Consider the following 57,671-nt stretch of genomic DNA (forward strand, 5'->3'; position numbering starts at 1 on the left):
TTAACTTTTCTTTGACGATGTTAGCAGCAAGCTCTTTTTGCTTTTCCAACTGCTCTCTGAGCGTTAAGACACGTTCACTGGCACGATCATATTTCTTATCGTTTTTCTTATAAATATCACGATGCTGGTCTTCTAAATTATCGAGCGATTCCTTTTTGAGCGGTTCTTCTAACGCCGCTGCATCTTGCTTGCCCATCACTGCCAATACTTCTTTGTTCATTGGCTCGCTCACATAACTAAGGAGCTGTTCGCGCTGATCCTGCCACTTCTGCGAAGAAAAGTATGTTGGGTTAAACAGTGACAAGAATAGGTTTTTATCAAACAATGATTCTACAAACTCGTTATAAGGCGTTGCTTTCTTAGGTACTTCATTGATGTAAAATTTCGCTTTGCCCTTTTCTAGCACTCGTCCTAGCAATGTTTTCTGTCCATCAATGTTGAACAACAATTCAACCTTTGTTTCCTCAACCTCTCTATCGATTGGCGTTGGATTAAGCGTAGACCCTAGTGCATCGACACCGTATAAAAGCCATGTGATGCTATCCCCAATGGATGACTTACCTGCACCATTACTACCAAGCACCGTCGTTACATCGCCGAATGCGATGTTTAAAGATTGATGGTTTTTGAAGTTGGTAAGAACCAACTGTTCAAATGTTAGTTTCAAAGTTTTTTTCCTCCCTAGTTTGAATAATTGGGACAAGACCGCATATACTAGGTGTACATGGATTAGTCCAAGTGTTTAATCGCTTTGGCAGAAGCAATTAAACAGGCTTATTTGGCTAGTTCTGCATACGCAATATCTTGGATGAAGAGTTCTGCGCATTCTCCGCTTCGGTGCATGACATCGTTTCGGACGCGCCAGATCTCTTCATTCTTGTAAATCTCACCGCCACACCCTGCGCAGTAATACAGCTCCTCTTCTTCCTGCGGGTCTTTGATGCCATAGCCGTTTGGCTCAACCGTTTGATTTTCAACCTCTTCTCTCACTTTGTTCTCACCTCCTTAAAATGGGCACTCAATAGCGACTCCCTCTGGTTGGTTCATGATGTGTAGATATTCACCACCCAAGAAATCAAACAGCTCATACCCTCTACCTAATTCCTTTAACAAGCCAATCACTTGCTCTTTTAATGCAGCTGGTACATCCACGCATCCGTTTTCTTCAAGCTCTATTTTGATGCGCTCCATGTTTTCAAAAACCGCAACTTGTTGCCCATGATAATTAACGATTTTCATTTTTGTTTGCCCTCCATTTGTTCAGCCGTCATTTTGCATGCTTCCCACCAGGTTACTGGCAACCCGATTGCGATAAAGCTACCGATCAACAGCAGACAGTAATTTGATAACGTCATACCATCACCTTCGGGCCATTCTTCTTTTGGAAACGTGCCAGTGAGTGTTGCACCCACTTTGCTAAGTTCCAATAACTATCAGCCACATCTGCTTTGTTTGTTTCAAGCGCGTTGTATGCGTATTTGTTAAGAGCACGCATGATGTATTTAAACTCCATACCGTCAATCGGTTGACTTGTTAAAACTTTTTCAGCTGCGATGTTGAATAATCTAAGATGATACCCACCTAGCTCCATTTGATATGATGCAACAGCTGTCTCAATCATTTGGCGATCACTTGGCATTAATGGCAAGGTACCTTTCATGTTCGTTTATCCCCTCTCAGTTTTTTAAAGAAGTGCCATTTCTTTTTTAAGCCGGTTATTGATGTACACTTGACCTTTTGGCGTGACGCGTGTTGTTAACCAAGTAAAGGAGCCTTTATCGTTTTCCTTTACACCCTGCGCAACCTCGAAGTATCCGCGGTCAATGTATTCTTGGTATGGCTCATTCTTATCTTTAAAAATTAACTTCCACTCACGAAGCTTTTGATACAAGCGGCGCTCTCCGATATTGATACCTTGTTTTGATAACAACTTGGCAAGCTCTCGGATAAGTAGTGCTTTTTCCGATGCCATACACACTTCAGCAAAACTGACTAATGGTTGTTGCTTCTGTACAGTTAGTTCTGCTTGTGCTCTTTTGGCTTGTTCTGCTTTTAACTGCTGTGCAAGTTGGATAATGGTATCCGGATTACTTAGCACCTCTTCAATCTTTTGCGGTGTCATGTAGGCTCCATGCTTGCGGATCGATGGGAGCACTTCTTGTTTGACCCATTTTTTAAACTGCTTTGCTTCTCGTTTGCGACTGGCGAAGATGAGTTCGTAAAGTCCTGATTCATTGACTATATTGGTGTTTCCTTGACGACCTAAGTTCAACTTAGCCCGTTCTTCTTCATCAAGTCTCTGTAAAACCATCGTCGGATTTGACAGTTCTAAAATTGTGCATACATCCTTTGCAACAAACCAAGGCTCACCGTTTTGCAAAACCGTTCTGACTTGATGACCAGAATACTCAAACACCTTTTGAAGTTGATCCATGTTTATCCCCTTTCTTCTCATAGAAAGCTTTTGCATGTTTCATGAAGAGCTGTAACTGCTCAAACGTTTTTGTTTCGAAGTAAGCTCTCAACAGCTGTTTCATAATCCATCCCCTCACGCATCATTCGATTTATCTCCTTGGAGATCTTAATCAAACTTGGTAGTAAAGTCTCAATTAAAAACTTGGATTGTTTTTTGTTAAGGACTATTTTCCCCATAGTAACCTCCTTGTTGACTTATAAAACTTGTTCTAAAAAGCCACAAACCCTTAAAAAAAATCCCTTAACGATACATTCAACTCATCCGCAATTCGAGCCATCAAAGCAAAACTCGGCGATGTGGTTCCGTTTACTACCTTGGATAAATGGGAGCGATCAATGCCCAAACGTTTTGCTAATTCAGTTTGAGTCACACCTTTTTCCTTCATAATCACCTTTAGTTTTTCACCATCCAACACCAATTTCACCTCCTTAAAATTAATTGTCGTTATTTTGTGGTTTTTAGCGCCACAACCCTTGCAAATAGAATATATCACCTTGTTGCAATGTATGCAACATATTTTTTCAAAAAATGAGATTTTGTTGCAACACATGCCATGATTTACTCATTTCGTTATGTTGAAAATTCGCATATAATACAAGGTAGTGTTAAAGAGGGAGGAACTGGTTATGGAAAGAATAGGACGAAAGGTTCGTGAATTGCGGATATCTAGGGGATACACGTTAAGGAAAGTAGGAGAAAGTGTCGATATGGATTATAGTTATTTGTCAAAAGTCGAAAACGGGAAGGTTAATCCTTCGTTAGAACTTTTGCAAACATTAGCTGATTTTTACAATGTCGATATTTCTTACTTTTTTATAGAAATGCCCGATGAATTACGAGAGCTCGGAGTAGAGTATGTAACATTAAGTAAAAAGGCAAAAGAAAAGAATATAGATCCAGAAGTATTAGACAGAGTTATTGACTTACCACAAAGCACAATTCTTCAAATAATAAATATTTTGGAAGATGTTAGGGGGAAAAATGACGAATAATGTCGTTTGCTGTTGATTCCTGCTGAAATTAACCACAATACTGAACCCACAAAATTGTTATATAATAGAAATGTTTAAGAAAATCGAACTAGCGTTCTTATTAACCAACAGCATTGGGGGAAATTGTCGTGAAGAAGATTGTGTACGTGGAAAATATGCCCGAAGGAATTGATGAAATTGTAACGGATACTCTAATCATTAAGAGGGCAAAAAAGAAGGAGTAGAACAGCATGAAAGCAGCCCTTTATCCAAGGGTGTCCACAGAAGAACAATCAAAAGAAGGATACTCATTAAACGCACAACTCGAAAAGATGAGAGCGTATTGTTTTTCTCAAGGTTGGACCATCTATAAAGAGTATACAGAAGAAGGAAAGTCAGCAAAAAATATGGAGCGTCCACAACTTCAAAGTTTGTTAAAGGACATGGATAAATTCGACGTAGTTATCGTTTATAAGTTGGACAGGTTATCTCGTAATGTTTCAGACATTAATACACTTTTGAACACCTTCGAAAAAAACAAAGTCGCTTTTAAAAGCGTGACAGAACCGTATGATACGACTACGGCCCAAGGGAAGCTTCTTATTAATATCTTTGCTTCACTAGCCCAATTTGAACGTGAACAGTTAGCTGAAAGAACGCATATGGGAATGAACCGAAAACATGAGGAAGGCTTACGCAATGGCGGTCGTGCTCCATTCGGCTATCAATTTGATGCAGATCGCAAGCTCATTATTAATGAGCAAGAAGCTGTTTGGGTACGGTACATGTTTGATTCGTTTGAAGTACGAGGTAAGAACGCTATAGCAAAACAACTGAACGAAAAAGGAGTTAGAACACGTACTGGCGCTCTCTGGAATAAAGCAGCGGTTGATTATGTGGTTACAAATCCCGTTTACTGCGGTATGTTGCGTTGGAATTATCGCACTAAACGCGGGAACAGAACGTATGAGGAAGTTGTTGTTCCCGGAGATCATGAGCCGATTGTAAGTAAAGAAGTATACGAGAAGATAAAAGCAACACGTAAAAACAGACGGCACTCAGGCTTTAAAGGTCATGCCATTTATCCCTTTACTGGTATTCTGAAATGTGCAAGATGTGGTAATAATCTAATTGGAGCCAAACGTAAACGATCTGATGGCAGCTTATACCGTTTCTACAAATGCACTGGCAGATTTACTTATGGTATTTGTGATATGCCTGTAATCGCTGAGGATACGATTGAACAGGAATTTGTGAATGACCTATCTATAGAAGATGTTCCGGTTGATCTGCCAGAAGAAGAGAAACAAGAAACAGCAGAAATTGAAAAAGAGTTGAAGCGGATCCGCAACCGTATGGAAGTTTGGAAAGAAATGCGTGCAGATGGAGATTTAACAAAACAAGAATTTAGAACGAAGATGGATGCAGAACAAGAAAAAGAGACTGCGCTTATCCAGTCTCTCGAAGATACAAGAACATCTATTGATCCTGTACGCATAAAAATGGTTATTGAAACTTTAAAGAGATTCTGGCCCATTACTCCACTAGAAGAAAAAAAAGCTTCTGTTAAAGGTCTCTTTAAAAGTATAACAATAGAATGCATTAAGTCTCATACAGGCGGCGCTGGGGAGCGCGCAGTTATCGAATTAACCGATAAAGAATACGCCTTTATATGAGGCTTTTCTTTTTGGGCAAAAAAATAGCAACGGCTGTCCAGACCGTCACTACTTTACCTATGGTGATTTTCATTAACAAATACCTGTGCATTTATAATAACAAGATTAGCATGTTTTGTACATCCAATTCGCGGTTTCTTAATGGTCATACTAGCGACCCCGAAGGAAACCGTTAAATAACGGATTTATTCTGTTATGGTTTCTATTATAGCGGATTGGTGGTAAATTACAAATAAAAATGCTCTGTGGCCTATTTAAAGCTAAAATTTTTTAAGTATGAACAGGATTTTTAGTTGTTTCGACGAGAACCTCTTGTAGTACATTTGAATAATATTGTTTTTTTGAAAATCTTTTTAAGTCACCGACAACGTAAAATTCCTTTTTCGCTCTTGTCACTGCAACGTTAATTAGATTAGGTGTAGCACAGGACCAATTAGCAGCTGGATCTGTACGATCATCTGTACCTACCACTAAATAAACAATATCAGCCTCTTTTCCTTGAAACGTATGCACAGTACCTACTGATTCTTCTACCCAATCAGAAATTTCTTTTTTGGTTACGCTAGCCTGTTGGGAAAGATACAGCGCCTGTTTAATCATTTTTTTCAACTCTACTTTTATTGCTGTAAAAGGGGTAATAATAAATAAATTGGGTTTCACTTGATTGGTCCATGCCTTATTCACAATTGTTGTGATAAAAGTGCCTTGTTCCATAACGAACTGCTCTTTGATTGCTCGCCCTGAACAATCATACCAGACACTTTCGCCTGTTTTCTTTTGCGCTAGGACCATTTTTTCATCGTACGCAATCTTATTTGCGATTGTAAACATCGGATCTAAGCATCTCCTGTGTACCCATAGTGGAGATCCAATCCACAGATCATTTTTATACATTCCAAACGGATTTGCTTGATCAGCTAAAGTTTGAACGGATGCAGTCATACCAATTTGACGACTTGATAGTTGAAAATGGTTTTTCAATTCATCCAAAAGAACTTCATCAACTGGAACTACTGGCTCTATTTGAATAGGATCCCCAACAACTATGGCACGTTTTGAACGCCAAAGTGCGCCAGCTGCTTGTTGCGGAGTAGCTTGCCCTGCTTCATCAATAAATAAATAATCAATATGATTCTTTTCAATACCTTTGTACATGGAACTAAAGCTTGCAAATGTTGTACTAATAACCGGTGTTATTAGATGAATGGTTTTCCACATATGGTGGAGTATTTTTGGTGAATCCACTATGTTTTTTTTCCCTGCTAACTGATTAATGGTCGCTTTAATCGGTATTAAATTAAAGGCCAATAAATATTTATGAACCTTCATCGCCTTTAAAAATAATAAGCCTCTTTGGAAATTCAGTTCATCTGTTAACCAAATAGTATGCTGCTGCCGATATTCATAAGTCGTTCGATCTTTCGACCAATAGGCATCATCAGGCGTTATTAATCCTTGTTCTTTGTAATAACGTTCTTGTTCCTTTCTATTTAACAATTGAACCTGAATAGTATTCACTACATTCCGCTGTCGTGCTTGCTCTTTTTTCTTTTCTTTTAAAGTCGTAATAAGCGAAAGTAGTTCTTTTTGAAATTCTACTCTTTGACGATCCTTTTTCATCATCAATTTCTGTAATAACGTTAATTTGGGCACTAAGCTGATTTGCTTTTCTAACCATTGGATGTCTTCATGAAGGCTTTCGATTTCATGATCAGTCCTTTTAAGTAGTTGTTGCTCTACTTCTAGAGAACTAACTAATGACGTTTGATTACAATACTCTTGTAAATTGTTTTTTAAATGGTTAACAGTGTTAAAAGTATGCTGAAATTCCTTTACGATATTTTTCCAATCCTGTAGTGTTAATTGCTGATGCTCAGCTTCTAATTCCTTCAACAAACTTTCTCGTAGTACTTTATTATATTTAGAAATGTTGGAGGACTTACCTAACGCACCAGAAAAAATCCCCCAAGCATTTGCTTCAGTATCTAATAATAATTTAGCACTTGCTGGGTACATGGCTAAATTTTTAGCTTCTTTCGCATAGTGTTCTTCATATTGAGGGAATTTGCTTTTTTTACCCTCTCTAATCACTTCACTCAATTTAGGTAAATCTTTTGAAATATTCTCAACAGCACCATTGTTACTCGATGTTACCACCATAGAAAACTGACTTAAGCTTAAGGATAGCTCATAGCAATTAGCATTATTTTTTACTTCATCTGTTTTTATAAATGCTTCAGTTGGGTGATTTAACTTCACCATTTGTTCTGCCCGTCGCACTACAATATCTGCAAAAATATCCTTTAACAATGTCGTTTTCCCAGTACCTGGAGGCCCATTAACAGAACTAATTGGTTCTTGTGAAGAGAGTGTTTGATTCACTGCCACTTGTTGCATTAATGATAGACGGTGTTCAACAGGAGATGGCCAGCGACCATTAGGTAAATATTTTGGTTGAAGAATGTCTTCAATATAAGAACGGTTTTCGTCAATCGACACATGATGACTTGCGCCTACCAAATACTGTTGTAATACTTCATTCGGTCCTTTCTCTAAAATTCGCTCTAAATCTTCTGTATAAAAGCTATTAAAATTCCGAAGAGAAGTTTCTTCATTAATTCCAATCACTTCAATTTCAAGGTAGTTAACATCTTTTGCATTAGGAAATTTAAAGAACTCCTTATGAAATAAATCCACAAGAGTTAGTAGTTTTTTGTGATCAACGCCGTTTATAAAAATGTCTTGTGCAGACTCTTCAAATAGTTGCCGTTTGCTATTAAAGGAATCATTTAATCCGGAAAAATCGATCTTTTCTTGAGCAGATATTTTCCGCAAAACATCCATTAACATTGGCACAAAAAGTGATTCCTTTACATACTTACCATCATCATCTATTAATAATGTAAAACTATATAAATAATCAAAATTTTTGTTGTAAAGCTCATTATGATTTTGAAAGTACCGACGTAAATACCTCACTAATTTATCATTTTGGAAACAAGAAAAGTAATAACGATGTTGAATTTTTTTACGCTGTTGATTCTTTAAAGGATAGTTTCCCCATGGCTCTGACTCCGCCTGTTCAACTAACGAAATCCTTTTCACTTTTGTTCTTTTTTTATGATCTTGAAATAATGATTCGTTAAGTTCGCCCGATTTTTTTGGAACTTTACACGGCGCAAGAGCTTCTACTAAGTACCATGCATTTAATACAGACTGCTCATCCATACATCCACCAGCTTTCTTGTTGTTTACTAACTACTTCTAATGAAAAAAAATATTCCCTTCTCTGTTATCGGAAAACAGGAGGGAACGCACAAGGTAGCTAAGCTTTCATTACGATAACTAGGAAAAAATAATCCCGTCAAAATGCTCATAAAAAAAGGACTTGGCACACAATACTTCCTTTGTTTCGTGGCGCATGCGGTAAATTGACTGGGTTGTGCGTGAATGGGCTGTCCTACGCGCGAATGGAACCGGTCTGTGTGCGCACCGGAATTTCTTATGCGCTTCACTCTTTTCGCCATCATTGAAAAGCTCTTACGCTATTTCTTATCATTTTTGAACGCATTTACGAAATGATCTCTTCATTTTCTCTTTTTTTCGTCCCTTACCTACGTTGTTAGAGCCAATTTACTTAGTCTGCGCGCGAATCGAGGACTTCTGCGCGCGAACGGACCTGGTCTGCGCGCGTTTACAGAAGAGCTTGCTTTCTACTCCAATTTTTGGTGCATTCGATGGCTGCTTATGTACAAAAGACAATTTAAAACAAACGAACGAGCGACATAAAAAAATGGCTTCATCACCGAAACGGATGATGAAGCCATTTTTTATGTGCTAAGGCTGTTTATGTCCCAGCCTCTTTGCATATAAACAGTTATTTTTTATCTAGCCCTTTTGACTCGATAAACTCTTTCATGTAGAGACGATTTGGCGTTTCCATCACACGTGCCATTTGTTTCGCCCAGCCCTCTTGGCGCTCTCCACCTGTTCGTTCTTTATAGTAAGTCGCCGTCGTTTGTTCAAATGCTTCTAGTACTGGTAATGCTTCTTCATCCTTCTTATAGCCATTCACATGAAAAACCGCTTCTTTTGGTAAACGCGGTTTTAACCCTGGTGTCGCATCTGGATAACCAACAGCCATACCAAAGAGAGGAACGACGTGATCAGGACATTCAAGCAATGACGATACGGCTTCTAAATTATTGCGCAGTCCACCAATATAGACAATTCCCAAACCTAAAGATTCAGCTGCAATGGCAAGGTTTTGAGCAGCAAGGCTCACATCAATCGTTCCCACCATAAAAGCTTCCTTCGATTGAACCGTGTCATCAATATTCGTTCCTGCCATAGTAGCTATGAGCTGATGACGATGATAATCTAAACAAAATACAAAGAAGTAACCATTTTTCTCGACATAAGTTTGATTACCAGCGAGTGTTGCTAACTCCTTCTTAATAGCAGGATCCTCTATACCAATAATGGAATATACTTGTTGATAGCTTGATGTTGAAGCTGCTTGCGCACTTTGAACGAGTGTTTGAATCATTTCTTCAGTTAACGGTTGTTCCTTGAATTTTCGAATGGATTGATGCGCTAGCAGCGTTTGAATGGTTTCATTCATCTTTATGCCCATCCTTCCTTTTATCATTTTTTTATAACCTACCATAACTGGCGCGATAAAAGGAAGCGAGAAGCTTACGAATGAACTTCTTCTCCTTTCACTGCAACGCCTCGTTGGGAAAAGACTTTCTTGGCCACCGTTAATGCATTAAGAATACGCGGAAAGCCTGTATAGGGAATGAGCTGTACAAAAGATTCAACAATTTCTTCAGGGGTTAGACCTGCTGTTAATCCTGTATTAATGTGTAGTTCGAGCTGTGGTTCCGTTCCTTGTGTTACGAGAGAAGCAATCGTTACGAGTGCTCGTTGCTGGTTGGTAAGGCGCCCTCTCGTATAAATCTCTCCATAAGCAAACTCTATAATATATTGCCCTACTTCTGGAGCAATGTCCTTTAAATGTTCAACAATTTTTAAATGAGTGGATGCTTCATCGTTCTCCGTCGTAAATTCCATTAACTTTTCAATTCCTTTTTCATAACGTTCATTGTTATTCATCATCATTTCCTCCTCTTACGTTTGTAGCCTTACTATACGCCCTAAGAAGGAATTCGTTAAATACATATAAAACATACCTACTATGCACAAAATGAATACCGCTACGATTGAAGATGCGCCAAGAACTGACGAAGCGCGTAGCTCTTGTATTTCCCTTTTTTCATTACAATGCCTAAATGCCAAGGAATGGCTTCTCCTTCTAGACTTACAGATACAATGTTGTCATTGTGTAGTTTGTTATAAAGAGAGTGAGGCAAAAAAGAAATGCCCATATTCTCTCCAACAAGCCCAGCCATAAAGTCCCATTGTGAGCTTTTATAAGCAATAGTCGGTTCAAACCCTGCTTGCCGACATGTGGCTACCATCCGATCATACAATGCAAATTCTTCTGTAAAAAAGATAAATGATTCCTGTTCTAATTGGTTTAGCGACACCTTCTCTGCTTTCGCAAAGGGATGCTCAGCACTAACAATAAGGGTCATCTCATCTTGTTTAAATGGTAAAACGTCAAATGCTTCTTCATCTACAGGTAAAACTGATATTCCTAAATCGAGCGTACCGTTTGCTACCTCTTCTTCCATTTTATTTGCTCCATATTCCATTAACTGCATAGTGATTTGCGGATATTTTTTTTTGAAATCTCCGATGATTTTCGGAAAATAAAGGGTACTAATGACAGGAGGGATACCAAGTGTAATCTTTCCTTTTTTTAGTTGCAGAACATCGTATAGAGAAGAAGATAGTTCATCCATGGCATGTAAGATGCGAAGCGCATGTTCATACACTGCTTCTCCAGCATCTGTTAATTGAAGCTGCCGTCCTGAACGGTCGAGCAACTGTACTTGAAGCTCTTCTTCTAATGACTTGACCATTTTACTTAAGCTTGGCTGAGACAAAAAAAGGATGTTTGCCGCCTTCGTAAAGCTTTTCTGGCGACTCACCTCCACAAAGTAAAGCAATTGTCGAACGTCCATTTCAATTCATCCCTTTCACACTATAACTAAAGGTTATGACCCTTATAGTTATTATTCATTTTACCCATGAAGAAATGAGGCGTAAACTTAGGGATACAAAAAACAGGAGGTTAGCGAAAATGGAACAACGATTACAAGGTAAAACAGCTCTCATTACAGGAAGCGCGAGTGGCATAGGTTTAAAGATTGCCGAAGAATTTGCACAGCATGGGGCCAATATCATTATTTCTGATTTGAATGAAGAAAAAGTATCTAAAACCGTCTCATCATTTACACAACAAGGGTTTTCGGCAATTGGTGTCGTTTGCGATGTTACGAACGAAACACAACTAGATGAAAGTATTGAGGCCGCATTATCGAATTTCGGAAGCATTGATTTACTCATCAATAATGCTGGCTTTCAGCATGTTAGTCCAATTGAAGACTTTCCGACAGCTACATTTGAAAAAATGATCGCCGTGATGCTGACCGCTCCATTTATTGCTATTAAAAAAGTATTTCCGATTATGAAAAAACAAAAGTTCGGACGCATTATTAATATGGCGTCTATCAATGGCGTTATCGGCTTTGCTGGGAAAGCTGCATATAATAGCGCCAAACACGGCGTCATCGGTTTAACAAAAGTTGCCGCTATTGAAGGGGCGTCTCACGGAATTACGGTAAATGCCCTCTGTCCTGGCTATGTAGATACACCACTCGTTCAAAATCAATTGAAGGAACTTGCTGAAACACGCAATGTTGCGATTGATCAAGTATTCGAAGAAGTAATTTTTCCACTTGTACCACAAAAAAGACTGCTTGATGTTCAAGAAATTGCAGATTACGCTGTCTTTCTTGCAAGCGAACAAGCCAGGGGTGTAACAGGGCAAGCTGTCCTGCTTGATGGCGGGTATACAGCTCAATAATGGTTCTTTACATGCATAAAAAAAAGGCTGACAGTGTCATCCATGACACTGTCAGCCTTTTTCATCATATTATACAGGAAGCGTTTCCAAATACTCACGTACTTGTTCAGGTGTTTTTGCATGAGCACTGTGTAAGTGCGCAAGTTTTTCGCCTTTTTTGAAGAGCAATAAACTTGGAATACCCATAACATCATACTTTTCAGCTAGCTCTGGAAATTGATCGCGATCTACTTCATACCATGCTTTATCTGTATGCTCTGCCATAATGTCACCTATAAACATTTCAAGGCGACGGCAATCTGGACACCATCCTGCTGTAAAAATCATAATCGTCTCTTTATCTTCAGAAATGATTTGATTGAATTCTTCTACTGTTTGCACTGTTTTCATGCTAATTGCCTCCTTTATAATAACCTTACATACTATATATACCATGCAGACAGCATTATACGAAAATGGTATGCTCGATAATAGGATATTATTTGATATTGTTCTATTATTATGTTTAAGGTATAAAGAAAACTGTATGGTGGGACAGAAAGAAAGGATGACAAGCTCGTGAAATTTCCTATTTTAAAAACACACGGCTCTTATAATGATTTTATTCTTATTGATGAATATAGCACTGATTATGGTTTAAACGATGAAAAAAGAACACAATTAACGAAGGCACTTTGTGATCGGAGCACAACGCTTGGAGCGGATGGGATTTTATTTGTTCAAAAGAGCGATCAAGCAGATGCGCGTATGCGAATTTTTAATGCCGATGGAACAGAACCTGAAATGTGTGGCAATGGCTTACGCTGTGCTAGCCGCTATATTACTGAACTTCTTTCTACTCAACAGGCAACTGTTGAAACATTGAAAGCCAATCTGCCTGTTAAGCAGACGGAAAGTCTTTACGAAAATATTCCAACTTTTGAAGTCTTAATAGATCCTGTATCATTTGATGTTTCCACATTGCCAGTTATTCATGACAAATCAACGCTCATCAATACAACCATCCCTGAGCTATCACCACATTTACTTTTTACAGCTGTAAGTATGCCTAACCCGCATATTGTGACGATTGTTGATGAGATCAATGAACAAGATGTACAAGAGATTGGTGAAAAAGCAAATAACTTAAAAAGCGTGTTCCCAAAAGGAGTGAACGTTAGTTTTGTAAAACGAATTGGCTCACAACAAATTTTCGTGCAAACGTACGAGCGTGGTGTTGGCATTACCAATTCTTGCGGAACGGCGATGTCAGCTTCAAGCTTGATTACGTGCATTCTTCACATGAACGATGCCTCACAAGATGTAACGGTACTTAACAATGGCGGGATGGTTCGCTGTAAAGTTAATACAACTGCTGACGGGTATACCGTTAGTTTAAAAGGAAATGCAACTTATGTGTATAAAGGAACAGTGACGCTAGACTTTTCCACTTTACCTTCTTTCACTTTTGAGCAAGAAGAAACATTCACGGCCGAAGATCAACAGTATAAAGAATTAGAACTCTATGCAAAAAAAGCATTACAACAGTCTTAATTCTATTCATCAAACGTAAAGTGAACGGCTACAGTCCGTTCACTTTTTATGTATCCTACTGTTGCCTTAGCTATGAAAGTTGACGAAAAATTCGATAAAAACGTACAATATAGAGGTGCTGGTCATGTCATACGTACAATGACCAATTTATAGGGGGGAAATGTAATGGAAGCTCTATTTTTCAAAAACAATCGAAAAAAACTCGTAGAAAAACTACCAAATGGTGCAGTGGCCATTCTTTTTGCAGGTCATGCTCCACACAAATCAGCCGATGAACAGTACCCGTTTACACCAAATCGCAACTTTTATTATATGACTGGCATTGCCGAACCGAACGTGATCGTTACGCTTCGAAATGTGAATGACTCTCTCGAAGAAACACTTTACATTGAAAAAAGTGACCCTGTCATGGCGAAGTGGATTGGCGCTTCTTTAACAAAAGAAGATGCAATTACCCATTCCGGCATTACAAACATCCACTATGTAGAAGATTTCGAAAAACAATTCAATCGCTCTTTATTAAACGATTCTATTACCGATGTATACCTTGATATGGAGCGCCGAGAATGGGGACCAGCTCAACCTGTAGTGTCTCAATTCGCTAATGATCTTAAACAACGTTATCCTTATGTATCCTTGTATAACGTGTATCCAATCATTGCTGAATTTCGTGTGTTCAAAACAGCCGATGAAATTGCAAAAATTAAAGAAGCGATTACAATTACGAAAGAAGGCATCTACAACGTCTTGCGCAATGCTCAAAATACAAAAGTAGAGTACGAACTAGAAGCGCACTTTAATTTTGTTCTTAAGTCAGCCGGTGTGAAAGATTTTGCTTTTAAAACGATTTTAGCAAGTGGAAAAAATGCCACCGTTCTTCACTATGAAGACAATGATGCTTCTATTGAGGAACATGGACTCATTTTACTCGATCTTGGCGCTCAAAAAGATTTCTACAACGCTGATATCAGCTTCACGTTCCCAGCAAGCGGAACATTTAGCGCACGTCAAAAAGAAATTTATACAATCGTTTTAAATGCGCTTCGCTCAACAACTCAGATAATTAAGCCTGGACTCAAGTTTGCTGATTTACAACAACATACAAAAACATTTTTAAGTGATGCTTGTAAAAAGATTGGTCTAATTGATGAAGCAGATGAAATTACTCGCTATTATTACCACGGTGTCAGCCATTTCCTTGGATTAGACACACATGACGTAGGTTCCTATAATGACCGAGTATTAGAGCCTGGTATGGTCCTTACGATTGAACCTGGTTTATATATTGAAGAAGAAGGCATTGGCATTCGAATTGAAGATGATATTCTTGTGACGGAAGATGGTTTTGAAAATTTATCAAAAGACATTATTCGTACTCCAGAAGAAATCGAAGCCTATATGAAAGAGCATGCAGCTTCAGTGCTTGCTACGAAATAACAATGAAGAGACAGCTTCCGCTGTCTCTTCTTCATTTCTACCACCAAAAACGGCGAAAGCCGCGGAAGCCGAAATACGGAAAGCCAAACACGCCAAATCCCGGACCAAATCCTCCTGCAAAAAACGGAAAACCGAATCCTCCAAAAAACGGGAAAAACCGTTCCTCTTCCTGACGATTTTGTTGCGGCATATTCATAATAATATACATATTATCATGATCATGACTATGAATTTTCCCTTGATACGTTTTACCATCAGACATTTCAAACTCTACATTTGCACCTTTATATTGATGACAAGCATGCATCCATTGTGATTTATTTAACGTCATATTCGCATTCATGTTCATATGATCGTTTGCTTGTACGCTCATATTAGCGTTCATATGCGTATTCACAGGATGATTCACTTGCCCTTTTCCGTACAGAGGCATATTTTGATTATCACTATGCATAGTAGGAAACCTCCTTTAATTAAGTCTCACAGTAGTTTATGAACAAAAAAGGCAGAGGTTCCATCTTCTTCCCCCCATACACCTCGCTTCATGAAAAAAATCTTGCCCTTTTCTTTCCAGAGTACAGACACATTAAGCCAAGCTGTCATATTTTATTTCGAGGAGGTGTAAAGTATGGGTTATTTTGGCGGCGGCGGTATATTCGCCTTGTTCGTAGTATTGTTTATCTTATTGATTATCATTGGCTGCGCCTGTGTCGGATTTGGCGGTTACGGCGGCTTTGGTGGCGGTGGCGGCTTTGGTGCTGGAGGAATCGGCTACGGCGGCATCTATTAATTCATGTTTTACGACGATATGAAAAGAAGAAGATGTTTCTTGCTTATAGCAAGAAACATCTTCTTTTCATGAAGAACGCCGTTTATACGTAAGTGCCAATAAGAGAAAAGATATACAAATGCTTGCTCCAACTAACAGCCATGCTTCAGTCCGATTCCCCGAATCAATCGCAACATAGATAGCGGTTGGAATCGTTTCTGTTACGCCAGGAATGTTACCTGCAAACATTAGCGTTGCTCCAAATTCACCTAAGGCGCGTGCAAAGCTGAGAATAATCCCAGTAATGACCGCTTGTGACGCAAGTGGTAGTGTAATTCGTAGAAATACTTGCCAAGAACTCGCACCGTCTACGAAAGCCGCTCCTTCAATATCTTCATCAACAGCTTCAAGCCCTGTTTTGACCGATTGATACATAAGTGGAAGGGCAACAACACTTGAGGCGATCACAGCTGCCCACCAGGTGAAAATAATCGGCTGATGAAACAGTGTTTCTATGAATTGACCAAGCCAACTACTTTTACCAAATACAATAATTAACAAAAAGCCAATTACCGTTGGCGGCAGAACGAGCGGTAGCATAATCATTGTTTCAATCATGATTTTTCCTTTAAATACTTTTCGCGCCATTCCTTTTGCCAGCAAAATCCCTAGTACTGTAACAATACTAACAGAAGCAATTGCCACGCTAATGGATAGCTGAATGGGCGACCAAATCTCATACGGCATGCCCTTCTCCTATTCTATTTTTTCTCTATTATACGCATTTACCATAGGAGAAATAAAGACATGAACTACGATTCAAGAATTAGTAGGCTTACTCATTGCTCGTTATCTTAGATAATAGACCGTTTGTGCCACTCCCCATGTAACAACAATCGCAATCACAGTTGGAATAAGAAACGAAATTAACGTCCATTTTGCCGATTTCGTTTCTTTATAAATGTTTACTAGCGTGGTTCCACACGGAAAGTGCAAAAGGGAAAAGAGCATCATATTTAATGCTGTTAGCCACGTCCAACCATGATCGACGAAAATCTGTTTTAAATCTCCTAAGTTATCAACTTCGGTTAATGATCCTGTTGATAAATAGGCCATGAGCAGAATCGGCATAACAATTTCGTTTGCTGGTAAACCAACAATAAATGCCATTAAAATATAACCATCTAAGCCTAGCGCTTGTGCAAAGGGATCAAGAAAATGAACAATATGTAGGAGCACACTCGTATCTCCTACATTCACATTCGCTAAGATCCACGTTGCGAAACCTGCGGGTGCTGCCACCTTTACTGCCCGCATTAGCACAGCTAGCGAACGCTCTAAAGAAGAACGAATAACGGTTTCGAAAACTTTTGGTCGACGATAAGGTGGCAGTTCAAGCGTATAATGCGTCGGAACCCCTTTTAACGCCGTTTTAGAAAGGACCCATGATACGAAGAACGTAACCATAATACCGAACAAGACAATGCCGACGACCGTACCAGTCGTAACGAACATACCTACGCCACTCGAAAAACCTGCCGCCATAAATAAGGAAGATAAAACAATTAACGTTCCCCATCGCCCATTACACGGTACAAAGTTGTTCGTTAAAATAGCTAGCATCCGCTCTCTAGGTGATTCAATAATGCGCGAGCTCATCATCGCAGCCGCATTACAACCGAAACCCATAGCCATCGTTAATGACATTTTTCCGTGCGCACCTACTTTTTTAAATACACGATCCATATTAAAAGCAACGCGTGGTAAGTAGCCATAATTCTCTAATAGCGCAAACATGGGAAAGAAAATCGCCATAGGTGGTAACATTACGCTAACAACCCAAGCTGTGCCTCGAAACAAGCCGAGTATAAGCAAACCATGCAACCATTGTGGCGCTGACAACAGCTGAAACAGCGTTGTTAATTGCCCTTCTATATAACCGAACGATTGAGCAATCAAATCTGATGGCACATTGGCACCAGCAATGGTTAAATAAAACAGCACGCCTAGCAGGCTCATCATAATCGGAAATCCCCAGATTGGGGAGGTAAAAATACGATCAAGTTTCTCCGTTCGTACATCACGTTTTGTTTTCGAGAATGTCACACTTGCGCTACAAAGTTCCTGACTTTTCATGTACAATTGCTGCACGATTTGATCACGAAGATTTGCATTAGACATTTCCTGCGCTTTTTCATAAAGACTAGCTAACGTCATATGTGCACCATGTGCTCCGTTTGCGGACATAGAATCTCCTCCTCCCCTCTATTCCATCGTTTCATTAGTTCCTGAAGAAGTGACTCATCGCCATCTAATAAACGGAGCGCAATCCAACGAGCTGAAATGGTATCATTGACGACGGTTCGCACGAATGGTTCTAATTTTGCTATTTTTTCTTCAATTTCCGGTTGATAACGTACAACGTTTGGTGTGCCTTGAATCACATTTGAAACGAGGCGATCAATCGTATCGAAGAGCAGCGCAAATCCTTTTTTTGAGCGCGCTGTTATTTTAACAACCGGTACGCCTAATTTTTTTGTTAATACATTTTCATTGATTGTAATGCCACGTTTTTCTGCTTCATCCATAAGATTAATGCAAATAATAACATTAGGTGTCATCTCAATAATTTGTAGCGCTAAATTTAAATTGCGCTCTAATGACGTTGCATCAACAACTACGAGTGTTACAGCGGGTTGTTCAAAAACAATATAATTTCGTGCCACTTCTTCATCAGTAGAATTAGAAAACAACGAATACGTACCCGGTAAATCAATGAGACGATACGTATTCTTTTTGTGAACATAGGTTCCCTCGGCTATGGTCACAGTCTTACCTGCCCAGTTTCCCGTATGTTGCTTTAAACCTGTTAGTGCATTAAACAACGTACTTTTCCCGGTATTTGGATTACCTGCTAGAGCAATAACGTATTCACGCTTCATGTGATAATAGTACCCCCCCAATTTTTGAGCTTTCTTCTCTTCGTAATGCAACCGTTGTTTGGCTTACGCGAAAGGCTATCGGATCACCAAGCGGACTTTTGCGAACGACTTCGACGACTGCCCCTGGAATAAAGCCTAAATCTAATAACCGGCGCCGCATAACTCCCTCAAGATTGATTGAAGTAAGTTGAATAAACTGACCTTTTGAAGCTTGGTTAAGCCTTAAAATATTAGCTTGACTCATTAATTTTTCCTCCGTTCTTAATTGTTTCTCTAACGCAACTTTTATTCTAATATATGTATATACGCCTACTTTGTCAATCTTTCTTCTCTTTAAAAAAATATTTTATTAGCCAATAAACCGCGTGTTATGCATACGACTATAGACCTGTTTTTCTTGCGCAAAGCCTTCATTAATAAGCATTCTCGCCAATGTAATAGTTTAACAACTTCTTTTTTAGTTAATAGAATAAGTAATACTATAAGAAAGAAGGAATGCCGCATGAAAAAACCACTTTTCACCCTTATTGCAACATGTACGCTCATTATTGCCCCTACTCTTCATGCTGAATCCGCTTTCTCTTCACCATCTACTCAGCATGTTCGCCAGGCAGGAACATTTGTCGGTTGGGCAGACAATCATAGTTTCGAAGTAAAATTCCCACATAAAACATATAAAGTATTGCGCACGGATAATCATTGGTACAAAAAACACCTTAAGCCAGGAACAACCTATTCCTTCGTCTATACGAAAAATCAAGATGGACAATACAAGATCGTTACCATTAAAAAATAGCGCATAAAAAAAAAACTTTACAGCCTGTCTTTCTTACAGGCTGTAAAGTCTTTTCTAGAACGAAGCTATAATTTTCACATCTTCACCAACAACACTTGCTGTCATTTTGCGGAGAGGGATCGCATTTGTCATGGATGCCATACCCAGTCCTTCAAAGAACGTAGGCGCCTCTTTTCCACCAATCAATTTTGGTGCAACATACACAATTACTTGATTGACAAGCTGCTGAGTTAGAAAAGAAGCATTAAGCGTGCCCCCTGCTTCAATGAATACGGAGGATATCGCATGCTCACCAAGTGTTTGTAACACATCTGTAAGCTTAACCTTTCCTTCGTGTGAACCAACAACGAAGACTTTAACGCCCAGAGCCTCTAAGGCTGTTCTTTTTTCGGGAGAAGAAGCATTCGTTGTAAATACCCACGTAGGCGCTTTACCATCGCAAAGTACTTTAGCACTCATTCCAATTCGCAGTGTAGAATCTAAAATCATTCGAATTGGATTACGGCCATTAGGAATGCGAGCCGTCAATTCAGCATCATCCTCAATAATGGTTTGAACACCAACAAGAATCGCTTGATGTTCGCTTCGTAAAACGTGTACATCTTCACGGGCTTTTTCTCCAGTAATCCATTGACTATGCATCGTATGAGTAGCTGTTTTTCCATCTAACGTCATCGCTGCTTTTAACGTAACGAACGGCCGATTATGAACAATGAAGTGATTAAATACTTCATTCATCTCCCATGATTCTTGTTCTAGCACACCTGTAACCACTTCAATTCCAGCTTCTCGTAACATCGTAACACCTCTGCCTGCAACGAGAGGATTAGGATCGAGTGAAGCGATGACGACTTTCTTTACACCTGCTTTAATAAGCGCTTCTGCACACGGTCCTGTTTTGCCAACATGTGAGCATGGCTCTAGTGTTACATAAATGGTACTTTCACTTGCTTCATCTCCTGCCATCCGCAGCGCATGAATTTCAGCATGTGGCTCACCCGGCTTTAAATGAGAGCCAATACCGACAATTCGCCCATTCTTGACAATCACCGCTCCTACCATTGGATTTGGCGCTGTTTGTCCCTTCATGGCCCTCGCGTTTTCAATTGCAAGCTTCATATATCCTTCATCATTCATACTGGACCCCTCACTCTCTAAAAAACATTCTATGTCTATTATACGACGAGTTCATAGGAATTTAAAAAAGAAGCAAAGGTGATGCTCTCGCTCCTTATCGAATTAGTGCAGCGCGTATGCCAACTGTGGCGCGCCTTCTATAAGTGCTTCTCTCACTAAAGCAATCCAACCTCTTTACTGACGCAAAAAAGCTAGGAAGCGCAACTTCCTAGCCTAACATGCTATTTACTGTATAAATTTATCATTCGTTTTTGCATCAAGCACTTCTTTCTTATCAGTGCGCATTAACGGCTTATTCGTAATATGCAACATGTCTAATACAAACATAACGAGCGGCAAGCCGATTAGAAGTCCCCAAATGCCTAAGAAATGCTCTGAAACGATTAAGGTTAAGAATGTAAAGAATGTTGGTAGCTTTGTTCGAATCGACATCAGCTTTGGGTTCAAGAAGTAACTTTCCAACGCGTGCAGGACAATAATCATGACAACTACCCAAATGACTTGTGTCATACCTCCAATTTTAAAGGCAATAATCGCAAGTGGCACAAAGGAAATGACGACGCCAGCAACCGGGATCAATCCTAATAAAAAGATCATGACACCGAGTCCGAATAATTGATTAAATCCTAAAATCCCCAACATAATAACAGATAAAACAGCATTGATAAATGATATCAATATTTGTGTTTGCAATACTTTACCAAAGGAATTTAAAAAGTTTTTACCAAAATAGCTATAATATTGATAGAGCGGTCCGATTTTACTCGTCTCAACTTTTTTTCCAAACGCTACAATTGTATTTTTTTCTAATAAGAAGAAAAAGCTTAGCAACAATGAAACAAACAGTTGAACACTAAATGATCCAACGGACGTGATGCCTGTAATAATCGTATTCATTCCACTAGAAATATATTTCTGTGGTTCAATGTTATTAATTAACGACGTCACCCGAGGGTCAATACTTCTGGCGAGTTCTTCCCAATTAAACGAAGAAACTTCCTTCCCTATTTCTATAAATTGAATTCCTAATAATGGAATGTATTTAACAATAACGAGTACTAGTAATCCACTAATACATAGGTAAATCGTAATAGCAATTAATTTACGATTAATGTACCCTCGTGTAAATTTATAGATAACTTCTTGTAAGTTATAAAATAAATATGAAAAAATAAAGGTAATAAGTAAAATATTAAATAAACTCTTCACCATATACAATATCCCAACCAAAAGTAATAAAGCTAAGACTTTTTTTGTGTTTTCTGATTTCAATAGTTTCATCATTACATTCAAGCAAAAACCTCCTATTGTACTATGATACTCTACCACTCCATGAACTTCTAGTAATTTATAGGAAAAAAGCAAAGTATATTTGTAATTCGTTGCTACCTCTATTTTATACTATGAAACACTTCTGCTGAAATGAATTTCATTCCATAAAAACGCAAAAAAATACCCACTTGTTTTATAGCATAACACGTTTAAACGTTAACACCTTCACCCTGTTTAGTACGTCTATCTATTTATAATTAGTATCACCTAAAAGTACGAAGCAGAGACTTATCTTGTAAGAAAACACACAATTATTTATCTGCATGAAAAAAGCTGAAGTAAACGCTAAAAGCGCCTACATTCAGCTTATTTGTTGTTATTCTGCATGAATCACATAGTCTATTTTTCCGTTACCGAATTGTTTTTTTAATTGTGAAGCAATAATGTCATGGTAACGCGTTTGCACCCAATCATTTTCAAAAGCATGAAAGAGATGAATGGTAGCCATGCGCTCGTTCTCATTCAGTTTACAGTAGCTATTTGTAAACCAAGTGTCCATACTTGGTTTTGGAAGTTTATCTGCCAATGCCTGTAACACTAAATTCCACACTTTTTGTTCTTGCTCTGTCATAGTAGATTGTTCTTCAATCACTTCTTCAATCTCATTAACAGGTGCAGGTTCTTCTTTCTCCATTACCGGAAGTGGTTCAACCACAGGATCTGCTGTAGACGACGCAACAGTTTCAACGCGCTCTTCTACCGACTCGACCTTCACAACTTCTTCGTTTACTGGCTCAGGAGTTGGTTCTTCTAACGCTGGCTCCTTAACTTCTTCAAAAGGAAGTTCTCGCGTTACCATTTCAGGACGAGTTTGATCTTCTTGCTCTTCTTCCTCTTCTTCAATTGGTTGGGCAAGCTGATAACCGTAAACTTGCTGAAGTCGCCCGATAAATTGCTCATGCTCTTGTTGAAGCACTTCAGGAATCATATCAAGAAAGAGTGGATCTAATAAAGGCACAGACTGTCTTACCTTGAAAATGACATCCGGACCACCTTCTCCTGATGCTTTCCAGAAGCGAAATATAAAGCCAAATGCTTCTAACGTATTAAATGCTTCTTCTAATGCTTCTTCATTAATTCCTAGCTTCGCTGCTAATGTATGTTCGTCATGAATACATGCACGCTCTCCCGCGGTTGGACGTAATAAGTGCAAATAAACATTCCCCGCTACAAGCCCTAATACAGGCATCCAATAATCCATGAAATAATCATCTATATATACTACACCCGCTTGTAAGCGTGGCAATGGCACACCTGTCGACTCAAGCGTGAATTGTTGAACGTCTTCTTCTTTAAAATATACGAGCGTATCTTCGCCATCTTCCATCCCTCTACGGAAATATAGAAGTGGATCAGTAGTCATATCCTTGCTGGTCATTGGTGATCCTCCTATTTATATCATCGTATTCTACTATCATAACAGTTTCCATAGTGTTGTGCGTCTTTATTTAAAAGAGGAGATTGGTACATCCTTCTTCACCCATCTTTTATCATGAGTCATTTTTCCCTCCTTACAAATGACTACATACCTAGATTCATTTTTCTAAAAACAAGGAGTATAGACCCTTAAAACAAGTAGAACCCACTGTAATTTATAGGAAAATAGTATTTTTTTAAACAAAAAACATATAGTAGGGCTGGAAGTCTTAGTCAATCAGTGCCATAATAACAACCGGGCATCATTTGTCTAAACTGAAAAAATATGGAGGAATACTATGAAAAAGGGTCTACTCTATAGTTTGATCATGTTCGGGGTATTCGTACTAACTGCTTGTAGCACGCATTCTACAGCATCACAAAATGACAAGCAGGAAACTGCACAAGATACAGCTCAAGAAAAGAAAATACAACAAAAAAAGGAAATGAAACAAGCCATTTCATCCTATTCAGGTACAAAGTTACAAATGATCGCAACAGCTGAACAAACGATTCTTCAGCAATATCGTGGACTTGAAGATACGTCAGATGAACATAAAAAAAATACGCTATACAAACAAATTATTCCTAAGTACACGTCGCTAAAAAAGAAAGCAGCTAACATGGCACCTCAGCCGAAAGAATTGAAGACTGTACATCGGACATTCATTACAGGCATGACGTTTCAAGAGCAAGCGTTACAAACCGTTTTAGATTCGTTACGAAGTCGTGATCATACAAAAAGCTTAGAAGCTAACCAACTTTTCAAAAAAGCCGCCACTTCTTTCCGTACATATCATAAAGAACTTGTGGCTTTAGGAAAAAAATACGACTTGAAAATTACATTTTCAAAATAAAGAAACAAGCGCGATAGAGGATTACATTCTATCGCGCTTGTTTCTTTATAAATATTTACGATGCACACTCTTCCCTTCATACGTAAACAAAACTGCTTTTCCTTCAATTTTTGATTCCATATGCACTGGACGTCCCCATAGCTGATGAACGTAAGGTAATACTTTTTCTAAATACTTTACATCTAACTCAATTCCTTCAAACCAATGCTTTAAATAAAGCTCTCCACTTTTCATATAATTACCATCATTAACCGTTAAGTATGGAAAGCCACCATTTACTCTCATCCCAACTAACTGATCACGCACTGCTTCCCACTCTTTATCTACTACCTTATAATCTCTCCCTTGCTTTTGAAACAAGTACATATCTTCGCGCTGACATAGCTCTTTAGTTAAATAATTTCGAATAAACGACATATCAGACTCTAATTCTCGCACTTCAAACATTTTATCGCGCCCAGAGCCCGGTGTTACTCCCTGTCTTCGTAATTCTTCATCTGGCTCATTATAGCGCGCTTCAATGTCTTTAAAAATTTGCAGTCCTAAATAGTATGGGTTAATGGACGTTCTTGACGGCTGAACGACTCCTGCATTTAACTTCGCGAACTCAATCGTATCACTGCTCGTTAAATCCATTTCCTGAAGAATTTTAGCATGCCAGTAGGACGCCCAGCCTTCGTTCATAATTTTCGTTTCCAGCTGCGGCCAGAAATACAGCATTTCTTCTCTCATCATTGATAAAATGTCTCGTTGCCAGTCTTCTAGCTCATTGCTGTATTCTTCGATAAACAACAATAAATCTTTCTCAGGATGGGGCGGAAAAGATTTTTTCTTTTTAGCACCAGATGGCACATCTTTCATTTTGGCAGCATCATCAATGTTCCATAGATCGTCATAAGGCGTTTCTTTACGTTGCTCTTCACTTTCATCTTCATCTTCTAAATTATAGTTAAGTGACGGGCGCATAATCGATGGATCAATATGCTCTTGGATGGCGAGGACGGCATCTAAAAACACTTCCACTTCCTTTTTTCCATGCTGTATTTCGTACTGTGAAACCCGCTCAGCTGTCGCTGTCATACTTTCGACCATATCGCGTCGTGTATTGGAAAAACGAACATTATTTTTAAAGAAATCACAATGCGCTAACACATGCGCAATAATTAACTTATTTTGAATCAACGAATTCGTATCTAACAAAAAGGCGTAACACGGATTGGAGTTAATGACAAGCTCATAAATTTTACTCAATCCTAAATCATACTGCAGCTTCATCTTATGAAACTGTTTACCAAAGCTCCAATGCGAAAACCGCGTCGGCATATTGTACGCACCAAATGTATAAATAATATCCGCTGGACAAATTTCATAACGCATCGGATAAAAATCAAGCCCAAAACCCGTCGCAATTTCCGTAATTTCCTCAATCGCTCTACCTAATTCCTTATTTTGCTCATCCCAGGACATGTTTTCCCCCCTTAATTTCTCTTACATCATACGTATGAAGAAACAGTCCATTTCATGAAAAAAGCAGAACGGAAAAAAAGGATACAGCTGAAATACTGTATCCTAAGGAGGAAATATGTCTTATTCACGTTTATAAGTGCTCATCCTTACTATCTTCTTCCTCCCAATAGGAAGGATCGATTGGCAGCATTGGATCCTTGGAAGTAACAAGAAAAGATGGGAAGCGTGATTTACAATAGAGAAGGAGAATAGACTCCGGCATTGCTAGGCCAACAAATACGGGGACAACACTCATTAATAAAAGCAAACCGAATAACCATAATGAATAGATATAAATATTATTTGACTCAGAGGCATGCCTTGAAAAAATACCAACTAACAATACTGCTCCCCCTCCTATTTGGGCAATTTTTGTTAGTTTATCATTCGGTTTATAATCGTATAAACCTGGTCCATCTATTTTAAATGCCCCTTGACCCACTTGCCTCCATGCTCTCTTTACGCAATAGATAATAAAAACAATCCCACCCACTAATGAAATCAAATCAAGCACTAAAAATATAAATGATGTGTTTTTCTCTGCTGTAAAAACAAATAGAACAATGTAAGCATCAATAGCCATTTTTACCAAATAGGTAATACAGAAGATATGTAATAATTTTTGTAATTTAAATTTCAATGGTGTACATAAAAATAAAATACCACTCACTACTTGAAACACTAAAGCCCCCATTTCTATATAGAAGAGACACTCCCAAAATAAACCAGATAATTCAGCTGAAGACAAAAAACCAAAAAATCCAAAAAGGCTTGTAAACAAATAATAATACACGACCCTACGAGGGTGTAATCGTCCTCTTGCTACCTTTTTCAAATATTCTAAATCTATTTCATTGTAATTATTTGACATACACCCTCCATATCAAGATACAATTTGTTTTTTATTTGATAGCTAGCTGCTATTTTACATCTACTTTAATGTATATATACTGAATCTCATCATCTACTGAAAACACATAGAAAAAAGGGTGTTTGTCATTCATAAATTCATATAATGCATTAACTCCAAGAGTGTTGCTAATATCAAATTCATCAATCATACAAACCGAAATAACCTTTTCTATTTCGAAGTAACTTTGAAACTTGATATCAGCACGTGTATCATTTTCAAATGCATTAAATTGTATTATAGGCATATTAAAATCTGCATTAATTATTATTTAAAGATAAAAAAGGTCCTTTTAACTTCTAGGTCCCCACAAAATAATCGAAGCTCCAATTAAGCATATAATGGTCCCTAACCAGTCGTAAAAATCAGGTGTCTTTTGATCGATTGCCCAACCCCAAAGGATGGACAAAATAATAAATACGCCTCCATAGGCAGCGTATACACGTCCAAAGGAGGGAAAGGTTTGTAGTGTTGGGATGATGCCGTAAGCAACGAGAATGACGCCTCCTATGATGGCGTAGAGCACTGTTTTGTGTTCTTTAATGGTAAGCCAAATAAGATAGCCACCACCAATTTCAGCAAGCCCGGCAAGGATAAATAGAAGGATCGCTTTAAACATGTGTAACATTCCTTTCAGTGAGTTTTCAGTTGCGTGACAATATTGAAACAGACTGCCAGAAAAGGTCAGTTAACGCCGAATCTTGCTTGGTAAGACGTCTCATTGAGGGAGGAATGAAAAAAGATATGGCTTTTCTTTTTAGTATCCTTGGTGTGCTCGGCATTGCTGTTTGTAACGAAGCGAGACACACGTATTTCAAGAAAGACAAACATCATACGAAAGTTAATGCGTAGCCGGAAATTCAACCGGCTTTTTCGTTTTCAATCGCCTTCTGAATCTGTTCATAAAAGCGTACATCATCATCAACTGTAACATGAATTCTATCAACTTTCGAAGATTTTCCGATAAACTGAAATACTGAATGAGGCTTTTTTAAAACCATTTCAAAGGCCGGTTTTTCTTTTGTAAACTCAGCAAGCACGGCATTAAACGTTCGTTTGCGTAATGATTTCGGTAGTTGCTCTGGACCATTGTATCGTTCAATACTTTCCAGTTCACTAAGCGGAAGAGTTATAACGCTTGTTAATCCTTTATAAATGATAAGTCGTTTACCATCAAATGTAATAGGTTGTGTACGAATGGCTTGAATGTTGGCAAGCGTGTATAGAATGGTATAGCTATTAAGACTTAGCATAAGCCAAGCTAGCATAGGATGAAAAGAAATTAATACATAATGAAATCCAACACTTTCAATCACTAATGCATGAATAAGCATCGCTTGAAAAGCCATACTCGATGTTTTTTTATGATAGGAAAAATATGATTTACCTTGAACTCTTTTATGACGTTTCCAAGAACAAAAAAGAAGATCATAAAAAGTCATAAGTGCAATCATCGTATGAAAACCACCTGTCTCATGCGCATGCATAGAGCGTATGAATTGCATAGATGGGACGTTTTGCTCGTTGCGTATAATGCGTTGCACTTTCAAAAAAAGCAGCAAGATGTAGGTACAAATAAAAAGTACAAGGAGTAGTCCAAAGCCAACTGGTGAGAGACAAAAACGAATGATACTAGGAAATTCAAGTTTAAATGACTGGGGAATGATGAACGTCGCACTGCCCACACCAACAAGTAACGTGAGGCTGGCATAACGTAACGAGAGACGGCGCTTCCGCAAAAAGAAGAGGTAAACTAAAAGAGGCCATACGAATAAACAGTCTAGCAACGTGGCATACACGCTCTCTTTTGCAAGAGGATCTATAAACTGAATCCGATAAACAAGTATATTACCCATAAAAAGAAGACTGCTTAAACCAAGAAATAAGAACAGTCGAGCGTTATATTTTTTAACCAACATATGGTTACACCTCCATTTTAAGTATATAAGAAGTGTAGCCCATTGTCACTCACTCTTGATCAAACCAGCCTTTCTTACGGAACCAAATATACATTCCAATTCCAATGAACACCATAAATCCAAGGAGAATAAAATAGCCATTTTCCGTTTTTAATTCTGGCATATTTTCAAAATTCATACCGTAAATACCGGCTAAAAAAGTTAAAGGCATGAAAATCGTCGTAATGACCGTTAATGTTTTCATGATTGTATTCATCTTATAGGAATTGAGTGAAATATAATTATCACGAATATCTGACGTCATTTCTCGACTAGAGTCGATCATTTCACAAAGCTTTAACAAATGATCATAAATATCATGAAAATACGCCTTTTGTTGGTCATTGATTAAAAAACGACGCGATTCTAGCATGCGATACAGTAAATCGCGCATAGGAAAAATGGTCCTCCGTACTTTTAATAAGTCACTGCGCACATCAAATGTTTGTTGGATAAAAGAATGTTTATTTCCTTTTTGATAATTGTTCTCTATATCTAATAGATGATCTTCAATGCTTTGAACAATTGGAAAATACGTATCAACAATTTTGTCCATAATTCGATGACCTACTTCTAGCGGCGTAATCGATAAAGATGGCTTCATATTCTTAAAATATTCCCATGTGGCACTCAGTTCCTTAAGCGGATCTAAATGAAAAGAAACAATAAAACGCTCTCCAATAAACAGATCCACTTCATGTGCAGATAAAGAATGCTCATTAAGAGCGTGCATCACTAAAAAGTTATGGTCTCCATAATACTCAAGCTTTGGACGTTGTAAGAACTGTAAGCAGTCTTCAATCGCCAGTGGATGAAAGGCAAAGAAAGAAGCAAGGAGACTACTCTCTTCCTCCGTAGGCTGATCAAAATCCATCCAATACCACGCGATTGTGTCTTCTTTTAACGTTTCAATAGGTGGTTGAATCAACCATTCCTGACTTGTAGTCATTGCCATAATTCTTACCATGGGGCACACTCCCTTAGATGCCTTATACGGGCTGCATTTGAAGCATTTTATTTTCATTCAATAAATTAAGCACAACTTCATATGCACTTTTTTCTTTATGCTTTTCAAAATAGCTCATTTTCCGTAATAAACCACGTACTTCTGGTTCATTTTCTAATACGGACGATATTTGCTCTTCAAAGGGAAAATCATCTTTTAAACAAACGATTAACTTTTCACGCGCTAACTTTTCTAAGTTAATTTGTTCTTGACCAGGTAAAGCTGAATGAACAAAGATCGGAAGGCGTTTCTTTAATGCTTCACTTACTGTAATACCACCCGGCTTCGTAACAATAGCATCCACCTGCTCGTACAAATAGTTCATCTCAACACGTGTCGTAATGTAGCCACGCGGTTCAATGTTAGGATGATTCCAAGAAGATAGTTCTTTAAATAGTTTTTGGTTTTTTCCACATAGAACGGTATAGCGATAATGAGAGTCCGTTCGAATTTGTTTAAGAAATCCTTTAATTTTTCCAAGTCCAATGCTGCCACCTGAGATTAGAATATGTTTCTTAAGTGGACGCGTATTGTAATAGGCTTGAATATCTTCGTTTACGGGTATACCCGTTATAATAATCTGGTTTTTACGAATTCCATGATGAGAGACGAGCTCTTTACGCATCGAATGATCGCTTACTAAGTGATAATCAATCCCTTGCTTGCCCCAAATGTCATTAATAAAAAAGTCTGTATACACATTCACAACGGGTACATCAATAAGCCCTCGTTGCTTTAAGCGGCTAATGATCGCCGAAGGAAAACAATGGGTACATACAATCACATTTGGTTTTTCTTCTTGAATAAGGCTCGCCATTTTTTCTTCAAATTTTAAAAATTGATGATAGAGCGCACCCCGTTTTTTTGAAGGCGAATTCCACATATGCTGATAAAACCAATCATACGTTTTTGGCATCATATGAATCCATTTAATATAGGTTGAAGAAATGACACGCTCTAACGGTTTATTCCAATAGCTTAGGAAATCAATTTTCTTACAAATAACATGTTGTTCGCTGCTCTGCTGAATTGAAGACATGAGCGCGTCCGCAACTTGATGGTGACCAGAAGGCATTTGGAACAAAGGTAAAAATAATATTTTCTTCATCAATAAACCCCCTTACAAACCTTCTACATCCTTGTTTGCAAATTTCTTTTTTACAATCATTAGTACAAATACGAGCAATGCTGCTACAGCGATCCACGGCAAATACTTTATTTCTATTGCATCGCCAAAAAAATAACCGACACTAATAAAGGTTGTTGTCCATACGGCCCCACCAACAACCGATAAACACATATAACGAACAAAGGAATAACGACTAATACCGGCGACATACGGACCGATCTGTCGAAGGCCCGGTAAATAAAATCCAAACAAAATAGTCATGTTCGCATGTTGATGAAACCGAGTTTCAACCTGACTCATACGTTCACTTGTTACTTTAATATACTTTCCATACGCTCGTATAAAGGGAGCACCAAACTTTTTCCCGATAATATAGGAAATAAGCATCCCCACTTCTGTCCCAGCGAATGCTGCGAGTAAGCTCATTTCAAAAGAAAGTTGTCCTTTGGCAATCAATACTCCTAGTAAGAACATAAATGATTCCTCTGGTGCAGGAATACCTACAATGCCACACAATAATATAAGAAAAATGACCCAATAGCCATAATCTTGTAAATACATAATGACATGGTCTAAACTCATGGTAACCTCATTTACTTATTTTGTGAAAATGTTGCTAATGACGTACACCGATAGCCCTGCTCAGTGGCATGTGCTAAAAATGGGCGCAACGCTTCTAGCATAACAGCAGGTGCCTCTTGATCTGCTCCTGGGTTATCTCCGTTATCGTGTAACAAATAAATTGTGCCTGGCGCTAAATCATTGCTTAAAGAGGCATATAATCGTTCTTTACCTTGTGATACTTTCCAATCCTGATGGATCGAAGACCACATTACGATGTGATATTCTTTCGCAACATGCATACTTGTCATATTAAATCGGCCAAATGGTGGACGGTAGTAAACAGGCTTCTTTCCTGTAGCTTCTGTAATTACTTTAGCACATTGTTCAATTTCCTGCCTTAACTTCCACGGAGTCAAAAACCAACTATTGCTATGATGATAATGATGAATGCCAATAGAATGTCCTTCTTTAATCATTCGCTGTAGAAGCACTGGATACCTTTGCGCGCGTTCGCCGACGACAAAGAAAGTTGCTTTCGCATCGTATTCTTTTAGTAGGTCTAGAAGTTGCTCTGTATAAATAGGATCTGGCCCATCATCAAAGGTTAAGGCAATCTCTGCATTCATTTTACCTTTTTTTAACATCCGATATGAAAAGACTCGTACAATAATAGTATACAATACACCGTAAGAAAGTATTATAAGACATACGATGAGAGCAATTAAGACAATCATGAAGTATACGTAGCTCCTTTAGACTCGTACATCATTTCAATATACACAGTTAGTTGCTCTTCACATTTTTGAAGACACCCTTTAGCATCTCTCAAAAGGCTATGTTTAAAATAATCTTTTTTCATCATTTTACGATAGCATCGCTTTAAGCGATTAAGCTTGATCTCACTTTCCTCAATATTTAAATCATGAGAGGCTTCCTTATTTTTTAATTCTTGAAGAAACAATCGGCAATTCTCCAATAGCTCATTGTATTCACTAGTACGCTGCACATGAAACAGCTCAATGAGTTCACACTCAGAGTAATGTGCGAATTTTTTTATTTCAATAATAAAAGCTTCTCCCGCATGATCGTCAATAAGCATCTTAATCTTTGCTAACTTTTGTTCTACTTCCAGTGTTTTTGGCACTATACATACCGACTGTTGAATATAAAGAACACCTAACGCCTTTAAATTTCTCCAAATTCGCACCCGAAGTGTCGAAGGCTCAGGTGGTACCTTATAGGAAAACAAATACCACGTTCTGTTTTCTTTCATCCCGTTCACACCTTATGTTACAATATCATGTTGTCATTTTAACACATTTATCAAGTGTTTCAACCAATAATGAAACGATTGTTTCATTTTTCCAAAGTTATTTACTAAATAATCTTCAAAGGAAGCACAAAAAGAGCTGTCAGGAAAATCCACTCGTTTCTCCTAACAGCTCTCTATTAATGAATATTTTTCTTTTTAAAGCGACCGCCTTTAACATCGTGAATATTCCCAACAGCCAAAAAGGCGGTAGGATCAATATCTTCTACGATATTTTTTAATTTTGCTTCCTCTAAACGAGTAATGACGGTAAAGATAACTTTTTTCTCATCACGAGAATACGCACCTTCTCCATTTAAATACGTAACACCACGTCCTAAACGGGCTAAGAGTGCTTCACCAATTCTTGTATGCTCATCACTAATGATCCATACTGACTTGGACTGATCAAAACCATCTATCGTAATATCGATAACTTTAAAGGCAATATAATAAGCAATTAAAGAATACATGGCTCGATCCCAACCAAATACAAATCCTGCACTTCCGAGAATGAATAAGTTGAAGAACATAACAACTTCACCAACAGAAAATGGTGTTTTCGTGTTGAATAGAACAGCGAGAATTTCGGTACCATCCATGGATCCTCCATAACGAATGACCATTCCCACACCAACACCTAAAATCACGCCTCCAAATACGGAAGCTAACAACGGATCATCCGTCAGTACTGGAACAGGATTTAAAAAAAAGGTACCAATTGACATAATGATAACCGCATAAAGAGTGGAAAATGCGAAGGTTTTACCGATTTGCTTATAACCGAGGAAAAGAAATGGCAAATTTAAAAGAATGAGTAATACACCTAAACTTAATGGCGTTACAGAAGAAAGTATGATGGATATTCCAACAATTCCTCCATCAATAATGTTGTTCGGTACAAGAAAAATTTCTAAACCGACTGAAAAAAGTGCGGCACCAAGCGTAATAAAAATAATACGTTGAAGCAGCTTTGTCTTGGAAATTTTCTTATGATTGGTCGTTTGTTCCTGCAAAGATTCCAATAGCAGTCCTCCTATCCTTTCATAAGTTTTTCTTATCATCTATTTATATTATATCAGTTTTAAGTTAAGACATAAAACATTACGCCTTATTCTTTCTAGTGTATCCGCTAATATTTTTTTCATTATGTAAAAAACCGCCCTCTAATCATTAGAGAGCGGTCTTCATTAAGATGCTTGTTTTATTTCTTTTAGATACGCTTCACCTTTCGCTTCGTCATATTGACCTTCCCACTTCGACATAATAATCGAAGCAAGTGAGTTACCAATGACGTTAACGACTGTACGTCCCATATCTAAAATACGGTCAATACCTGCGATTAACGCAAGACCTTGAACCGGAATGCCAACTGTGCCAAGAGTTGCAAGAAGAACAACGAAAGATACACCAGGAACACCGGCAATCCCTTTCGAGGTAACCATTAACACGAGCATTAATGTAATCTGCTGTGTAATAGAAAGATGTATACCATACATTTGAGCGATAAATAATGCTGCCAATGCTTGGTATAGCGTTGAGCCATCTAGATTAAATGAATATCCCGTAGGAATAACGAAGGAGGCAATCGGCTTAGGACAGCCGAACTTTTCCATTTTCTCCATCAGTTTCGGAAGCACTGTCTCTGAACTTGATGTAGAAAACGCAAGAATCATTTCATCTTTAAGAATTCTAAAGATGTTAAAAATGTTGATGCCTGCCATTTTCGCTACGAGACCGAGAATAACGAGGACAAAGAAAAACATTGTTCCGTATACAGTCAAGACAAGCTTAGCAAGCGGAATGAGCGATTTAACCCCGAACGTCGATACCGTTACCCCTATAAGTGCAAATACACCAAATGGCGCAAAACGCATAACAAGGTTCGTTACGTAAAACATTGCATCGGCCGTTCCCTGGAAGAATTTAAGTACAGGCTTTCCTCTTTCTCCAATGGCAGCTACTCCTAGTCCAAAAATAACGGAGAAAAAGATAATAGCAAGCATATCACCTTTCATGAGTGAGTCAAAAATATTTGACGGCACTATGTTAATGAACGTGTCTGCAAACCCGTGCTGCTCAACCGTTTTAGCGCTTTCAACAAAAGAGCTAATATCAGTTTTTTGTAAAGATTCTTTATTGATTCCGTGACCTGGTTGGAAAATGTTAGCTGATAAGAGACCGACAATAATAGCAATTGTCGTAATAATCTCAAAGTAAAGAATCGTTTTACCACCGAGCTTACCGAGCTTTTTCATATCTCCGACACCAGCAACACCGACAATTAGACTGGAAACGACAATCGGAATAACAATCATCTTGATCAGTCTTATGAAGATTGTACCGATCGGCTGTAAGTATACAGGAAGGTTCGGATTTTTATAAAAAATAGCTCCGACAATAATCCCCAGAATTAAACCAATCAGGATTTGCCAAGCTAATCCAATTTTCTTCATATTTATTCTCACCTCTACTTGTTGTATAGTTCTTTGGCACATTATACTCATTGTATATTTTTTTTAAAATGTTTGTCAAAGGTAATCTATGTTACTGATCCTATTTTTCGCTTTTTTTCGCTAAATTACTACAAGAAAAGCCATCCATCTTTTTAGGAAAATGTTATGTAAAACATTGCAACTGCAAGCGTTTACGTGTTTGTAAAACCAAACGTTTCTTCACTTTTTTGATAAGAAAAAAACATCGAAGTACTCGATGCTTTTTCTTTGCTTAGTTCCCATTAAATAGGGAAAATCGCGACAATTTCTTCAATTCGGATGATGACACGGAATGTACAATCGTTTCTTCGAACACGAAGTACGAGCGTATCTTGGCATACTTCGACCAGTCTTCCTCTGTAGGACTGATTGACGGTATCAACTTGGACACGTTCATTTAATAACGCACATGCCTCACGACTGAATGCGTTACGCCGTCTTCCCCATCCTGCTCCATCGTAACCAAAACCCATTAGTTACTCTCCTTTCATCACCGATTAGATATAAACCGATGTTACTAACAGTAAATGCAAAAGAGAAAAAAGGGTGTGGACAAACATCATGAGAGAGCAGAGAAATTTTCAATTCTCATACATGATGATGTGCACTTAATCATACGTTTAAAAGAGAGGACAAGGAGGTTATTCGGTGATCGTTAAGATCCTTGCAATTACAACAGGGAGTTTTTTAATGGCAGTTGGCATTAACGTCTTCATTCTTCCTTTTCACTTGCTGGATGGAGGAATTCTTGGGATAGGTTTACTTTTTCAATACGCCTTTGGAATTAATGTCGGGGCAACGATTGTACTTTTAAGCCTACCTATTTATTTATACGCCTGGAAATATGAACGGTATTTTTTTATTAATGGTATTCACGGGATGCTTATTTCCTCCCTTTTTATCGATTTACTCTTCCCGTTAAAAGGACTTTTTCATTTACCAGTACTCGAAAGTGCAATTTTAGGAGGATTATTCATTGGAACCGGAATCGGTATTATGCTTCGACAAAAAGCAAGTACGGGTGGAACCGATTTACTTGCCCTATTTATCGCAAGAAAAGCTTCTTTAAATGTTGGAATCATTATTTTTGTCATGGATTGTCTCGTCATTGGAACCGGTGTGTACGTCACAGGCCCCTCGTTATTTATGTACTCCATGGTAACCATCTTATCGGTCGCTCTTGCTACGAGTACAATCACCTTTTTTCATTCCGTTAAAGTATATTTAAATTCTTAAAGAAACAAAAAAGGAGCTTTCCTAGTCGTTCAGGAAAGCTCCTTTTGCTATTCAAAGCCATTAACAAGTTCACGTGTTGTTGAAAATGGTGTTTCTGATTCTTTTACTGTTTCTTGTTTGCTAACTTCGATTCGTTTAATTTGATGACCGTCCATCTCTACAACTTTAAATACCAATTCATTATGCTTGATGCTATTTCCTTCTTCAATATCGGAGTTTTGAGAAAGCATCCAACCACCAATGGTGTCTAAATCTGAATCATCAATATGCAAACCATATAAATCGTTCACTTCAGAAATAAGTACTTTTCCATCGAGAACAGTAACTCGTGGCGTGATCTTTAATATCATTGGTGTTTCATCTGTATCAAGTTCATCACGGATTTCACCGACAATTTCTTCGAGAATATCCTCTACTGTTAATAATCCAGCTGTTCCACCATATTCATCCATCAAAATGGCCATATGCACTTGTTGTTTTTGAAGTTTAACAAGCGTCTCTTGAATTGGTGTTGTTTCAAAAACAGTCATAATGGGACGCAGATAATTTTCTAGTGGCTGTTCTACGCCAGACATTAGATCGTAAAAAATTTCTTTCACGTTGACCATCCCTACAACATGGTCTTTATCTTCGTCTACAACTGGGTAACGTGTGTATTTTTCACTCGTAATAATCGCAAGGTTTTCCTCTAATGATTTATTGCTATACAAACATACAATTTCGGTTCGAGGAACCATGATTTCTTTTGCAATGCGATCATCGAATTCAAATACTTTATTCACATAGCTATACTCTGATTGATTAATCTCACCACTTTTATAGCTTTCAGATAGAATTAAGCGCAGCTCTTCCTCCGAATGTGCCATTTCATGTTCTGAAACAGCTGAAAGTCCAAAAAGCTTTGTAAAAACACGCGCACTCCCGTTTAGTAACCAAATGATGGGATACATCATTTTATAAAATAGGATTAGAGGACGTGATAAAACAAGAGAAACCTCTTCTGCTTTTTGAATAGCAAATGTTTTCGGTGCCAGTTCTCCTAACACGACGTGGAAAAACGTAATGATAGCAAAGGCAAGGAAAATGGAAATGGTTTTCGCAATCGTTGGACTCACCGCTAATTCCCGGAACACCGGGCCGAGCAAGTGCTCTAACGTTGATTCTCCTAACCACCCCAGGCCAAGCGCTGTAATAGTAATTCCTAGCTGACAAGCTGATAAATAGCCATCGAGGTTAAGAAGCACGGTTTTTACAGACAGTGCTTTCTTATTGCCCTCTTCAATGAGCTGGTCAATACGTGTCCGACGAATCTTTACGATGGCAAACTCGGCGGCCACGAAAAAAGCGGTTAATACAATCAGCATCACTACTACGAATATTTTAAATATGTCCAAATAGACTTTCTTTATTCCCTTCCTTCTCTTAGGGAATAAAGATGTCACCTCCTGATTAATTTTTACTGGATTTCTTCATTAAGTAAGCGGCGTTTCTCCAATAAATGATAATAGGCTGTGAAATAAGGCTGCGCGCTTCGCCGGCATATGTTGCAGAGCTAATTGAAGCTCATCTTTGCGAAGTTTCTCTAGGAGCGATTTCAAATCATAAACTCCTTTTTCTAGCGTATTCAAATGGATCTCTACTTTATGCAAAGTTTCATCAAACTTTCCTTCTTCTGTATGAAATGAATCCATTTTTTTCTTGATGCTATCTAAAGGAAGGTGCTGTTGTTTATAATAATCAATCCATTGAAGTTTCAACAATTGTTCGTCGTTGTAGAACCGGTAATTGGATTGGGATCGCTCAGCCTTAATTAGCCCGCGCTTCGTATAATAATCAATCGTGCGCTTAGATACGCCAGCTATTTCTGCTAGTTCACTGATACGATACTTCCCAAGTGAATCACCCCTCTACCTATAAGTAATTTAATTTTACTAGACATGAAACTGTACAGTCAAACGTTTCGGTTAATAACCATTTAATTCCTTATGAACTTATTTGGTGTCGGCGGCTGCTTGCACCCGTTGCATAACCTCATTCATTAACGTTTGTAGCATGGCTTTACCTTCTTTTTCCGAAGCACCTTTTACTGCGAAATAAAACTTTATTTTAGGTTCCGTCCCTGATGGTCGTAAACAAAACCATGAACCATCAGCCAATTTATACTTTAAAACGTTAGAGGCTGGTAGTTCAATGTCATAAGGTTCATTTGTGGTCATGTTCATACCTTTTTGAATACTATAATCTTCTGTAAACAGCACATCTTTTCCTGCTACTTTTGTTAATGGTGTTGAGCGGAAAGTCTCTAAGATTGCTTGGATTTGTTCTGCTCCAGCTTTCCCTTTCATCGTGATCGATTGAAGACCTTCATAATGATAGCCGTACGTTTCATAAAGATCTAACAATGCTTCATATAATGTCTTTCCTTGTTTTTTATAGTAAGCTGCCACTTCCGCAGCAAATAAACAAGCTTGGACAGCATCTTTATCTCGCACAAAGTCACCAATTAAGTAACCATAGCTTTCTTCATAACCAAAAACAAACGTATGTTCTTTTGATTGTTCAAATTCTTTTATTTTTTCACCAATAAATTTAAAGCCAGTTAATGTGTCAATTGTCGTTAAATGATACGCGTCTGCAATTGCGGCCCCTAGTTCAGACGTAACAATCGTTTTTAAAACCACCCCATTTGGAGAGAGACGGTTTTGCTTTTGCCGTTCACTTACTAAATAGTGAAGAAGGAGAGCCCCAGTTTGGTTCCCTGTTAAGACAACATATTCGCCCTCTGTATTCTTTACAGCAACACCAACACGGTCTGCATCCGGATCGGTAGCTAACAAGAGGTCTGCTCCTTGTTTCTCTCCATACTCTATCGCTAGTTTAAAAGCTGCATGTTCCTCTGGATTTGGAGAGGTTACTGTTGAAAAGTTCGGATCTGGTTCAGCCTGCTCGGCAACGACTGTGACATTTGTGAAGCCAAGGGCCGCTAGCCCTTTTTGCACAGGGTGATTGGCTGTTCCATGAAGCGGTGTAAACACAATTTTTAAGTCATGCATTTCACGAATAACATCAGGATTTACAGTAATTTTTTTTAATTGTTCATTGTAGGCTTCATCAATTTCCGCACCAATGATTTCAATGAGTCCTTTAGCCATTAACTCTTCTTTGGAACCTGTTTCGATTTGGAGTTCATCTTGCACTTCATTTACTTTTTCGGTTAAGAGATCTGCTTCTTTTAATGGTAGCTGACCTCCATCACCACCATAGACTTTATAGCCATTATATTCTGGCGGATTATGACTTGCCGTAATTACAATACCACCAGCAGCTTTTAGATAGCGCACGGCAAATGAAAGCTCTGGTGTCGGTCGTAAGCTTTCGAATACGTAAGTTTTAATGCCACGCGATGCGAGCGTTTTCGCTGCCTCCATTGCAAATTCAGGCGATTTGTGACGGCAATCATAGGCAATAACGACGCCGCGCGCGGCTGCCTTCGTTCCTTGTTGCTCTATATAAGCTGCTAGTCCAGCTGATGCCTTACGAATGGTATAGATGTTCATACGATTTGTACCGGGACCAATCTCTCCTCGCATGCCCCCTGTTCCAAACTCTAGATTTTTATAAAAGGCATCTTCTAAGCCTGTCTCTGTTTGTGCTAGTTCCTGCAACTGTTGACGAAGCTCTCCTTCAAGCCCTTCAGTATTCAGCCATTTTTTATAGGCTATTTCCCAATTCATTGTCGTTCTCCTTTCATCTGTAACCACGGTTTTATCCTACTATTCTTGAAACATCTTTCATTTCCTCTTATAGACTGCTTCTGATACATTATATCCTACTATTATCAAGCATTCGACAGGTCTGCTTATGTTTGCAAAAAGAAGTCGTTATTTCCCGGTGAATAATTCTCGAAACCGACAGTATATAGGAGAATTCCACAAAAAAAGCTTGTAGAAAAAATCTACAAGCCGCTAGTTAGTTTATGTTTTTACTTTTTTGTACAACTTCATAAAGATCCAGTCGACGATTACGAAGTTGTGTAACATTCCCAGCTTTGCGTTGTCTACGCAAAATCTCTAAATCAACATCTCCAACGACAACCGTTTCAATATTCGGATGACATTCACCAACAATGCCATCTCGTGGAAAGGCAAAATCTGAAGGTGTAAATATACCAGATTGCGCATATTGAATATCCATGTTTTCCACTTGTGACAAGTTCCCTACCGTACCTGCAATAACGGTATAGATTTCATTTTCAACTGCGCGTGCTTGCGAGCAGTAGCGTACCCGTACATAGCCTTGGCGATCTTCTGTGCAAAAAGGTGTGAAAATAATATTAGCTCCCATGTCAGTTACGATTCGTGAAAGTTCTGGGAATTCAATATCATAACAAATAAGAATGGCAATTTTTCCACAGTCGGTATCAAATACTTGGACTTTATCGCCTGGTGTTATGCCCCACCATTTTCGCTCGTTAGGCGTAATATGAATTTTATATTGCTTTTCAATGGTTCCATCTCGTCGGAATAAATAGGCAACGTTATACACATCGCCGTCTTCCTCTACAAAGTGTGAACCTCCAATAATGTTAACATTATAACGAACTGCAAGCCCTGTAAATAATTCAATATAGTCTTCCGTAAACTCCGTTAGCTTACGAATTGACTGACTTGGACTTTTCTCTTCTACAAAAGAGAGAAGCTGTGTTGTGAGCAATTCTGGAAAGACAGCAAAATCGGATCCTTGATCTGCGGCAACGTCAGTATAATACTCAACTTGCGTAGCAAAATCTTCAAAGGATTCAATGGTTTTCATCATATATTGAATAGCTGTAATGCGAACAGGTTCACTCGTTTTAAAGTGTCGCTTCGTATTGCTTGGAATATAGTCCACATTATTCCATTCCATTAACGTGGCATATTCTTTAGATTGTTGATCATCTGGTAAGTAGGAACGATTGATCCGCATCACCGTAAACTCGTTCATCAATTGAAAGGTTAAAACGGGATCATATAGGTTATGGTGAATAACTTCCTTTACATAATCACGCGCAGACATTTCATTGGCATATTTATAATAATTCGGAATGCGTCCGCCAATAATGATACTTTTTAAGTTCCATTCTTCTGCTAGCTCTTTACGTGCTTCATATAAGCGTTTGCCAATTTTCATTCGTCTAAAATCAGGATGAACCATTACTTCAATCCCATAAAGGTTATACCCGTCTGGATTATGATTGCGTATATAGCCATCATCGGTAATTTCATCCCACGTGTGTTGATCATCATACTCATCGAAATTGACAATTAAACTAGAGCAACTGCCGATGATTTTTCCTTCACACGTGACAACAAACTGTCCTTCAGGAAATATCTTAAGATGACTTTCTAACTGCTCTCGCTTCCAAGGCTCCATGTGGTTTGGAAAACAAATCTTTTGTAACTTCAATAACTCATCAATATCGTTATATTGAATATTCCGAAGTTCTACTTTTTTTTCGAACTTAGAAACATCTAATTCACTCATGATTTCGCCTCCATATACGTTCTATTTCCAAACGCTCATCCGCTTTGCTAACGAACCTGTGTGAAGTTCTAGTTGGATTCCATCAGGATCAAGGAAATTAATACTTCTTCCTCCACCTCTTTCAACCGGCTCTCTGACAATGGGTACATTCTTCGCTTTAAGAATTGTTACCGCTTTATGAAACCCATCTTCAGTAACCGTAAAAGCCAAATGATCTAGACCGACGCTCCGCTTAGGAAGCGGAGCGGTATTTGCTTTTTGGAGTAAACATAACCATACCGATCCCCATTCTAAATAGACGTCCGTATTTCCTTGATGTATTAACTTTGCTCCGAGCACGTCCACATAAAATGCCACAGATCGTGACAAATCGCTCACGGTGAGTGTCACATGATTTATCCCCTTAATTTCCATGAGATAAACGAGTAATTACGTCTTGAAGCTGCATATGAGCAAGGGATTCAAGGTGATGGTCCACTTCTCCAAAGGCAAGACCTTTTGTAATTTCATTAGGGACAACCACACAATATAGCCCTGCCGCCTTAGCGGCTTTTGCACCATTTACTGAATCTTCAAAGGCAATTGCTTCTTGCGGAGCTACACCTAAGCATTGAACAGCTTGACGATATAAGGCTGGATCTGGCTTTACCTTTTCCACATCATTCGATGTTTTAATGCAATCGAAATAATGAAGCAATTGAAGCTTCTCTAAGTGATTAGTAACCCACTCATTCGTTGAACTTGTAGCAAGTGCAATCTTTAAACCTAATTCTTTTGCTGCTTTCATATAATCTTCAACGCCTGGAAGGGCACCTTCATCTTCAAGCATTTCTAATACCCTTTGATGATGTCGTTGTCGTAAACTTTCACGATCTACCGTACTTGAAATTTCATTTTCTAAATACTCATAAGGATCTAGGAATCCTTGTGTACCTATGCATTTTTGCCAAAGTTCCACCGGCATATGAGCATCATGATCCACAAAAATTTCTTGTATCGCATCATAAATCTTTGTTTCAGTATCCATAATTAACCCATCAAAATCGAACACAACCGCTTTAATCATTTAAGAGAATTCCTCCTTTTTTCTTAACCTTATTTTCATTGTTACGTTAAAAAAGTGCAAGTTCAAACAACGCTTTCTTCATTTCCCCAACGAAAAACACCACATGTTCATTAACTAACGTATGTAGAAAACCGAACGATTTAAAAAGTGATCATTCAGCTTTATCTTTCATTTCGTTCCTTACCACCTTAAAAACCATTCGTTTTAAAGCGAATACTTCTTCCATTGCTGATAGCCGTTATCACGCCTAACTGATCGGTACGATATACCGTCATATTCAATTGTGCTAAACGTCCTAATACGACGTTTGATGGATATGCATTTGGATTTTGACTACCACATGAAATAATCGCTGTTTTTGCAGACACCGCTTTTAAAAACTTCATCGTTGTACCGGTATTGGCTCCATGATGACCCACTTTAATCACATCTGCTTGCAAATCTTGGTGCGAACGTAATAATTCTCGTTCAGCAGCAACCCCTGAGTCAGCCATCAATAGAAACTTATTGTTGCCATGCGTAATTTTAAGAACAGCAGAATAGTCATTAATGTATTTATAATACGATGCGCCTGGTGCTAATAGCTCTGCTTTTGCTGAAAATCCAAAACGGAAACTCGTACCCGCTACCGCTCGTTCAACCGGTATTTTTTTCTTATTAATCACTTTAAACAAGTCATGATAAAAGGACGTATCGTACGGCAAGTTCGGCATATAAATCTTTTTTACTGAAAAGGTTTCAAGTACTTCATCCATGGAACCAATATGATCATGATGGGGATGCGTAGCGATTACAAGATCAATGGTTTTCACACCTAACCCTTGCAAAAATTCAATGATGCGTGCGGCATCATGCTCATCTCCGCCATCCACTAAGATATTTTCGCCATTGGGCATTTGTACAAACATACAATCAGCACGACCCACATCTAAAAAATGAATTTTCATTGGCTCAAACCATGCAGCCTTTGCATCGTGTATGTCTGATAAACACACTAACATCGCAACAAATATAGCACTAATAATAATTTTTTTCACAATTCCGTCCTCTCCTTCCATTATGAATTAGTTATATGTAAAAGTGTTCCGTAATAAAAGAAATCCCACTATCCAAAAGATGGATAATGAGATTTCTTTTTTATAATAGGCGTGCTTCTCTTTTCTTAAAGAAGCTTTTCATTGAATGATACACATCCGCTTTTTCTTTTAAGATATAATAATTGAACTTCGGATCTGTAATGTTTTTATACACGCTCATAAGCGTCGAGTGCCGATTATAGGCATTGACTTCGCCATAACCAAACATATTGCTATGTTCCATAATTTGTTGCACTAACTTCACGCAGCGTGCGTTATCACTCGTTAAATTATCTCCGTCAGAAAAATGAAACGGATAAATATTATAGCGTGACGCATGATACTTTGTTTCAATAAGCTCTAGCGCCTTCTTATAAGCAGAAGAACAAATCGTTCCTCCACTTTCTCCTTTGTTAAAAAAGTCTTCTTCTGAAACGACTTTCGCCTCTGTATGATGAGCGATAAACTCAATCTCTACCGTTTCATACTTCGATCGTAAAAATCGAGTCATCCAAAAAAAGAAACTTCGGGCCATGTATTTTTCCCAAATACCCATACTTCCTGAAGTATCCATCATCGCAAGAACAACAGCTTTTGATTCCGGCTTTTCGATTTCATTCCACGTCTTAAATCGTAAATCATCATTGTGAATTGGCGCAATGGACGGTACCCCACTTAACGCATTTCGTTTAAATGCTGTCAATATGGTACGCTTCTTATCCACATTTCCCATAAGACCTGTTTTTCGAATGTCATTAAATTCAATTTTCTCTAATGTAATGTTATCTTGTTCTTTTTGCTTTAAATCTGGAAGTTCTAATTCCTTAAACAAATAATCTTGCAGTTCTGCTAAAGACACTTCTGCTTCAGAATAATCTGTTCCGGGCTTATCACCGGCGGGGCCTTTTCCTTTGCCTGCTCCTGCTTGCGAAGCACTTCCATCTCGCGCCACCACATCGCCTACCTGGCTATCACCATCGCCTTGCCCTACATGTTTATTTTTTTCATAATTGTATCGAATTTTGTATTCATCTAATGAACGGATTGGAATTTTTATAACATCCTTTCCGTTGGATAAGATGATGTTTTCTTCACTAATGAGATCGGGCAAGTTGTTTTTTATGGCTTCTTGTACCTTTTCCATATGGCGCTGATGATCCTGGTAACCTTTGCGATGGAGGGACCAGTTTTCTTGAGAGACGGCAAAATTATTCTTCGCTTCCTCTTTCATCATTTCCCCTCCTTTTGTCATTAGTACAGTGACTAACACGTGTTTATTTAAGATGAAAATAAGTTCATGTGTGAAAATGACCACCCCATTACTCTGTAAAAAGGGTTGGTTACTTTATCCTATGCAGTCCAAAGAGAGAATTGCTAAGTAATTGACACATTTTTCAAAGAATTGTTTAAGCTTCCTCGTCTATGTTCTTTAAAATATAAATCGAGTGAGAGGGAGGGACTAACTCCCGACCGCTCACGCCACCGTACGTACCGTTCGGTTTACGGCGGTTTCAAGTAAGTAAGACGTAGCGTTTTTTTAGTTTAAGGCTCCTACTATGTAAGTACTTTAGCGTGCAAAAATGCACACCAATAACTTAAAAAGTGCTGAAAAATCAACAAAAAACAGAGCGAGTTGGTGTAGGAATCGCTCTGCTACTTTTATCTGTTTTTATCTCTTCGGGGTCTTCAGAAATGAACGCCCCTTGCTTTTAATTTTCTATTCAATCGTCTTTACTAACAGGTGCTAAAATTTTATATCCTTCCGGTACATATAAATGAGTTTCATAATAAGCTTGTTCATTATATGTACTAGAAATTGACTTCTTCATTTTTCTATATTTCACATAAGATTTTTTTATATTTTCTTTATGTATAACGACTTGGACAGTAATCGTTTTAAGTTGATTTTTACTGTCTCTTACTAATAACTGAACCCATGAGGACTTACTATTCGGATTCAAATAGTTTGATTTAATCCCTGTTTTATCAATTTGAGTCTTTGTCGGTTGCTTAAAATCGACAACCTCTTTTTCTTGAACAGGGAGCGATTGGATATAAGGGTTCAAATAATTTTGTTTCCATGTTTTTTGATCAAGTGAAAAATCATAAGCCATGATTTTTTGGGTCAAGAACGCACCCGCTGCTAAGACCATGATCAGTAAAACAATTCTTGCCATATAATCACCGAATGTGAACTTTCTAGACTTGAAAAAATCGACAATTATACATAGACCGATAAAGGTCCATAAAATTTCTGCTGCAATGGTTAATGGTGCATCATTTAATGCTAGTACTTTTGTATGCGCATCTTGTACACTTTCAAAGCTTACCACTGTTCTCACTCCTGGTTTCTAAAAATAAAGTCCCCTCCCAATTAATACCACTAGTAACTATACATGATTTCCTACAACAATACTAATAAAATAAGATATTACGACGTAAATTTCCGCTTTCTTATCAACATATCTCTCACACCCAACTCAATGTTTTGCTCTTTAAATTGCTTGCATGAACCTTTCATTTATTTCGTTTTTACATTTTTAGGAATAAAGGTTTGTACTATCCATGCTCATTTTGCCAAATTGACTACAGTAAAGGCCGATGGCATTCCAGAGGGTGAATTTATTTACGACGACGATAGCCAAAAGGTCGACTACGAAAAAAGTAAGAAACTGTATCGCCTTTGACAGAATGAATATTCTTTGTTTTGCAAACTCATTCAACGATACCTAGCCTCGTATGAAGCTTGTGTTCTTCAGACCAGAGGATTGCCAGCCAATCACTTCCTTCAAATCCACGTCACCTTGGACACCCTTGCTTTAAGCTAACTGTTACCATGCCAGACAAACCTAAAAAAACTCCTGCGAACACTTGGTTCGCAGGAGCCTTTTCTTTTGGACAGATTAACTGCTACTGCTGTCCTAAGACATGACTTATTTTTCTTTATGTGGCTTCCCGTCTTCTTGAATCGGATCCGGCTGCTTGCCACTTTTTCGTATTTCTTTATTCGTTTCCATATTTTCCATGATTTTCCCGTGTTCTTTCATATCTTCATAAGATGGTGTCATCGAGCTGTTTTCCGGTTTATCAATGTAATCTTGTTCTCTTGACATAGCTTTTCACCTCTTAGTTAGACTTTCCCCTTATTTACCATTTCTAAACTAGTGTATGATCTTCAATTCATTAATAGGCCAATACCGTAAATTCACTTTACCAACAATGCGATCGGTATTCACTAGACCGAGCAGACGACTATCCGTACTATGAAGGCGATTGTCTCCCATCACAAAAACTTTTCCCTTAGGAATTTTCGCATAACCTGTTATTTCTTTTAATGTAAAATCCCCTGTGAAGCTTCCACTTAATATATTTTTTCGGTATTTCTCCAGGAATGGTTCTTTTACCTTCTTCCCATTTACATAGAGCTCATCATTTTTATATACAATCGAATCACCAGGCACCCCGATCACTCGTTTAATATAATCTTCATTCTTATTTGCATGGAAAACCACTAAATCAAACCGCTTTGGATTTGAAAAAAGGTAACTAACTTTATTAATGATTAAGCGATTTCCATTTTCAATAGCTGGCATCATTGATTGACCGTAAACAACATATTGTTCAAACAAAAACTTTTTTATAATAATGGCTAGAATAAGGGCAATTCCAATCGCTTTTATCCAATCCCATATTTGATTTTTGGAACGCATCCCTTCACTTCCTTCTAGATAGCATATTAGTATCAATGTACCACTATCATACAATATTATTCAATCTTTTCATTGTCTCATCTAAAAGTTGCCAGTCCCAATTCTGCTTCTTTGGTAAAAAAAAACGCATCCTATAGGCTAGGAATGCGTTTTTTTCAGTCATCGGTTTAATAGACTGCCTACATACCTTAGAAGTTCATTTGCAGAGGTTGAGTTGTAGCCATGTTCGTCTACGAGTCGAGCAATAACTTCATTTACTTTTTTCAACTGTGCTTCATCTGGTGTTTTTGAGGATGTGGTAATTTTGACAACGTCTTTCAAGTCAGCAAATAGTTTCTTTTGAATCGCCTCACGTAATCGTTCATGTGAGTTATAATCGAATTTCTTTCCTTTGCGCGCATAAGCCGAAATTCGAATGAGTATTTCTTCACGAAATGCCTTTTTCGCATTTTCAGAAATACCAATTTGTTCTTCAATAGAGCGCATTAATTTTTCATCCGGACTCATTTCCTCGCCCGTTAACGGATCACGTAGTTTATTTTTATTACAATACGCTTCTACGTTATCTAAATAATTATCCATCAGCGTTTTCGCTGACTCCTCATACGAATAGACAAAAGCCTTTTGTACTTCTTTCTTAGCGATATCATCATATTCTTTCCGAGCAAGTGAGATAAAATTAATATAACGCTCTTTGTCTTCTTTCGAAATGGAAGCATGGTGATCGAGTCCATCTTTCATCGATCGCAATACATCTAGTGCATTTATTGAAGGCACTTCTTTACGTATGATGGCAGATGAAATTCTATTAATAACATAACGCGGATCAATTCCGCTCATGCCCTCATCAGCAAATTCTTTTTGCAGTTCTTCTAAATCAATATGGTTATACCCTTCTACCACTTCACCATCATATAGTCTCATCTTCTTGATTAGATCCATGCCTTGTTTCTTTGAATCTTTAAACCGAGTTAACACTGAGAAAATGGCAGCTACGCGCAAGGCATGTGGCGCAATATGAACGTGAGCCATATCACTATCTGAAATCATTTTTTCATAAATCCGTTCTTCCTCTGAAACACGTAAATTATAAGGAACGCCCATTACAATAATCCGTGAATGCAACGCCTCATTCTTTTTATTAGCAATAAAGGAACGATATTCTGATTCATTGGTATGGGCTACAATAAGCTCATCGGCTGAAATAAGCGCAAAGCGTCCTGCTTTAAAATTTCCTTCTTGCGTAAGTGATAATAAATGCCATAAAAACTTCTCATCGCATTTAAGCATTTCCTGAAACTCCATCATTCCACGATTAGCTTTATTTAGTTCTCCATCAAAACGATAGGCACGCGGATCTGATTCAGAGCCGTATTCTGCAATCGTTGAAAAATCAATACTGCCTGTTAAATCTGCAATATCCTGAGATTTTGGATCAGACGGGCTAAATGTCCCAATACCTGTTCGTTTATCTTCCGAAAAGAAAATCCGTTCAACCATAACATCTTCAATACAATGGTCGTACTCTTTTGCTAAACGCATCGTATTTAGTGGTGATAAACTTCCTTCAATGCGAATCCCAAAATCTTCGTAAAAGTCTTTACGTAAATGATGAGGAATAAGATGTAACGGATCTTCATGCATTGGACAACCTTTAATAGCATAAACAGCCCCAGCATCCGTTTTCGAATAATCTTCTAAGCCACGCTTTAACATCGTAACAATGGTTGACTTACCTCCAGAAACAGGTCCCATTAATAAAAGAATACGCTTCCTAACGTCCAGACGCTTTGCTGCCGGATGAAAATATTCTTCTACGAGCCGCTCAACTGAGTCCTCTAAACCAAAAATTTGCTGATTAAAAAACTTATAGCGTTTTACGCCATTTACTTCCTCAATACCAGCATCTTTAATCATATTGTAGACTCGAGAGTGAGCAGACTGCGCGACATATGGACGTTCTTTCAAAATCTCAAGGTATTCTCCGAAGGTACCCTCCCAGGCAAGCCGCCTTTCTTCTTCACGGTGCGATTGGATCTTCCCTAAAATATCCATGTGGACCCCCTTGCTTAAGTTTTGCATCCTTCGTTAGTTAATCTACTCTATGCGAGGATGTCCGCAATCATTCAAACTGTTTTTTCTCCATCCTCACCATGCACGTTCCAATGAACGGTACACTTTATAACTATGCGGTGTCCTCACGATTTATCTAGAAATATTTAAACAACTTCTCAAGTTTCAGTTGCTTGAAAAACAAATAGTTCGCTATAATAAAGAAAAGATGGAAATATTGTCCGAAATAAAGGAGGATCTCTCATGAGTTTTATCCTAATTCTCGCTGTTATGCTTACATTCTTAACAGCCATCTTTACAGCTGGATACAATGACAATCCAGGCGCCAAGTAAATAACACATAAAAAAACGCCCTGTATGAATCATACAGGACGTTTTTTTGCTATTTTAAATGTAAAAACTGTTGTTGACGAAGAGCCTCATATACTAAAATGGCAGCGGTATTTGATAAATTCAAAGAACGAATATGCTCTGTCATCGGCAAGCGGAAGCATCGTTCTTGGTGCGCTTCCATCACTTCATCTGGAAGGCCTGTCGTTTCACGTCCAAAAACAAAAAAATGATCCCGCTCGACATCACTATAATCCATGTCTGTATAACGCTTCGTACCAAATTTCGTTATAAAATAAAATAACCCTTGATCATACTTAGCAAACAGCTCATCTAAAGAATCATAATAATGTATATCAACATGTTCCCAATAATCTAGTCCGGCACGCTTTAATTGTTTATCGTCCGTTGAAAATCCAAGTGGTCGAATTAAATGAAGCGACGTATCCGTTCCAGCGCACGTACGTGCAATATTTCCAGTATTCGCTGGAATGAGTGGTTGATAAAGAACTACATGTAAACCCATATCTTCACCTCAAATGCTTATTCCTATCTTCATTATAGCATTGTACACTATTACTATGAAAAAAAGGAACGCTTAAGGTGTTTATAACAAATGGAAAAATTTATACTTAATGTTTGGGGTATAGGCGGTAGAATCTTCATAACGCCAATAGCGCATTCGACAGTTAACAGAGTGGGCATTGACGAGTGGCTCTCCTGCAGAATCTTTTCCCGTAACGATTGCCGTATGTTCCCATGTGCCATCTCCGTCGAAATCATAGCAAATCACATCCCCTGGTAAAAGGTGTTGAGCAGACGTTACTTCCCTTGCCTGCAAGATCCCTTCCCCACCGCTTAAGTACCAGCGCATCGCATTGGCTACCGTCCAACTATAGCTCCAATTATCTTGCGTAAACCACCAGCCCTTTGAGCGACTATTCGTGTGAGCCATTGGGATGCCACCTGCATAAATGCATTGTGAAATATAGTTTGTACAATTTACATCAAAGTTACGAAAAGCTGGATTTGCTTCGTTCCACCATGTTTCTGCATAACGCACCGCTGCTAAGCGATCATAAACCCCTTTTGTACCTTCTAATGCTTTTCCTTCTCGCTCAATTTTCGTAGCTTCTTTCAATGTTCCTTCCGGATATAAGCAAAAGTCCTCCATCATCTCATTCTCTTGAAAAAAAGCGCGTCGCTCCTGAATCCATTCCTCTACATAAAAATCAAAGCCATGCTTAATTAAATGACTAAAGTGAACATTGTAATCTACTTGACATCGCTCATCACTAAGCTCCTCATGACGAAGAACCCGCGCTTCTACATTAGTATTAACAAGCACCGCATTTCTTTCATGTAACACACGTTTTTTTCTTGTCATACATGCTCGTTCCTCAACAGGGAGCGCCACACTATCCGTCCATGACTCATTAACCATCCAATCGGTTAATTGTTTAATATATGCTTCTAAATTGTCTTTCCACTTCATACAGCACCTCCGTCCTACCAAAAAGTAACGCATTATTACTGTATGAAGTGTAGCTACAAAAAAAGAACCGCTATAAGCGGTTCTCTCATAAACGATCCTCATTCCTTCGTTAAGAGGTAATGCGAATGCTATATTGTTGTTCGATTGAAAGCAGTTGTTCTTTTTTATCCAAGCCGCCTCCATAGCCTACGAGCGCACCATTACTTCCAACGACACGATGACATGGAATAATAATTGGCACAGGATTTTTGTTATTTGCACTTCCTACTGCGCGAACAGCTTTTGGTGCTCCAATGGCACGAGCAATATCTTTGTATGAGCATGTTGTACCATATGGAATGTTCTGTAGCTCCTGCCATACTTTCATTTGAAACGGTGTTCCGTATAGATCAAGTGGAATCAAGAATTCTTTTCTCGTTCCTCTAAAGTAGGCATCGAGCTGTGAAAGAACAGGCTCTAGCTTCTCTGGAGAATGTATTAATTCCCCATTCAAATAATGTTTCGACATCCAAGCTTGAAGGGATGGTTGGTTGTATTCTAGGCCTCCAAAATCTAGTCGGCACACCCCGGATTCGGTAGCGATCACAGTCAGAAGGCCAATCGGGCTTTCCATTTCCTCATAAAAGAGCGCTGTTTTTATCGTACACATAAATATCCCTTCTTTTTCATTTCTTGTGTTCTATACTAACGGACATACCTAAAGATTGCGATTAGGAAATTCCGTGATTTTCAAGCATTTGAAGCCCTTTATCGATTTCTACCAATACATTTCCATCCTTTTCTTGCTCTTTCGCAATATTTAACGATTGTAGTGACAAAGGTCCCCCAATCTTACCGATTGCCCAAGCGGCAGTGCCACGTATAACAGGTCTTGGGTCCTCGTTCATAAGACGGATGAGCTTTGGAACAGCACTCTCTTCCTTATAATGAGCAAGAGCAATGATGGCATTGCGTTGTATGGGCTTTTTGCCTCGCCATGAGCCTGATACATGCCCAAATGAATCTTTAAATTCACGATTGCTCATGAATAGCATGGGCTCTAATAACGGCTTAGCAAGCTCGGGATCAGGTTCCATTTCATCATGTAAATGAAAATCAATCCCTTTATTTTTCGGACAAACGGTTTGACACGTATCACAGCCATACAGTCGATTTCCTAATTTTTCACGATAGCGGTCAGGAAGAAAATCTTTTGTTTGTGTTAAAAAGGCAATGCATTTTCCTGAATCGAGCTGTCCACCTTGTACGAGTGCCCCTGTAGGACAAACCTCTACGCATTTGTTACACGTACCACATTGATCCGTAATAGGCTGATCGGGTGGCATAGAAACAGAGGTTACGAGTTCACCTAAATAGACATACGAGCCGAATTCTGGAGTAATAATGCTACAATTCTTTCCACTCCAGCCAATCCCCGCTCGTTCTGCAACGGCTCGATCGGAAAGCTCCCCTGTATCAACCATTGATTTAATCGAAATGCCAGGTACTTTTTCCTTTAAAAACTGTTCGAGTAATTGAAGCTTTTCTCGTAAAATATGATGATAATCCTTGCCCCATGACGCTCGACAAAAAATTCCGCGCCGTTGCCCTTTTACACTTCGTGGAGGATTTTTCATCTTTGATGGGTATGCTAAAGCAATTGATATAATGGAAGCAGCCTCGCTTACAAGGAGTGCAGGAGTCGTTCGCTTTTCAATATCTGGTTCCTCAAAGCCTGACTGATAACCGAGCCGCTGCTGCTCATACAGTCTTGTCTTCAAGCTCGTAAAAACATCCGCTGAAGCAATACCAATTTTATCTATACCAATTGATTTACTATATGCAATGAGTTCTTCTTTTAACTGGGCGCCTGTCACGTCTGTACCTCCTTTCCGCTTTTTCCTTATGTTCTATGGTACACTTTCATTAATTAACGTAGTAGGAAGGTGATTTTCTTGAACATTCAAATTGACTCTGTCATTTTAGAGCGTGTCCCTACATTTAAAGTAGGTGCAATCTTTTATCATAATACAGTGATTGATCAGTCTCCGCAAATGCTAAGAGGTAGATTCCAACTCTTTCTAGAATCCTTAAAGCTAGATGCTCTCCAATACAGCGTTAGTGACCATGACGCCATTAAAGAATGGCGTGGTGTTTTCAAACAGCTTCATATGGATCCTAGTCGGTATAAACCCTCTTCTGAGGCACTACTTAAGCGTATTTATAGTGGGAAAACACTTGATTTTATGAATGGAGCTGTCGATCTAAATAACTTCTTTTCGCTACAATATTTACTCCCCATCGGCATTTACGATACTGATTGTTTATCCGGCGATATTACGTTGACCCTTGGAAAAACAGGGGAAGCCTACGAAAGTTTAAACGGTCGTTTAATGAATATGGAGGGCCGCCTTCTTTCAAAAGATGCTAACGGTCCATTCGGCAGTCCGATCGTTGATTCAAAACGCTCAGCTATTACTGCTGAAACAACAAATGCGCTCCAACTAATTTACTTGCGTCCATCCATGACCGATGACGAAGCTCACCAGCTTCTCCAAGCGGTTCAAAAAATGTTTGTTCAAGTAAATGGTGGCTCCTCAACTTCACATATTATTGCGTAAAGAGACTGGGACACAATACTTCCTCTGTTTCGTGGCTCCTGCGGGCGCATCGCATGCGCTTTGCGCTATGCCCTTTTCGCCATCATTGAAGAGTTTTTACGCTATTTCTTCTCATTTTTGAGTGCATTTACGAGATTATTTCTTCATTTTCTCTATTTTTCATCCCTTACCTACGTTATTGGAGGCAAATTATCTGGTCTGCGCGCGAATCAGGAACTCCTGCGCGCGAACGGACCTGGTCTGCGCGCGAATCAAGGGCTCCTGCGCGCGAATGGACCTGGTCTGCGCGCGAATCAGGGGCTCCTGCGCGCGAACGGACCTGGTCTGCGCGCGAATCAAGGGCTCCTGCGCGCGAACGGACTATCCGCACTCGTATATTTTTTGATGCATTTAATGGCTGCTTATATACGCAAGACCATCTAAGATCAAACGAACGAGCGGCATAAAAAATGGCTTCATCACCGAAACGGATGATGAAGCCATTTTTGTGCTAAGGCTGTTTATGTCCCAGCCTCTTTCCTTAGCTTCTGTGCTGCTAGTAGAATTAATGACACTTACTATTTGGACTAACTGCTTGCCGATTTCTTTAATTAACCCCTAAATCAAAAGAACAACAAAAACACGCACAATACCAATTAACGTTTCATCACACCAGACTGATATAATAACGTCAACATTTTTAAACATTTGTTTAATTTTATGTATATCTTTAAAAGAGTAAATTATCCCCAACTTTATGAACACATTCACATCTTCTTCAACACGTACTTCTTGGTGACTTGGATCAGCGCGTAAATCCCATCCTTTCGTTAATCCTTGATGGGTTTTTACTAAAAAAAGCGGCGAGCTTCATTAAAAACGAAGCTCACCGCTAAAACCTACAACTGCCTTACTTCATATATAGCGCTTTCTACGAAAAATATGACAACCATTCTAAAATTTTATCTAAACCTTTAGCTGTTCCTTCTAGGCCCACTGTGTTATACTTAATATAACAACATACGAACGGTTTTTTGGGAGGAGCCTGTCACCTTAGGATATCTATGTCCTTTGGTTGACAGGCTCTTTTTGTGTTTTCTAAAAAGAGTCGCGGTCACAAGCCGGGCTCTTTTTTCTATACAACCAGCTTGCTGACCGCTATGGCTACGTTCGTACACAATAGCAAACACTACTACAAGAAGAAAGGTGGATCTATCATGATTGTCTTACAACTTGCGATCATCTTAATTGCATCAAAAGTAGCGGGAAGCATTGCTGTTCGCCTTGGTCAGCCTTCTGTCCTTGGTAAACTTTTAATTGGTATCATCGTTGGGCCTTCAGTTCTCGGACTAATTGAAGAAACGCACACACTCGAACAGTTTAGTCAGATCGGCGTTATTCTCTTAATGTTCTTAGCCGGTTTAGAAACAGATGTGGATGAATTTAAACGAACTGGCAAAGCATCTCTTTTTGTTGGCTTAGGAGGAATCATCGTTCCTTTCGTGTTCGGTTATGCAGCCGGTCTCATCATGCATCTCACAAGCATAGAATCAGCCTTCCTTGGCCTTTTACTATCCGCTACGAGTGTTAGTATATCTGTGCAGGCTTTAAAGGAAATGAACGCCTTAAAAACGCCAGAAGGAGCAACCATATTAGGGGCAGCCGTCATTGATGATGTTGTCGTTATTATTGCTCTTGCGTTTCTAATGAGCTTTACAGGGGAAGATGTGCAATTATCTATTGTAATCGGTAAAAAGGTTCTCTTTTTCGCAGGCGCCTTGCTGTTCGCTTGGAAAGGTGTTCCCTACTTTTTAAAACGCTTCTCATCACTAAAAGTATCTGAAACGGTTGTATCTTCTGCATTAGTTCTCTGTTTCCTCTATGCGTATTTAGCTGAATACACCGGTGTAGCTAATATTATCGGAGCTTATATTGCTGGCGTTGCCATTAGTGTGACTTCGTTTAAAACCGAAGTATTCGAAAAAGTAGAAACGATTAGCTACGCCATTTTCGTTCCTGTTTTCTTTACATCCATTGGGGTTACAGCCGAGTTTAAAGGATTGTCTGAACACCTCGTCTTAATTGTAAGCTTAAGTCTCATAGCGATTGCTACAAAATTAATAGGCTCTGGCGTTGGCGCGCGCTTAGCCGGCTTCAATACGAGCAGCTCCTTAGCGATCGGCTCCGCCATGATCTCCCGTGGTGAAGTCGCACTCATCATTGCATCCATCGGCACAGCAAGCCATATGCTCTCAGAAAGCATGTTTAGTGCCATCATTGTTGTTGTCTTAGTAACAACGGTTGTTACCCCACCACTCATGAAGCTTTTCTTTAAGGAAAAAGCTGTCGCATAATAGAGAATAAGAGCTCGTAGCGTTTAGCTACAAGCTCTTATTTATGTTTGTAGGATCTTTTGTATAAACGCGCTTTTACCGTCTGTATACTTATACTTATCGCCCTGTGCGTCCTTCGCCATTTCTCTTTTTAACTGTTCGTATGCTTCTCTCGCTTCATCATGCTTGCGTAAATATTCTCTAAAATAAAGGTGTTCATGTAAGTAAGAATTTTCGCGCTTAAACATATGAATTTGATGCGTTCGCGGCTCACCTTTATTAAAATAGTGACGCTCTGGTAAAATGTTCGTCCCCTTATACTCATAACCAAGCCGCTCTAAAGAACGTGCACAGCATTCCCCCTCTTGAAACTGACGAATTTCAATCGCAATATCAATAATCGGTTTTGCCGCTAAACCTCGTACAGCTGTGCTACCTATATGATGAACAGCAACAACAGCCTCTCCTAACAACTCTTCAATCATCTCTTTTTCTTTCTTAAATTCCTTTTCCCACTCTTCTGTCCACGGAACTAAAAAAACTTCACCTTTAGGCAAACCTAGCATGATTCCCTCCCCTTTCAGTTGGATTATCATACCATTTCATGAGATAAGGCGCAATGAACTTTAAAATGACTGAATTGAGGGTATACATGACCTTTAGTAAATTCAAGGTCATGAGTATTGGTTGGTTCACCTAGTGCTGTATACCCGGATTCTTGACATGAAGAACACCACCATGGAGGCATCATTGTATGAAGAGGACAAAAAAAGAGCTCCTACAATGTGTAGAAACTCTTGATCATTAGTATGTAATGGTACCGGTGGTCGGGGTCGAACCGACACTCCCGAAGGAACACGATTTTGAGTCGTGCGCGTCTGCCAATTCCGCCACACCGGCATGTCATTGATCTTTGGCAGTAGATTTAAAAATTCTCCATCTAAAAAAATAAATGGAGGCGGCAACCGGATTCGAACCGGTGAATAAAGGTTTTGCAGACCTTGGCCTTACCACTTGGCTATGCCGCCGTATTG

At 38.7% G+C, this 57,671-nt stretch carries 62 protein-coding genes and 2 tRNA genes (1 of these 64 cut by a window edge); 12 read left to right on the forward strand and 52 right to left on the reverse strand.

Annotated features, from left to right (window positions below; genetic code table 11):
- From A374_RS19960 to A374_RS20810, 7 genes are all read right to left on the reverse strand, one after another.
- Nucleotides 1–667: the start of an AAA family ATPase gene (locus A374_RS19960; protein WP_007201883.1), read on the reverse strand. The gene continues 857 nt to the left of window position 1, outside the view; only the first 667 of its 1,524 coding nucleotides appear in the window; its start codon is at nucleotides 665–667; its stop codon lies off the left edge, out of view.
- Between the two features lie 107 nt (nucleotides 668–774).
- Nucleotides 775–990: a hypothetical protein gene (locus tag A374_RS08920; RefSeq protein WP_007201884.1), complete on the reverse strand. Its 216-nt coding sequence runs from the start codon at nucleotides 988–990 to the stop codon at nucleotides 775–777.
- Nucleotides 991–1,005: 15 nt separating this feature from the next.
- A complete protein-coding gene (locus A374_RS08925; protein WP_007201885.1) occupies nucleotides 1,006–1,239 on the reverse strand; it encodes a hypothetical protein in 234 nt (77 codons plus the stop codon).
- 112 nt (nucleotides 1,240–1,351) lie between these two features.
- Nucleotides 1,352–1,660: a hypothetical protein gene (locus A374_RS08930; protein WP_007201886.1), complete on the reverse strand. Its 309-nt coding sequence runs from the start codon at nucleotides 1,658–1,660 to the stop codon at nucleotides 1,352–1,354.
- Nucleotides 1,661–1,684: 24 nt separating this feature from the next.
- Nucleotides 1,685–2,434: a phage repressor protein/antirepressor Ant gene (locus A374_RS08935; RefSeq protein ID WP_007201887.1), complete on the reverse strand. Its 750-nt coding sequence runs from the start codon at nucleotides 2,432–2,434 to the stop codon at nucleotides 1,685–1,687.
- Between the two features lie 59 nt (nucleotides 2,435–2,493).
- Nucleotides 2,494–2,652, reverse strand: a complete 159-nt coding sequence (locus A374_RS20590; RefSeq protein WP_156793183.1) for a hypothetical protein — start codon at nucleotides 2,650–2,652, stop codon at nucleotides 2,494–2,496.
- Nucleotides 2,653–2,702: 50 nt separating this feature from the next.
- A complete protein-coding gene (locus A374_RS20810) occupies nucleotides 2,703–2,891 on the reverse strand; it encodes a helix-turn-helix domain-containing protein (RefSeq protein ID WP_007201888.1) in 189 nt (62 codons plus the stop codon).
- A 211-nt stretch (nucleotides 2,892–3,102) separates the two neighbouring features.
- Here A374_RS20810 and A374_RS19530 point away from each other — a divergent pair, with 211 nt between their 5' ends.
- Both A374_RS19530 and A374_RS08950 read left to right on the forward strand, forming a co-directional pair.
- On the forward strand, nucleotides 3,103–3,468 hold the full coding sequence (locus A374_RS19530; protein ID WP_007201889.1) for a helix-turn-helix domain-containing protein: 366 nt from the start codon (nucleotides 3,103–3,105) through the stop codon (nucleotides 3,466–3,468).
- Between the two features lie 230 nt (nucleotides 3,469–3,698).
- Entirely contained in the window at nucleotides 3,699–5,123 is a 1,425-nt protein-coding gene (locus tag A374_RS08950; RefSeq protein WP_007201890.1) for a recombinase family protein, read from the forward strand.
- 270 nt (nucleotides 5,124–5,393) lie between these two features.
- On the opposite strand, the gene A374_RS08955 is transcribed toward A374_RS08950, so the two are convergent.
- The 4 genes from A374_RS08955 to A374_RS08970 all read right to left on the reverse strand — a co-directional run bounded on the left by A374_RS08955 (nucleotide 5,394) and on the right by A374_RS08970 (nucleotide 11,215).
- Nucleotides 5,394–8,351, reverse strand: coding sequence for a DEAD/DEAH box helicase (locus A374_RS08955; RefSeq protein WP_007201891.1), 2,958 nt, complete (start codon nucleotides 8,349–8,351; stop codon nucleotides 5,394–5,396).
- A gap of 649 nt (nucleotides 8,352–9,000) precedes the next feature.
- Complete coding sequence (gene nfsA / locus A374_RS08960) at nucleotides 9,001–9,747, reverse strand: oxygen-insensitive NADPH nitroreductase (RefSeq protein WP_007201892.1); 747 nt, start codon at nucleotides 9,745–9,747, stop codon at nucleotides 9,001–9,003.
- Nucleotides 9,748–9,821: 74 nt separating this feature from the next.
- The gene (locus A374_RS08965) at nucleotides 9,822–10,241 is read right to left on the reverse strand and encodes a carboxymuconolactone decarboxylase family protein (protein ID WP_007201893.1); all 420 of its coding nucleotides are present in this window, start codon (nucleotides 10,239–10,241) and stop codon (nucleotides 9,822–9,824) included.
- 101 nt (nucleotides 10,242–10,342) lie between these two features.
- On the reverse strand, nucleotides 10,343–11,215 hold the full coding sequence (locus A374_RS08970) for a LysR family transcriptional regulator (protein WP_007201894.1): 873 nt from the start codon (nucleotides 11,213–11,215) through the stop codon (nucleotides 10,343–10,345).
- A 119-nt stretch (nucleotides 11,216–11,334) separates the two neighbouring features.
- Between A374_RS08970 and A374_RS08975 the strand changes: the two genes are divergently transcribed.
- A complete protein-coding gene (locus A374_RS08975; RefSeq protein WP_007201895.1) occupies nucleotides 11,335–12,120 on the forward strand; it encodes a 3-hydroxybutyrate dehydrogenase in 786 nt (261 codons plus the stop codon).
- Between the two features lie 69 nt (nucleotides 12,121–12,189).
- Here the strand turns inward: A374_RS08975 and A374_RS08980 are convergent, their stop codons facing one another.
- Nucleotides 12,190–12,510 (reverse strand): thioredoxin family protein, encoded by a 321-nt coding sequence (locus A374_RS08980; protein ID WP_007201896.1) that lies wholly within the window; start codon nucleotides 12,508–12,510, stop codon nucleotides 12,190–12,192.
- Between the two features lie 168 nt (nucleotides 12,511–12,678).
- Between A374_RS08980 and dapF the strand changes: the two genes are divergently transcribed.
- Both dapF and A374_RS08990 read left to right on the forward strand, forming a co-directional pair.
- Nucleotides 12,679–13,653, forward strand: a complete 975-nt coding sequence (gene dapF, locus A374_RS08985) for a diaminopimelate epimerase (RefSeq protein WP_007201897.1) — start codon at nucleotides 12,679–12,681, stop codon at nucleotides 13,651–13,653.
- 165 nt (nucleotides 13,654–13,818) lie between these two features.
- Nucleotides 13,819–15,090 (forward strand): aminopeptidase P family protein, encoded by a 1,272-nt coding sequence (locus tag A374_RS08990; protein ID WP_007201898.1) that lies wholly within the window; start codon nucleotides 13,819–13,821, stop codon nucleotides 15,088–15,090.
- 37 nt (nucleotides 15,091–15,127) lie between these two features.
- Here A374_RS08990 and A374_RS08995 read toward each other — a convergent pair whose 3' ends face one another.
- Nucleotides 15,128–15,544: a hypothetical protein gene (locus tag A374_RS08995; RefSeq protein WP_007201899.1), complete on the reverse strand. Its 417-nt coding sequence runs from the start codon at nucleotides 15,542–15,544 to the stop codon at nucleotides 15,128–15,130.
- A 174-nt stretch (nucleotides 15,545–15,718) separates the two neighbouring features.
- On the opposite strand from A374_RS08995, the gene A374_RS19970 reads away from it, so the two are divergent.
- Nucleotides 15,719–15,880: a YjcZ family sporulation protein gene (locus A374_RS19970; RefSeq protein WP_007201900.1), complete on the forward strand. Its 162-nt coding sequence runs from the start codon at nucleotides 15,719–15,721 to the stop codon at nucleotides 15,878–15,880.
- A 66-nt stretch (nucleotides 15,881–15,946) separates the two neighbouring features.
- Here the strand turns inward: A374_RS19970 and modB are convergent, their stop codons facing one another.
- The 4 genes from modB to A374_RS09015 all read right to left on the reverse strand — a co-directional run bounded on the left by modB (nucleotide 15,947) and on the right by A374_RS09015 (nucleotide 19,045).
- Nucleotides 15,947–16,606 carry a molybdate ABC transporter permease subunit gene (gene modB / locus A374_RS09000; protein WP_007201901.1) on the reverse strand — a complete coding sequence of 220 codons (660 nt, stop codon included), beginning with the start codon at nucleotides 16,604–16,606 and terminating at the stop codon, nucleotides 15,947–15,949.
- 102 nt (nucleotides 16,607–16,708) lie between these two features.
- Nucleotides 16,709–18,040 (reverse strand): nucleoside recognition domain-containing protein, encoded by a 1,332-nt coding sequence (locus tag A374_RS09005; RefSeq protein WP_238535171.1) that lies wholly within the window; start codon nucleotides 18,038–18,040, stop codon nucleotides 16,709–16,711.
- Between the two features lie 32 nt (nucleotides 18,041–18,072).
- Nucleotides 18,073–18,801, reverse strand: coding sequence for a FeoB small GTPase domain-containing protein (locus tag A374_RS09010; protein WP_007201903.1), 729 nt, complete (start codon nucleotides 18,799–18,801; stop codon nucleotides 18,073–18,075).
- Nucleotides 18,791–19,045 carry a FeoA family protein gene (locus A374_RS09015; protein WP_007201904.1) on the reverse strand — a complete coding sequence of 85 codons (255 nt, stop codon included), beginning with the start codon at nucleotides 19,043–19,045 and terminating at the stop codon, nucleotides 18,791–18,793. Before A374_RS09015 ends, A374_RS09010 begins: the two co-directional genes overlap by 11 nt.
- Before the next feature lie 258 nt (nucleotides 19,046–19,303).
- On the opposite strand from A374_RS09015, the gene A374_RS09020 reads away from it, so the two are divergent.
- Nucleotides 19,304–19,597 carry a hypothetical protein gene (locus A374_RS09020; protein WP_007201905.1) on the forward strand — a complete coding sequence of 98 codons (294 nt, stop codon included), beginning with the start codon at nucleotides 19,304–19,306 and terminating at the stop codon, nucleotides 19,595–19,597.
- 54 nt (nucleotides 19,598–19,651) lie between these two features.
- On the opposite strand, the gene ribD is transcribed toward A374_RS09020, so the two are convergent.
- From ribD to A374_RS09035, 3 genes are all read right to left on the reverse strand, one after another.
- The gene (gene ribD / locus A374_RS09025) at nucleotides 19,652–20,734 is read right to left on the reverse strand and encodes a bifunctional diaminohydroxyphosphoribosylaminopyrimidine deaminase/5-amino-6-(5-phosphoribosylamino)uracil reductase RibD (protein WP_007201906.1); all 1,083 of its coding nucleotides are present in this window, start codon (nucleotides 20,732–20,734) and stop codon (nucleotides 19,652–19,654) included.
- A gap of 225 nt (nucleotides 20,735–20,959) precedes the next feature.
- Nucleotides 20,960–22,018, reverse strand: a complete 1,059-nt coding sequence (locus tag A374_RS09030) for an AI-2E family transporter (protein ID WP_156793188.1) — start codon at nucleotides 22,016–22,018, stop codon at nucleotides 20,960–20,962.
- Between the two features lie 364 nt (nucleotides 22,019–22,382).
- Nucleotides 22,383–23,444: a DnaA N-terminal domain-containing protein gene (locus tag A374_RS09035; protein ID WP_007201908.1), complete on the reverse strand. Its 1,062-nt coding sequence runs from the start codon at nucleotides 23,442–23,444 to the stop codon at nucleotides 22,383–22,385.
- 337 nt (nucleotides 23,445–23,781) lie between these two features.
- Here A374_RS09035 and A374_RS09040 point away from each other — a divergent pair, with 337 nt between their 5' ends.
- On the forward strand, nucleotides 23,782–24,339 hold the full coding sequence (locus A374_RS09040) for a hypothetical protein (protein WP_007201909.1): 558 nt from the start codon (nucleotides 23,782–23,784) through the stop codon (nucleotides 24,337–24,339).
- Nucleotides 24,340–24,384: 45 nt separating this feature from the next.
- Here the strand turns inward: A374_RS09040 and A374_RS09045 are convergent, their stop codons facing one another.
- From A374_RS09045 to A374_RS09105, 13 genes are all read right to left on the reverse strand, one after another.
- Entirely contained in the window at nucleotides 24,385–25,806 is a 1,422-nt protein-coding gene (locus tag A374_RS09045) for a SpoVR family protein (RefSeq protein WP_007201910.1), read from the reverse strand.
- A gap of 130 nt (nucleotides 25,807–25,936) precedes the next feature.
- The gene (locus tag A374_RS09050; protein ID WP_007201911.1) at nucleotides 25,937–26,716 is read right to left on the reverse strand and encodes a hypothetical protein; all 780 of its coding nucleotides are present in this window, start codon (nucleotides 26,714–26,716) and stop codon (nucleotides 25,937–25,939) included.
- 49 nt (nucleotides 26,717–26,765) lie between these two features.
- The gene (locus tag A374_RS09055; protein WP_007201912.1) at nucleotides 26,766–27,002 is read right to left on the reverse strand and encodes a hypothetical protein; all 237 of its coding nucleotides are present in this window, start codon (nucleotides 27,000–27,002) and stop codon (nucleotides 26,766–26,768) included.
- Between the two features lie 45 nt (nucleotides 27,003–27,047).
- On the reverse strand, nucleotides 27,048–27,374 hold the full coding sequence (locus A374_RS09060; RefSeq protein WP_007201913.1) for a YnfA family protein: 327 nt from the start codon (nucleotides 27,372–27,374) through the stop codon (nucleotides 27,048–27,050).
- A gap of 241 nt (nucleotides 27,375–27,615) precedes the next feature.
- Nucleotides 27,616–28,674, reverse strand: a complete 1,059-nt coding sequence (locus A374_RS09065) for a hypothetical protein (RefSeq protein ID WP_007201914.1) — start codon at nucleotides 28,672–28,674, stop codon at nucleotides 27,616–27,618.
- A 49-nt stretch (nucleotides 28,675–28,723) separates the two neighbouring features.
- A complete protein-coding gene (corA, locus tag A374_RS09070) occupies nucleotides 28,724–29,680 on the reverse strand; it encodes a magnesium/cobalt transporter CorA (protein WP_007201915.1) in 957 nt (318 codons plus the stop codon).
- Nucleotides 29,681–29,702: 22 nt separating this feature from the next.
- Nucleotides 29,703–30,827 carry an MGDG synthase family glycosyltransferase gene (locus A374_RS09075; RefSeq protein WP_007201916.1) on the reverse strand — a complete coding sequence of 375 codons (1,125 nt, stop codon included), beginning with the start codon at nucleotides 30,825–30,827 and terminating at the stop codon, nucleotides 29,703–29,705.
- Nucleotides 30,828–30,839: 12 nt separating this feature from the next.
- Nucleotides 30,840–31,430: a DedA family protein gene (locus A374_RS09080; protein ID WP_007201917.1), complete on the reverse strand. Its 591-nt coding sequence runs from the start codon at nucleotides 31,428–31,430 to the stop codon at nucleotides 30,840–30,842.
- Nucleotides 31,431–31,441: 11 nt separating this feature from the next.
- Entirely contained in the window at nucleotides 31,442–32,146 is a 705-nt protein-coding gene (locus A374_RS09085; RefSeq protein ID WP_007201918.1) for a polysaccharide deacetylase family protein, read from the reverse strand.
- Complete coding sequence (locus A374_RS09090) at nucleotides 32,143–32,685, reverse strand: Chromate resistance protein ChrB (protein WP_007201919.1); 543 nt, start codon at nucleotides 32,683–32,685, stop codon at nucleotides 32,143–32,145. The genes A374_RS09085 and A374_RS09090 overlap by 4 nt, the downstream gene beginning before the upstream one ends.
- A 176-nt stretch (nucleotides 32,686–32,861) precedes the next feature.
- Nucleotides 32,862–33,746, reverse strand: a complete 885-nt coding sequence (locus A374_RS09095; protein ID WP_007201920.1) for a YitT family protein — start codon at nucleotides 33,744–33,746, stop codon at nucleotides 32,862–32,864.
- A 165-nt stretch (nucleotides 33,747–33,911) separates the two neighbouring features.
- On the reverse strand, nucleotides 33,912–35,177 hold the full coding sequence (locus A374_RS09100) for a cation:dicarboxylate symporter family transporter (protein WP_007201921.1): 1,266 nt from the start codon (nucleotides 35,175–35,177) through the stop codon (nucleotides 33,912–33,914).
- Nucleotides 35,178–35,458: 281 nt separating this feature from the next.
- Nucleotides 35,459–35,689, reverse strand: coding sequence for a DUF2642 domain-containing protein (locus A374_RS09105; RefSeq protein WP_007201922.1), 231 nt, complete (start codon nucleotides 35,687–35,689; stop codon nucleotides 35,459–35,461).
- Nucleotides 35,690–35,864: 175 nt separating this feature from the next.
- Between A374_RS09105 and A374_RS09110 the strand changes: the two genes are divergently transcribed.
- Entirely contained in the window at nucleotides 35,865–36,452 is a 588-nt protein-coding gene (locus A374_RS09110; RefSeq protein WP_007201923.1) for a YitT family protein, read from the forward strand.
- A 47-nt stretch (nucleotides 36,453–36,499) separates the two neighbouring features.
- Here the strand turns inward: A374_RS09110 and A374_RS09115 are convergent, their stop codons facing one another.
- From A374_RS09115 to queG, 16 genes are all read right to left on the reverse strand, one after another.
- The gene (locus tag A374_RS09115; RefSeq protein WP_007201924.1) at nucleotides 36,500–37,846 is read right to left on the reverse strand and encodes a hemolysin family protein; all 1,347 of its coding nucleotides are present in this window, start codon (nucleotides 37,844–37,846) and stop codon (nucleotides 36,500–36,502) included.
- Between the two features lie 78 nt (nucleotides 37,847–37,924).
- Complete coding sequence (locus A374_RS19975) at nucleotides 37,925–38,332, reverse strand: MerR family transcriptional regulator (RefSeq protein WP_083841995.1); 408 nt, start codon at nucleotides 38,330–38,332, stop codon at nucleotides 37,925–37,927.
- A 111-nt stretch (nucleotides 38,333–38,443) separates the two neighbouring features.
- Nucleotides 38,444–40,186, reverse strand: a complete 1,743-nt coding sequence (locus A374_RS09125) for a phospho-sugar mutase (protein WP_007201926.1) — start codon at nucleotides 40,184–40,186, stop codon at nucleotides 38,444–38,446.
- A gap of 235 nt (nucleotides 40,187–40,421) precedes the next feature.
- A complete protein-coding gene (locus A374_RS09130; protein WP_007201927.1) occupies nucleotides 40,422–41,975 on the reverse strand; it encodes a bifunctional GNAT family N-acetyltransferase/carbon-nitrogen hydrolase family protein in 1,554 nt (517 codons plus the stop codon).
- A 21-nt stretch (nucleotides 41,976–41,996) separates the two neighbouring features.
- Complete coding sequence (locus A374_RS09135) at nucleotides 41,997–42,389, reverse strand: VOC family protein (RefSeq protein ID WP_040340444.1); 393 nt, start codon at nucleotides 42,387–42,389, stop codon at nucleotides 41,997–41,999.
- Nucleotides 42,379–43,041 (reverse strand): HAD family hydrolase, encoded by a 663-nt coding sequence (locus A374_RS09140; RefSeq protein ID WP_007201929.1) that lies wholly within the window; start codon nucleotides 43,039–43,041, stop codon nucleotides 42,379–42,381. The genes A374_RS09135 and A374_RS09140 overlap by 11 nt, the downstream gene beginning before the upstream one ends.
- A 188-nt stretch (nucleotides 43,042–43,229) precedes the next feature.
- Entirely contained in the window at nucleotides 43,230–44,078 is an 849-nt protein-coding gene (locus A374_RS09145; protein ID WP_007201930.1) for a ComEC/Rec2 family competence protein, read from the reverse strand.
- Nucleotides 44,079–44,178: 100 nt separating this feature from the next.
- Nucleotides 44,179–45,348 (reverse strand): sporulation protein YhbH, encoded by a 1,170-nt coding sequence (yhbH, locus tag A374_RS09150; protein ID WP_007201931.1) that lies wholly within the window; start codon nucleotides 45,346–45,348, stop codon nucleotides 44,179–44,181.
- A gap of 490 nt (nucleotides 45,349–45,838) precedes the next feature.
- Nucleotides 45,839–46,450, reverse strand: coding sequence for a hypothetical protein (locus tag A374_RS09155; RefSeq protein ID WP_007201932.1), 612 nt, complete (start codon nucleotides 46,448–46,450; stop codon nucleotides 45,839–45,841).
- 600 nt (nucleotides 46,451–47,050) lie between these two features.
- The gene (locus A374_RS09160; RefSeq protein WP_040340445.1) at nucleotides 47,051–47,230 is read right to left on the reverse strand and encodes a hypothetical protein; all 180 of its coding nucleotides are present in this window, start codon (nucleotides 47,228–47,230) and stop codon (nucleotides 47,051–47,053) included.
- Between the two features lie 48 nt (nucleotides 47,231–47,278).
- Complete coding sequence (gene lepB / locus A374_RS09165) at nucleotides 47,279–47,827, reverse strand: signal peptidase I (RefSeq protein WP_007201934.1); 549 nt, start codon at nucleotides 47,825–47,827, stop codon at nucleotides 47,279–47,281.
- Between the two features lie 159 nt (nucleotides 47,828–47,986).
- A complete protein-coding gene (locus tag A374_RS09170; protein WP_007201935.1) occupies nucleotides 47,987–49,882 on the reverse strand; it encodes a PrkA family serine protein kinase in 1,896 nt (631 codons plus the stop codon).
- 400 nt (nucleotides 49,883–50,282) lie between these two features.
- A complete protein-coding gene (trmL, locus tag A374_RS09175; protein WP_007201936.1) occupies nucleotides 50,283–50,756 on the reverse strand; it encodes a tRNA (uridine(34)/cytosine(34)/5-carboxymethylaminomethyluridine(34)-2'-O)-methyltransferase TrmL in 474 nt (157 codons plus the stop codon).
- A gap of 81 nt (nucleotides 50,757–50,837) precedes the next feature.
- Nucleotides 50,838–51,725 (reverse strand): amidase domain-containing protein, encoded by an 888-nt coding sequence (locus A374_RS09180; protein WP_007201937.1) that lies wholly within the window; start codon nucleotides 51,723–51,725, stop codon nucleotides 50,838–50,840.
- A 109-nt stretch (nucleotides 51,726–51,834) separates the two neighbouring features.
- Nucleotides 51,835–52,374 carry a methylated-DNA--[protein]-cysteine S-methyltransferase gene (locus A374_RS09185; protein ID WP_007201938.1) on the reverse strand — a complete coding sequence of 180 codons (540 nt, stop codon included), beginning with the start codon at nucleotides 52,372–52,374 and terminating at the stop codon, nucleotides 51,835–51,837.
- A gap of 61 nt (nucleotides 52,375–52,435) precedes the next feature.
- Entirely contained in the window at nucleotides 52,436–53,581 is a 1,146-nt protein-coding gene (gene queG / locus A374_RS09190) for a tRNA epoxyqueuosine(34) reductase QueG (protein ID WP_007201939.1), read from the reverse strand.
- A gap of 69 nt (nucleotides 53,582–53,650) precedes the next feature.
- Between queG and A374_RS09195 the strand changes: the two genes are divergently transcribed.
- The 3 genes from A374_RS09195 to A374_RS09205 all read left to right on the forward strand — a co-directional run bounded on the left by A374_RS09195 (nucleotide 53,651) and on the right by A374_RS09205 (nucleotide 56,658).
- Nucleotides 53,651–54,325 carry a B3/B4 domain-containing protein gene (locus A374_RS09195; RefSeq protein ID WP_238535167.1) on the forward strand — a complete coding sequence of 225 codons (675 nt, stop codon included), beginning with the start codon at nucleotides 53,651–53,653 and terminating at the stop codon, nucleotides 54,323–54,325.
- Between the two features lie 60 nt (nucleotides 54,326–54,385).
- Nucleotides 54,386–54,748: a hypothetical protein gene (locus A374_RS09200; RefSeq protein ID WP_007201941.1), complete on the forward strand. Its 363-nt coding sequence runs from the start codon at nucleotides 54,386–54,388 to the stop codon at nucleotides 54,746–54,748.
- A 773-nt stretch (nucleotides 54,749–55,521) separates the two neighbouring features.
- Nucleotides 55,522–56,658 carry a cation:proton antiporter gene (locus A374_RS09205; RefSeq protein WP_007201942.1) on the forward strand — a complete coding sequence of 379 codons (1,137 nt, stop codon included), beginning with the start codon at nucleotides 55,522–55,524 and terminating at the stop codon, nucleotides 56,656–56,658.
- A 41-nt stretch (nucleotides 56,659–56,699) separates the two neighbouring features.
- On the opposite strand, the gene A374_RS09210 is transcribed toward A374_RS09205, so the two are convergent.
- The 3 genes from A374_RS09210 to A374_RS09220 form a co-directional block, all read right to left on the reverse strand.
- Nucleotides 56,700–57,203 carry a GrpB family protein gene (locus tag A374_RS09210; protein ID WP_007201943.1) on the reverse strand — a complete coding sequence of 168 codons (504 nt, stop codon included), beginning with the start codon at nucleotides 57,201–57,203 and terminating at the stop codon, nucleotides 56,700–56,702.
- Nucleotides 57,204–57,452: 249 nt separating this feature from the next.
- Nucleotides 57,453–57,537, reverse strand: a tRNA-Leu gene (locus A374_RS09215).
- Between the two features lie 53 nt (nucleotides 57,538–57,590).
- Nucleotides 57,591–57,665: transfer RNA gene (locus A374_RS09220), tRNA-Cys, on the reverse strand.
- Between the last annotated feature and the right edge of the window lie 6 nt (nucleotides 57,666–57,671).

Origin of the sequence: Fictibacillus macauensis ZFHKF-1, from assembly GCF_000269865.1 — a bacterium.
GTDB classification, from domain to species: domain Bacteria; phylum Bacillota; class Bacilli; order Bacillales; family Fictibacillaceae; genus Fictibacillus_C; species Fictibacillus_C macauensis.

What these genes read in the sequence shown, in the direction of transcription:
- A374_RS08925 (WP_007201885.1), bottom strand. Translation starts at nt 1,239, where the DNA reads ATGAAAATCGTTAATTATCATGGGCAACAAGTTGCGGTTTTTGAAAAC.
- A374_RS08930 (WP_007201886.1), bottom strand. Translation starts at nt 1,660, where the DNA reads ATGAAAGGTACCTTGCCATTAATGCCAAGTGATCGCCAAATGATTGAG.
- A374_RS08935 (WP_007201887.1), bottom strand. Translation starts at nt 2,434, where the DNA reads ATGGATCAACTTCAAAAGGTGTTTGAGTATTCTGGTCATCAAGTCAGA.
- A374_RS20590 (WP_156793183.1), bottom strand. Translation starts at nt 2,652, where the DNA reads ATGGGGAAAATAGTCCTTAACAAAAAACAATCCAAGTTTTTAATTGAG.
- A374_RS19530 (WP_007201889.1), top strand. Translation starts at nt 3,103, where the DNA reads ATGGAAAGAATAGGACGAAAGGTTCGTGAATTGCGGATATCTAGGGGA.
- A374_RS08950 (WP_007201890.1), top strand. Translation starts at nt 3,699, where the DNA reads ATGAAAGCAGCCCTTTATCCAAGGGTGTCCACAGAAGAACAATCAAAA.
- A374_RS08955 (WP_007201891.1), bottom strand. Translation starts at nt 8,351, where the DNA reads ATGGATGAGCAGTCTGTATTAAATGCATGGTACTTAGTAGAAGCTCTT.
- nfsA (WP_007201892.1), bottom strand. Translation starts at nt 9,747, where the DNA reads ATGAATGAAACCATTCAAACGCTGCTAGCGCATCAATCCATTCGAAAA.
- A374_RS08965 (WP_007201893.1), bottom strand. Translation starts at nt 10,241, where the DNA reads ATGAATAACAATGAACGTTATGAAAAAGGAATTGAAAAGTTAATGGAA.
- A374_RS08970 (WP_007201894.1), bottom strand. Translation starts at nt 11,215, where the DNA reads ATGGACGTTCGACAATTGCTTTACTTTGTGGAGGTGAGTCGCCAGAAA.
- A374_RS08975 (WP_007201895.1), top strand. Translation starts at nt 11,335, where the DNA reads ATGGAACAACGATTACAAGGTAAAACAGCTCTCATTACAGGAAGCGCG.
- A374_RS08980 (WP_007201896.1), bottom strand. Translation starts at nt 12,510, where the DNA reads ATGAAAACAGTGCAAACAGTAGAAGAATTCAATCAAATCATTTCTGAA.
- A374_RS08990 (WP_007201898.1), top strand. Translation starts at nt 13,819, where the DNA reads ATGGAAGCTCTATTTTTCAAAAACAATCGAAAAAAACTCGTAGAAAAA.
- A374_RS08995 (WP_007201899.1), bottom strand. Translation starts at nt 15,544, where the DNA reads ATGCATAGTGATAATCAAAATATGCCTCTGTACGGAAAAGGGCAAGTG.
- A374_RS19970 (WP_007201900.1), top strand. Translation starts at nt 15,719, where the DNA reads ATGGGTTATTTTGGCGGCGGCGGTATATTCGCCTTGTTCGTAGTATTG.
- modB (WP_007201901.1), bottom strand. Translation starts at nt 16,606, where the DNA reads ATGCCGTATGAGATTTGGTCGCCCATTCAGCTATCCATTAGCGTGGCA.
- A374_RS09005 (WP_238535171.1), bottom strand. Translation starts at nt 18,040, where the DNA reads ATGTCTAATGCAAATCTTCGTGATCAAATCGTGCAGCAATTGTACATG.
- A374_RS09010 (WP_007201903.1), bottom strand. Translation starts at nt 18,801, where the DNA reads ATGAAGCGTGAATACGTTATTGCTCTAGCAGGTAATCCAAATACCGGG.
- A374_RS09015 (WP_007201904.1), bottom strand. Translation starts at nt 19,045, where the DNA reads ATGAGTCAAGCTAATATTTTAAGGCTTAACCAAGCTTCAAAAGGTCAG.
- A374_RS09020 (WP_007201905.1), top strand. Translation starts at nt 19,304, where the DNA reads ATGAAAAAACCACTTTTCACCCTTATTGCAACATGTACGCTCATTATT.
- ribD (WP_007201906.1), bottom strand. Translation starts at nt 20,734, where the DNA reads ATGAATGATGAAGGATATATGAAGCTTGCAATTGAAAACGCGAGGGCC.
- A374_RS09030 (WP_156793188.1), bottom strand. Translation starts at nt 22,018, where the DNA reads ATGATGAAACTATTGAAATCAGAAAACACAAAAAAAGTCTTAGCTTTA.
- A374_RS09035 (WP_007201908.1), bottom strand. Translation starts at nt 23,444, where the DNA reads ATGACCAGCAAGGATATGACTACTGATCCACTTCTATATTTCCGTAGA.
- A374_RS09040 (WP_007201909.1), top strand. Translation starts at nt 23,782, where the DNA reads ATGAAAAAGGGTCTACTCTATAGTTTGATCATGTTCGGGGTATTCGTA.
- A374_RS09045 (WP_007201910.1), bottom strand. Translation starts at nt 25,806, where the DNA reads ATGTCCTGGGATGAGCAAAATAAGGAATTAGGTAGAGCGATTGAGGAA.
- A374_RS09050 (WP_007201911.1), bottom strand. Translation starts at nt 26,716, where the DNA reads ATGTCAAATAATTACAATGAAATAGATTTAGAATATTTGAAAAAGGTA.
- A374_RS09055 (WP_007201912.1), bottom strand. Translation starts at nt 27,002, where the DNA reads ATGCCTATAATACAATTTAATGCATTTGAAAATGATACACGTGCTGAT.
- A374_RS09060 (WP_007201913.1), bottom strand. Translation starts at nt 27,374, where the DNA reads ATGTTTAAAGCGATCCTTCTATTTATCCTTGCCGGGCTTGCTGAAATT.
- A374_RS09065 (WP_007201914.1), bottom strand. Translation starts at nt 28,674, where the DNA reads ATGTTGGTTAAAAAATATAACGCTCGACTGTTCTTATTTCTTGGTTTA.
- corA (WP_007201915.1), bottom strand. Translation starts at nt 29,680, where the DNA reads ATGGTAAGAATTATGGCAATGACTACAAGTCAGGAATGGTTGATTCAA.
- A374_RS09075 (WP_007201916.1), bottom strand. Translation starts at nt 30,827, where the DNA reads ATGAAGAAAATATTATTTTTACCTTTGTTCCAAATGCCTTCTGGTCAC.
- A374_RS09080 (WP_007201917.1), bottom strand. Translation starts at nt 31,430, where the DNA reads ATGAGTTTAGACCATGTCATTATGTATTTACAAGATTATGGCTATTGG.
- A374_RS09085 (WP_007201918.1), bottom strand. Translation starts at nt 32,146, where the DNA reads ATGATTGTCTTAATTGCTCTCATCGTATGTCTTATAATACTTTCTTAC.
- A374_RS09090 (WP_007201919.1), bottom strand. Translation starts at nt 32,685, where the DNA reads ATGAAAGAAAACAGAACGTGGTATTTGTTTTCCTATAAGGTACCACCT.
- A374_RS09100 (WP_007201921.1), bottom strand. Translation starts at nt 35,177, where the DNA reads ATGAAGAAAATTGGATTAGCTTGGCAAATCCTGATTGGTTTAATTCTG.
- A374_RS09105 (WP_007201922.1), bottom strand. Translation starts at nt 35,689, where the DNA reads ATGGGTTTTGGTTACGATGGAGCAGGATGGGGAAGACGGCGTAACGCA.
- A374_RS09125 (WP_007201926.1), bottom strand. Translation starts at nt 40,186, where the DNA reads ATGAATTGGGAAATAGCCTATAAAAAATGGCTGAATACTGAAGGGCTT.
- A374_RS09130 (WP_007201927.1), bottom strand. Translation starts at nt 41,975, where the DNA reads ATGAGTGAATTAGATGTTTCTAAGTTCGAAAAAAAAGTAGAACTTCGG.
- A374_RS09135 (WP_040340444.1), bottom strand. Translation starts at nt 42,389, where the DNA reads ATGGAAATTAAGGGGATAAATCATGTGACACTCACCGTGAGCGATTTG.
- A374_RS09140 (WP_007201929.1), bottom strand. Translation starts at nt 43,041, where the DNA reads ATGATTAAAGCGGTTGTGTTCGATTTTGATGGGTTAATTATGGATACT.
- yhbH (WP_007201931.1), bottom strand. Translation starts at nt 45,348, where the DNA reads ATGAAAGAGGAAGCGAAGAATAATTTTGCCGTCTCTCAAGAAAACTGG.
- A374_RS09160 (WP_040340445.1), bottom strand. Translation starts at nt 47,230, where the DNA reads ATGTCAAGAGAACAAGATTACATTGATAAACCGGAAAACAGCTCGATG.
- lepB (WP_007201934.1), bottom strand. Translation starts at nt 47,827, where the DNA reads ATGCGTTCCAAAAATCAAATATGGGATTGGATAAAAGCGATTGGAATT.
- A374_RS09170 (WP_007201935.1), bottom strand. Translation starts at nt 49,882, where the DNA reads ATGGATATTTTAGGGAAGATCCAATCGCACCGTGAAGAAGAAAGGCGG.
- trmL (WP_007201936.1), bottom strand. Translation starts at nt 50,756, where the DNA reads ATGGGTTTACATGTAGTTCTTTATCAACCACTCATTCCAGCGAATACT.
- A374_RS09180 (WP_007201937.1), bottom strand. Translation starts at nt 51,725, where the DNA reads ATGAAGTGGAAAGACAATTTAGAAGCATATATTAAACAATTAACCGAT.
- A374_RS09185 (WP_007201938.1), bottom strand. Translation starts at nt 52,374, where the DNA reads ATGTGTACGATAAAAACAGCGCTCTTTTATGAGGAAATGGAAAGCCCG.
- A374_RS09205 (WP_007201942.1), top strand. Translation starts at nt 55,522, where the DNA reads ATGATTGTCTTACAACTTGCGATCATCTTAATTGCATCAAAAGTAGCG.
- A374_RS09210 (WP_007201943.1), bottom strand. Translation starts at nt 57,203, where the DNA reads ATGCTAGGTTTGCCTAAAGGTGAAGTTTTTTTAGTTCCGTGGACAGAA.